The organism is Annamia dubia NIES-4383 (assembly GCF_055394725.1).
This window is the reverse complement of the sequence record NZ_AP025630.1, coordinates 2,574,044-2,631,714: the sequence shown is the minus strand read 5'-3', so window position 1 is coordinate 2,631,714 and position 57,671 is coordinate 2,574,044. Positions and strand designations below refer to the sequence as shown.

Annotated in this window: 46 protein-coding genes (2 of these 46 running past the window's edge); 28 read left to right on the top strand and 18 right to left on the bottom strand. The window is 32.8% G+C overall.

The window, feature by feature from the left end; all coding sequences use genetic code 11:
* Positions 1-4,157: the 5' portion of a CHAT domain-containing protein gene (locus Anndu_RS11845; RefSeq protein WP_464101398.1), read on the bottom strand. Its footprint begins 154 nt before the window's first position; 4,157 of the gene's 4,311 nt are visible here — the first part of the coding sequence; the start codon lies at positions 4,155-4,157; its stop codon lies off the left edge, out of view.
* Positions 4,158-4,390: 233 nt separating this feature from the next.
* Complete coding sequence (gene atpD / locus Anndu_RS11840) at positions 4,391-5,770, bottom strand: F0F1 ATP synthase subunit beta (RefSeq protein WP_464101397.1); 1,380 nt, start codon at positions 5,768-5,770, stop codon at positions 4,391-4,393.
* A gap of 377 nt (positions 5,771-6,147) precedes the next feature.
* Between atpD and Anndu_RS11835 the strand changes: the two genes are divergently transcribed.
* The 4 genes from Anndu_RS11835 (at position 6,148) to Anndu_RS11820 (ending at position 11,560) form a co-directional block, all read left to right on the top strand.
* Complete coding sequence (locus Anndu_RS11835) at positions 6,148-6,699, top strand: response regulator (protein WP_464101396.1); 552 nt, start codon at positions 6,148-6,150, stop codon at positions 6,697-6,699.
* Positions 6,700-6,706: 7 nt separating this feature from the next.
* A complete protein-coding gene (gene lipA / locus Anndu_RS11830; protein ID WP_464101395.1) occupies positions 6,707-7,621 on the top strand; it encodes a lipoyl synthase in 915 nt (304 codons plus the stop codon).
* Positions 7,622-7,817: 196 nt separating this feature from the next.
* The gene (locus tag Anndu_RS11825; protein WP_464101394.1) at positions 7,818-10,493 is read left to right on the top strand and encodes an efflux RND transporter permease subunit; all 2,676 of its coding nucleotides are present in this window, start codon (positions 7,818-7,820) and stop codon (positions 10,491-10,493) included.
* 257 nt (positions 10,494-10,750) lie between these two features.
* A complete protein-coding gene (locus Anndu_RS11820; protein ID WP_464101393.1) occupies positions 10,751-11,560 on the top strand; it encodes a phosphopantetheine-binding protein in 810 nt (269 codons plus the stop codon).
* Between the two features lie 64 nt (positions 11,561-11,624).
* On the opposite strand, the gene Anndu_RS11815 is transcribed toward Anndu_RS11820, so the two are convergent.
* From Anndu_RS11815 to Anndu_RS11800, 4 genes are all read right to left on the bottom strand, one after another.
* On the bottom strand, positions 11,625-11,813 hold the full coding sequence (locus tag Anndu_RS11815; RefSeq protein ID WP_464101392.1) for a hypothetical protein: 189 nt from the start codon (positions 11,811-11,813) through the stop codon (positions 11,625-11,627).
* 31 nt (positions 11,814-11,844) lie between these two features.
* A complete protein-coding gene (locus tag Anndu_RS11810; RefSeq protein ID WP_464101391.1) occupies positions 11,845-12,183 on the bottom strand; it encodes a DUF6972 family protein in 339 nt (112 codons plus the stop codon).
* 127 nt (positions 12,184-12,310) lie between these two features.
* Complete coding sequence (gene accC, locus Anndu_RS11805) at positions 12,311-13,657, bottom strand: acetyl-CoA carboxylase biotin carboxylase subunit (RefSeq protein ID WP_464101390.1); 1,347 nt, start codon at positions 13,655-13,657, stop codon at positions 12,311-12,313.
* 94 nt (positions 13,658-13,751) lie between these two features.
* Positions 13,752-13,991, bottom strand: coding sequence for a hypothetical protein (locus tag Anndu_RS11800; protein WP_464101389.1), 240 nt, complete (start codon positions 13,989-13,991; stop codon positions 13,752-13,754).
* Between the two features lie 63 nt (positions 13,992-14,054).
* Between Anndu_RS11800 and Anndu_RS11795 the strand changes: the two genes are divergently transcribed.
* Entirely contained in the window at positions 14,055-14,696 is a 642-nt protein-coding gene (locus tag Anndu_RS11795) for an HD domain-containing protein (protein ID WP_464101388.1), read from the top strand.
* Positions 14,697-14,771: 75 nt separating this feature from the next.
* Positions 14,772-15,326: an adenylate kinase family protein gene (locus Anndu_RS11790; RefSeq protein ID WP_464101387.1), complete on the top strand. Its 555-nt coding sequence runs from the start codon at positions 14,772-14,774 to the stop codon at positions 15,324-15,326.
* A gap of 35 nt (positions 15,327-15,361) precedes the next feature.
* On the opposite strand, the gene holA is transcribed toward Anndu_RS11790, so the two are convergent.
* Entirely contained in the window at positions 15,362-16,360 is a 999-nt protein-coding gene (gene holA, locus Anndu_RS11785) for a DNA polymerase III subunit delta (protein ID WP_464101386.1), read from the bottom strand.
* 26 nt (positions 16,361-16,386) lie between these two features.
* Between holA and Anndu_RS11780 the strand changes: the two genes are divergently transcribed.
* Positions 16,387-17,160 carry a DUF1868 domain-containing protein gene (locus tag Anndu_RS11780; RefSeq protein ID WP_464101385.1) on the top strand — a complete coding sequence of 258 codons (774 nt, stop codon included), beginning with the start codon at positions 16,387-16,389 and terminating at the stop codon, positions 17,158-17,160.
* A gap of 56 nt (positions 17,161-17,216) precedes the next feature.
* On the opposite strand, the gene Anndu_RS11775 is transcribed toward Anndu_RS11780, so the two are convergent.
* From Anndu_RS11775 to hflX, 3 genes are all read right to left on the bottom strand, one after another.
* Positions 17,217-18,116, bottom strand: coding sequence for a phosphate ABC transporter substrate-binding protein (locus Anndu_RS11775; protein WP_464101384.1), 900 nt, complete (start codon positions 18,114-18,116; stop codon positions 17,217-17,219).
* Positions 18,117-18,190: 74 nt separating this feature from the next.
* Positions 18,191-19,276: a hypothetical protein gene (locus Anndu_RS11770; RefSeq protein ID WP_464101383.1), complete on the bottom strand. Its 1,086-nt coding sequence runs from the start codon at positions 19,274-19,276 to the stop codon at positions 18,191-18,193.
* A 200-nt stretch (positions 19,277-19,476) separates the two neighbouring features.
* Positions 19,477-21,168 carry a GTPase HflX gene (gene hflX, locus Anndu_RS11765; RefSeq protein WP_464104086.1) on the bottom strand — a complete coding sequence of 564 codons (1,692 nt, stop codon included), beginning with the start codon at positions 21,166-21,168 and terminating at the stop codon, positions 19,477-19,479.
* Positions 21,169-21,416: 248 nt separating this feature from the next.
* Between hflX and Anndu_RS11760 the strand changes: the two genes are divergently transcribed.
* The 4 genes from Anndu_RS11760 to Anndu_RS11745 all read left to right on the top strand — a co-directional run bounded on the left by Anndu_RS11760 (position 21,417) and on the right by Anndu_RS11745 (position 25,756).
* Positions 21,417-22,802 (top strand): 2-succinylbenzoate--CoA ligase, encoded by a 1,386-nt coding sequence (locus Anndu_RS11760; protein WP_464101382.1) that lies wholly within the window; start codon positions 21,417-21,419, stop codon positions 22,800-22,802.
* A 2-nt stretch (positions 22,803-22,804) separates the two neighbouring features.
* Positions 22,805-24,595: a signal peptide peptidase SppA gene (sppA, locus tag Anndu_RS11755; protein ID WP_464101381.1), complete on the top strand. Its 1,791-nt coding sequence runs from the start codon at positions 22,805-22,807 to the stop codon at positions 24,593-24,595.
* A 41-nt stretch (positions 24,596-24,636) separates the two neighbouring features.
* Positions 24,637-24,744, top strand: a complete 108-nt coding sequence (gene petG, locus Anndu_RS11750; protein WP_464101380.1) for a cytochrome b6-f complex subunit V — start codon at positions 24,637-24,639, stop codon at positions 24,742-24,744.
* Between the two features lie 64 nt (positions 24,745-24,808).
* Positions 24,809-25,756: an ABC transporter ATP-binding protein gene (locus Anndu_RS11745; RefSeq protein ID WP_464101379.1), complete on the top strand. Its 948-nt coding sequence runs from the start codon at positions 24,809-24,811 to the stop codon at positions 25,754-25,756.
* 100 nt (positions 25,757-25,856) lie between these two features.
* Here the strand turns inward: Anndu_RS11745 and Anndu_RS11740 are convergent, their stop codons facing one another.
* Together Anndu_RS11740 and Anndu_RS11735 are read right to left on the bottom strand one after the other, a co-directional pair.
* A complete protein-coding gene (locus Anndu_RS11740) occupies positions 25,857-26,189 on the bottom strand; it encodes a hypothetical protein (protein ID WP_464101378.1) in 333 nt (110 codons plus the stop codon).
* A 394-nt stretch (positions 26,190-26,583) separates the two neighbouring features.
* Entirely contained in the window at positions 26,584-27,138 is a 555-nt protein-coding gene (locus Anndu_RS11735) for a DciA family protein (RefSeq protein ID WP_464101377.1), read from the bottom strand.
* A gap of 7 nt (positions 27,139-27,145) precedes the next feature.
* On the opposite strand from Anndu_RS11735, the gene Anndu_RS11730 reads away from it, so the two are divergent.
* The 4 genes from Anndu_RS11730 to Anndu_RS11715 all read left to right on the top strand — a co-directional run bounded on the left by Anndu_RS11730 (position 27,146) and on the right by Anndu_RS11715 (position 31,929).
* Positions 27,146-28,456 (top strand): hypothetical protein, encoded by a 1,311-nt coding sequence (locus Anndu_RS11730; RefSeq protein ID WP_464101376.1) that lies wholly within the window; start codon positions 27,146-27,148, stop codon positions 28,454-28,456.
* Positions 28,457-28,591: 135 nt separating this feature from the next.
* Positions 28,592-28,849 carry a hypothetical protein gene (locus tag Anndu_RS11725; protein WP_464101375.1) on the top strand — a complete coding sequence of 86 codons (258 nt, stop codon included), beginning with the start codon at positions 28,592-28,594 and terminating at the stop codon, positions 28,847-28,849.
* On the top strand, positions 28,846-29,190 hold the full coding sequence (locus Anndu_RS11720; protein WP_464101374.1) for a hypothetical protein: 345 nt from the start codon (positions 28,846-28,848) through the stop codon (positions 29,188-29,190). Before Anndu_RS11725 ends, Anndu_RS11720 begins: the two co-directional genes overlap by 4 nt.
* A gap of 453 nt (positions 29,191-29,643) precedes the next feature.
* Positions 29,644-31,929, top strand: a complete 2,286-nt coding sequence (locus Anndu_RS11715; RefSeq protein ID WP_464101373.1) for a tetratricopeptide repeat protein — start codon at positions 29,644-29,646, stop codon at positions 31,927-31,929.
* 78 nt (positions 31,930-32,007) lie between these two features.
* On the opposite strand, the gene Anndu_RS11710 is transcribed toward Anndu_RS11715, so the two are convergent.
* Positions 32,008-32,226 carry a type II toxin-antitoxin system HicB family antitoxin gene (locus Anndu_RS11710; RefSeq protein ID WP_464101372.1) on the bottom strand — a complete coding sequence of 73 codons (219 nt, stop codon included), beginning with the start codon at positions 32,224-32,226 and terminating at the stop codon, positions 32,008-32,010.
* Positions 32,227-32,460: 234 nt separating this feature from the next.
* Between Anndu_RS11710 and Anndu_RS11705 the strand changes: the two genes are divergently transcribed.
* The 8 genes from Anndu_RS11705 (at position 32,461) to Anndu_RS11670 (ending at position 41,604) form a co-directional block, all read left to right on the top strand.
* The gene (locus tag Anndu_RS11705) at positions 32,461-32,640 is read left to right on the top strand and encodes a type II toxin-antitoxin system HicB family antitoxin (RefSeq protein WP_464104085.1); all 180 of its coding nucleotides are present in this window, start codon (positions 32,461-32,463) and stop codon (positions 32,638-32,640) included.
* Positions 32,641-32,727: 87 nt separating this feature from the next.
* On the top strand, positions 32,728-32,940 hold the full coding sequence (gene isiD / locus Anndu_RS11700; protein ID WP_464101371.1) for a protein IsiD: 213 nt from the start codon (positions 32,728-32,730) through the stop codon (positions 32,938-32,940).
* 70 nt (positions 32,941-33,010) lie between these two features.
* Positions 33,011-34,210, top strand: coding sequence for a bifunctional phosphopantothenoylcysteine decarboxylase/phosphopantothenate--cysteine ligase CoaBC (gene coaBC, locus Anndu_RS11695; RefSeq protein ID WP_464101370.1), 1,200 nt, complete (start codon positions 33,011-33,013; stop codon positions 34,208-34,210).
* A gap of 238 nt (positions 34,211-34,448) precedes the next feature.
* On the top strand, positions 34,449-35,228 hold the full coding sequence (locus Anndu_RS11690) for a slipin family protein (RefSeq protein ID WP_464101369.1): 780 nt from the start codon (positions 34,449-34,451) through the stop codon (positions 35,226-35,228).
* Between the two features lie 198 nt (positions 35,229-35,426).
* Positions 35,427-36,824, top strand: coding sequence for a diaminopimelate decarboxylase (gene lysA, locus Anndu_RS11685; protein WP_464101368.1), 1,398 nt, complete (start codon positions 35,427-35,429; stop codon positions 36,822-36,824).
* Positions 36,825-36,910: 86 nt separating this feature from the next.
* Positions 36,911-37,828 (top strand): diadenylate cyclase CdaA, encoded by a 918-nt coding sequence (gene cdaA / locus Anndu_RS11680; protein ID WP_464104084.1) that lies wholly within the window; start codon positions 36,911-36,913, stop codon positions 37,826-37,828.
* Positions 37,829-37,935: 107 nt separating this feature from the next.
* The gene (gene uppS, locus Anndu_RS11675) at positions 37,936-38,685 is read left to right on the top strand and encodes a polyprenyl diphosphate synthase (protein ID WP_464104083.1); all 750 of its coding nucleotides are present in this window, start codon (positions 37,936-37,938) and stop codon (positions 38,683-38,685) included.
* Between the two features lie 51 nt (positions 38,686-38,736).
* On the top strand, positions 38,737-41,604 hold the full coding sequence (locus Anndu_RS11670) for an Eco57I restriction-modification methylase domain-containing protein (protein WP_464101367.1): 2,868 nt from the start codon (positions 38,737-38,739) through the stop codon (positions 41,602-41,604).
* A 2-nt stretch (positions 41,605-41,606) separates the two neighbouring features.
* On the opposite strand, the gene Anndu_RS11665 is transcribed toward Anndu_RS11670, so the two are convergent.
* The 4 genes from Anndu_RS11665 to gpmI all read right to left on the bottom strand — a co-directional run bounded on the left by Anndu_RS11665 (position 41,607) and on the right by gpmI (position 45,767).
* The gene (locus Anndu_RS11665; protein ID WP_464101366.1) at positions 41,607-42,905 is read right to left on the bottom strand and encodes a GAF domain-containing sensor histidine kinase; all 1,299 of its coding nucleotides are present in this window, start codon (positions 42,903-42,905) and stop codon (positions 41,607-41,609) included.
* A gap of 83 nt (positions 42,906-42,988) precedes the next feature.
* Positions 42,989-43,714: a peptidase gene (locus tag Anndu_RS11660; RefSeq protein WP_464101365.1), complete on the bottom strand. Its 726-nt coding sequence runs from the start codon at positions 43,712-43,714 to the stop codon at positions 42,989-42,991.
* A 177-nt stretch (positions 43,715-43,891) separates the two neighbouring features.
* The gene (gene secG / locus Anndu_RS11655; RefSeq protein WP_464101364.1) at positions 43,892-44,119 is read right to left on the bottom strand and encodes a preprotein translocase subunit SecG; all 228 of its coding nucleotides are present in this window, start codon (positions 44,117-44,119) and stop codon (positions 43,892-43,894) included.
* Between the two features lie 34 nt (positions 44,120-44,153).
* Entirely contained in the window at positions 44,154-45,767 is a 1,614-nt protein-coding gene (gpmI, locus tag Anndu_RS11650) for a 2,3-bisphosphoglycerate-independent phosphoglycerate mutase (protein ID WP_464101363.1), read from the bottom strand.
* 240 nt (positions 45,768-46,007) lie between these two features.
* Here gpmI and rimO point away from each other — a divergent pair, with 240 nt between their 5' ends.
* The 3 genes from rimO to Anndu_RS11635 all read left to right on the top strand — a co-directional run bounded on the left by rimO (position 46,008) and on the right by Anndu_RS11635 (position 51,143).
* On the top strand, positions 46,008-47,327 hold the full coding sequence (rimO, locus tag Anndu_RS11645; RefSeq protein ID WP_464101362.1) for a 30S ribosomal protein S12 methylthiotransferase RimO: 1,320 nt from the start codon (positions 46,008-46,010) through the stop codon (positions 47,325-47,327).
* A 149-nt stretch (positions 47,328-47,476) separates the two neighbouring features.
* Entirely contained in the window at positions 47,477-48,949 is a 1,473-nt protein-coding gene (locus Anndu_RS11640; protein WP_464101361.1) for a DEAD/DEAH box helicase, read from the top strand.
* A 337-nt stretch (positions 48,950-49,286) separates the two neighbouring features.
* Positions 49,287-51,143 carry an SPFH domain-containing protein gene (locus Anndu_RS11635; protein ID WP_464101360.1) on the top strand — a complete coding sequence of 619 codons (1,857 nt, stop codon included), beginning with the start codon at positions 49,287-49,289 and terminating at the stop codon, positions 51,141-51,143.
* Between the two features lie 135 nt (positions 51,144-51,278).
* Here the strand turns inward: Anndu_RS11635 and hpnH are convergent, their stop codons facing one another.
* A complete protein-coding gene (hpnH, locus tag Anndu_RS11630; protein ID WP_464101359.1) occupies positions 51,279-52,286 on the bottom strand; it encodes an adenosyl-hopene transferase HpnH in 1,008 nt (335 codons plus the stop codon).
* Positions 52,287-52,528: 242 nt separating this feature from the next.
* Between hpnH and Anndu_RS11625 the strand changes: the two genes are divergently transcribed.
* Both Anndu_RS11625 and Anndu_RS11620 read left to right on the top strand, forming a co-directional pair.
* Complete coding sequence (locus Anndu_RS11625) at positions 52,529-53,476, top strand: hypothetical protein (RefSeq protein WP_464101358.1); 948 nt, start codon at positions 52,529-52,531, stop codon at positions 53,474-53,476.
* A 149-nt stretch (positions 53,477-53,625) separates the two neighbouring features.
* Positions 53,626-57,671, top strand: the 5' portion of a protein-coding gene (locus tag Anndu_RS11620; protein ID WP_464101357.1) for a CHAT domain-containing protein. It continues 577 nt past the right edge of the window; only the first 4,046 of its 4,623 coding nucleotides appear in the window; the start codon lies at positions 53,626-53,628; the stop codon falls past the right edge of the window.

Below are 57,671 nucleotides of genomic sequence, written 5' to 3'. Positions count from 1 at the left end.
GCGATCTGAGTTTGACGTAAAGCCTCAGCTTTAATTGGGGCTGTTTTTAAATTCTCATAAAACTCAGAAACCAAGCCAAGTGTACCCGCATCGGAAATATACCAGAGGCTACCTAGAGCGGATTTTACCCCTGCTAAAACGGCCAAACCCGCAAAACCCATTTCCGCATCTTTATCCCCTAAAGCACTGCGACAAGCACTTAAAACCATTAATTCTACGGGGGGATTATTTAATCCTAAAGTATGGAGTTGATTTAAGCTTAATCTTTCATTTTGAAATTGAATATAGGAGTTTTCGGGGTTTCCCTGAGTAAATTCTCCGTGAGTTGCTAAATGAATAATCTCATAATGGTAGGTATTCCGAGCGTTGATCAATTGATTAATGGAAAAATCTTGATTAAGGTAGGATTCTCCTTCCCAAAGTTGATTACTTACTAATTCTAACTCCATTGGTACGGCGGGTAAGGGATTTTGCCCAGTAAAAGTGTCTGCTCCCATTGCTAAAACCTGAGAATTTTTAAGGTTAAAATAGTTTAAATTAGTGAGTAATAAAGAAGGCATTTGAGCAATACTATACTTTTCTATTAAAAATTGTTCCCCATCGAATAAAGCCGCCCAAGGGATCGCTCGCAACCCCTGATCTACCACAAAACTAATCTGTTCAATTTCATATTGTTTTAAGTCTGCTTCTAAAGGCTTGATCAGCCATTGATATAGTTGTTGTGATGGTTGTTGATAGGCGTTTTGACGGCGAATATTAGTAACACTTGAGATCAATTTTTGACTAAGTTGAATTATTTCTTCTTTAGTAACATTAATTTTATAAATAATTGGTTGTGCATCAGGGGAAGTAAGAGTTAATTGTAATTGATAATTTGATTGAAGATTTTTGCCCGATGTTTGCACAAAAATTGCATGAACAATAGCCGCAGTAATACCTGTTTGTGCTTCTATATTTTTGAGTTGAGTTTGTACTTCCTCAAGAGTTATCGGATTGGTATTAAAAATATTGCCAAAATAATTATTAAAAGAATTAGTTAAAGTCTGATCAGCTTGTTGAACATAAACAGAAGTTGCTACATTATCAGAATTAATACTCGTTTGCACTAAAGGAATAAAAACATTTTCAGAGTCTGGAGTTGACTCTACAAAATTAGAATTAACCTCGAAATCTTTTTCTTTAAATATATCGTTAAGACTAGAATTATCCCTTACAATGGGAGTAACCGTATTGTCATTACTAGGGGTTGGTGTTGGCAGTGTAACTTTAAGATCAAGGGGAATAGAAACTGAGACATTATCATTAGCAGTAATGGAAAATCCTACTATTTCACCTGTAGCAGTGAGAGGGGGTGTAAATTCAAGGGTAGCACCTGTGGGAATAAGATCACCAATATTAGCAATAACTCCATTAATTTTTAAGATACCTCCTGTTAAAATAGAACTAACTCTTAGAGTTGTATTATCTCCATTAAGATCAGTAATAATTGGGTTTAAATTACTATAATTAATAGTTACAAAATTACCCGGAGTAGTTGCACCTAAATTATTATTACCTGTTAAAGATGGAGGTGTATTGACTGAGGTAATATTAATATTGGCTACGGGTGTTACATTACCACCATTAGGTAAGATGGGAAAAGAGCCAGAAGTAAGTGTTAGGGTAGTATCTCCCCTTCTTAGACTTTGTGCCGTGCCGTTAAGACTAGCATCCCCAATCGTAAAAGGTATATCCGTAGCCCCTCCACCATAGATAATATTAATCGTACCGCCTTGATCTGTAAAAATAGTATTACTGCTGTATGGATAGAAATTAGTTTCCCATCTTGTGGCAGTGGAGTTGATAGTGGAAATATTACCCCAATGATCCGTATAACTACTGATGCCCCTGACTGTACCATTATTAGCATTGATTGTCACATCTCCACCGATCGCCGTATTGATATTACAAGTAACACCAACGACACAAGGAGTTCTAGCCGATGTGCTAATATAATTAAAAATAATCTGATTATTAGGAGAGATAGAGCCTAAAGTTAGAGTAACAGACCCCCCTTGAGTGTAAACTGTGGGAGTACCAGTACCATAATTAAAAACAATTAACCCATTAGAAGTATATAAGGCTCTTGTGGTAATATTACCTTGACTGCTGTACATATTAATATCACCTCCATTAATAGTAGTAGTACCGTTAATAGTGGGGGAGAGGGCAGTTGTACTAATGTTATTCGTAGTAATATCATCTCTACTGCGAATAGTAATATTTCCTCCTTGATTATTAAGAAAATGGTGTTCTCTTAGAGGTGAGCCAGGATCAAAAGTTAAAGCTTCGGCAGTAATAACACCTGTAGTAATAGAGCCATTATTCGCTGTAAGAGTAACATCTCCTGCCTTATTAGAACTACGATCCCAGCTAGTATTTATTGTTTGAAAACCGGATGTAGTATTAATATTACCTGTGTTAATATTGCCTTGGGTACTGCTTAAACTGATATTACGGTAAAAATTACCATTAGATAAAGATGGAGGTTGATTAAGAGAATCTGCATTAATATTACCCGTATTAATATTACCTGTGGCTTCGATCGTCACCATGCCACCATAAAGATCGCTTCCCACTCTCCCCATACTAATATTACCTACTGTTACAGAGGCAGGAGAACTAGCAGAAGAAGTAATATAAGAGGGTAAATTGCCAGAATTAGTTTCCGTTAAACTTGTCACTCCTGCCTTTAAAATTAAGGCATAATTATTCCCTAAAAGATAGCGATCGCTTCCTGTGGTACAAGTATTAGGAGCTAAACAAAGGGCGGTATCTATCGCATTAATTGTAATATCACCAGTGATATTAATACTACCCGTTGCTTCCACTTTTAAAGATGCTCCGGTATAACTACCAAAAGTTACATCACCAACGGCACTAATAATAGGATCATAATAACTATAAAAATTACCTCCTGCTCCTGTTAAATCAAGAAAAGAAATATTACCGCCACTAACAAAATGAGCATCCCCTGAGATCATGCCATCACTAACAAAGGTTAAATTTCCTCCACTAACAAAAGGAGTAATTTCTAAATGATTTAAGGTTAAAATATCAATCCCCCGATTACCTTGAATATATAAATCTTTGCCACTATTAATAATTACAGGATTTGTTAAACTATCTCTAATATATACGGTATTTTTTGCCAATAAATTAAGATTATTACTCGCAGTTAATTGACTTTCAATCAGGTTTAAATTATTACTCGCATTCACATAAATATTATTGCTATTAGCTTGATTTAAGCAAATATCACCTTGATTGATGATTGTATTTGATGGCGTTAAAACCACATTACCAGAGGAGTTAATAGCGATTCCTTGAGTATCTATTAAGCCTTGACTTCCTGTTAATAATTTTGGTAAGTCTAAGGGAGTAAAATTTAAAGTATTCCCTAATTGATCTTGATGTAAATCAATTTCTAAAGTTAAAATCTGTCCGGGTTGATCTAAAATTACTTTACTACTATTAGGCACTGCTAAAATATTAATATTACCACCATTAGCAGTTAAATTTCCCGTATTAATAACCGTACCACCAATTAAACTTAAATTTTGATCATTATTAACAGTTAAATTACCTGTATTAATAATTGATCCCACTTGATTTGTATTAAATAAAAAGCCGGTGGGATTACCGATTAAATCAGCATAATTATTATTACCAAAAGCCGAAAAATAACTATCATTAAAACCAATCCCTGTGGCGGTAGTTGCGGTAAAATCAGCAGGTACATTTAAACTCGCATTATTACCAAAAATAATCCCTGCCGGATTCATCAAAAAAAGATTACTATTACCACCTGTAACTTGAATTAAGCCATTAATAAAAGAGGGATCACCTCCAGTAATACGCCCTAAAATATTATTAAGATTAGGGTTAGCTAAAAAGTTAGCAATTTGACCAGAAGTTAAACCAAATTGTGTAAAACTATGGAATAAATTAGCTCCATCTGCTGATAAAGTACCGCCATTAATATCTATTTGATTCCCATTAATATTAATATTAGTATTAGTGCCATCATTCGCAGGAATAATTGTTTGTGCTAATAAAGGTAATTTTGTATTAACGAGAGTTAATAATAAAAATAAGGGTAAAAAATATTTTTTCATAACTCATAACTTTTAATCTTTCAAGTTTAATATTTTTGCTCATTATCAACATATTGATATTCTACTTATACAATTATGTACTAATACAATTTGATTTTTGTTATCTTTCTTGATAATTATTTATTTATATTTACAAAGTAAAAATATCTAACTTTTTATCATATATTCATATAATATAATCTTGTGACAAATAATCAATAATAAAACTATTAAACTTGTTTTTTTAACTAATTTTAGTTAACTTCATTAATATTACCAATCATATATAACTCTCTTTCAGAGCGATCGCTAAATTCATCATTTAAAATACGTTCACAACCCTCTAAAGCCTCATTAATACTCACTAATTTTCCTTGCATCCCCGTAAATTGTTCTGTTGAAAAGAAAGGCTGAGTTAAAAATCGTTCTAAACGTCTGGCTCGGTAAACAATTTGTCGATCGCTCTGGGATAATTCCTCTAAACCTAACATCGCAATAATATCCTTCAAATCCTCATAATTAGCCAAAGTACTGCGAATTTCTTTTGCGATCTGATAATGACGTTGCCCCACAACGTAGGGAGAAAGCATTTTTGAAGCTGAGGCAAGGGGATCCACCGCAGGATATAAACCCTCACTAGCTCTTTTTCGGGATAAAACGATGGTGGCACTAAGGTGGGAAAAGGTATGTACCGCCGCCGGATCCGTAAAATCATCGGCCGGAACGTAAACCGCTTGTACAGAGGTAATAGCCCCTGATGCTGTATTACAAATTCTTTCCTCTAATTGAGCCAATTCTGTGGCTAAAGTGGGCTGATAGCCTACTCTTGAAGGAAGATTGCCCATTAAGCCTGAAACCTCAGAACCCGCTTGAATAAATCGGAAAATATTATCAATTAATAATAAAACATCTTTATTTTCTTCATCTCGAAAATACTCGGCCATCGTTAAAGCGGCGTGTCCTACTCTGAATCTAGCCCCAGGCGATTCGTTCATTTGACCAAAAATCATCACAGTATTATCTAAAACTCCAGCTTTTTTCATTTCTTGATATAATTCTTGAGCTTCCCGACATCTTTCTCCAATTCCACAAAATAAGCTTACTCCCTCATATTGAGTTACCATATTATTAATCATTTCTGTAATTAAAACAGTTTTTCCTACTCCTGCTCCTCCGAATAAACCCGCTTTTCCTCCCCTTTCTAACGGAGCTAATATATCTATTGCTTTAATTCCTGTCGTTAATACCTCTGATTTTGTAACTTGGCGATCGAGGGAAACGGGTTGTTGATGAATGGAACGCCATTGAGCATTTAAAATTGGCGGTTTTTGGTCAATTGTTTGTCCAAAAACATTAAACATTCGCCCTAATAACTCTTTACCTACTGGCACTTGTAGGGTATTATTTGTATTAATAATGATGTCACCTCTAGCTAATCCTTGAACGGGAGTTAAAGCAATTCCTTGTATGGTTTTTTCGTCTAAATGTTTAGTAACTTCAACAATAATATTTTGATTTTCACCTGTGACTAATTGATGATAAAGTTTGGGTAATTCTTGAGGAAAAATAGCAGAAATAACGCTACCTCTTACACTGGAAATTTTACCTATATTTGTATCTGTTGATCGTTCCATATTTTAATATTTCAATTGCTTTTATTAGTGAGGCTTAAAATGTGAAAAGAAGCAAAAACTAAAAATAATTGTTAATTTTTAAAATCAAATAGTTTTTAATCATTAAAAAATCTATGATATTTTTGAGAATTGTGAGGAAAAATAAAATGAGTAAAGCCTTAAATTGTGATTTAACTAATGGTCAATTGTCAATTGTCAATTGATAATTTTTAGCTTTAATTGACGATCACTTTTCCCAACAGGGAACTCACATCCTTTACAATATTGCCAGTAGACTGAAAATCAAAGCTTTTGCAACGGGTTTATTAGAAAAACTGAGATTTATTCTACAATAATAGTCAAAATTTATTTATCTTGTTTAGTTTAAGGAAACAACCGTGACCACACAAAAAGTTTTAGTCATTGATGACAGTAAAGTTATTCGGATGCGGGTAAAGGATATGTTACCCCCCGGTTTTGAGGTGATCGAAGCCAAAGACGGCTTAGAAGGCTGGAATAAAATTCAAGAAATTCAGCCTAATCTGATTATGCTTGATTTTTTGCTCCCGCGCATGAGTGGCTGGGAAGTTTATCAGGCGGTACAACAGGAATATAAGTATAAAAGCATTCCCCTTGTGTTAATGTCAGGGCGCAAAGAGGAAGTAACGGAAAAATTACCTGAGCCTTTTCAATTTTTCTCTTTTGTGGAAAAACCTTTTGAGAAAAAACAGCTAGTAGATGCGATCCGAGATGCGATCGCCAAATCGAAAAAACATCCTCGTCCCACTGGCACGGCCGGAGGTACAATGACTCCAACTGGGGATACTTCTTCTATGGCTAAAGAAATTGAAAATCTTAATGTTCAAGTGGCAAAAATGCAACATGAAATTGAGAGTTTGAAAAAACAATTAGCTCAGTTGGTTGGCTTTATTAAACAAAAAATAAAATAAAAAATTTATGTCCAATCAATTTATTTCTGTTGAAAATAACCTAGAATGGAGCAAAGAAATTCAGGCTTTACCCCCTTGGTTAAAAAAACCTCTCGGTAAAGCTAGTGAAATTTCCACCGTACAAAAGATTATCAAACAACGCCAAATTTATACCATTTGTGAGGAAGGCCGTTGTCCCAATCGGGGGGAATGCTACGCTAATCACACAGCTACTTTTCTCTTAATGGGTCAAACTTGCACCCGTGCCTGTGGCTTTTGTCAAGTGGACAAAGGCCACGCCCCCATGGGCTTAGACCCTGATGAGCCTCACAAAGTAGCGGAATCCGTACAATTGTTAGGCTTAAAATATGTGGTTTTAACCTCAGTAGCGAGGGATGACTTGACGGATGGAGGGGCTAGTTGGTTTGTTCAAGTGATCAAGAAAATTAGGGAATATAACTCACAAACAAAAATAGAGGTTTTAACCCCTGATTTTTGGAGTGGCAAAAATGCCCAACTTGACCAAAAACAACGGGTTAAAACTGTGGTTGAGGCCGATGTAGCCTGTTATAACCATAATATTGAAACGGTACGCCGTTTACAGGCTCGGGTGAGAAGGGGGGGAAAATACGATCGCTCTTTAAATGTTTTAAGATATGTTAAAGAGTTTAATCCCCTTATTCCCACTAAATCAGGTTTAATGTTAGGTCATGGAGAAAGCAAAGAAGAAATCATCGAAACTTTGCAACATTTGAGAGAAGTTAACTGCGATCGCCTCACCATTGGCCAATATATGCGCCCTTCTTTAGCACATTTACCAGTACATAAATACTGGACTCCTGAAGAGTTTGAGGAATTAGGAGCGATCGCGCGATCGTTAGGGTTTTCTCATGTGAGATCCGCCCCCTTAGTGAGAAGTTCCTATCATGCAGGGGAAGATTAAAATTAAATTTTCAGATTCTACGAGGAGTAATACACTCAAATTCTTTAATATTATTAGTAATTTTATTAATAATTAAAGTCTAATTTAACCTTAAAAAATGAGCGGCTATCATTAAATCCATTAACCCAATTGGTGTGTCTTAATATTGCGTATTTTACCGCAAGATTGAGCCGCTTTTTCATCTAATAATAATTTTATGACTAAAAAGTTTTCTCGAAATTATTGGCGAGATAAATTAAATTTATCTCGTTTAGCTATTAAATATAGTTGGTTAACTATTTGTATTTGGCTCGGTATTTGTGTCGCAGGAATTTTTGCTTTTAGTAGTCTTAAATATGCACTATTTCCTGATATTACTTTTCCGGTGGTAGTGGTACAAACTTCCGCTCAAATTAACACGGCTTTAGACACAGAAAATCAAGTAACTATCCCGTTAGAAAACACCTTAAAAAAACTCGAACATTTAGACGAAATTACAGCCAGTAGTTACCCTGGCCAGGGAATTGTTACTTTATATTTTGATCCCGGAATTAACTTAAAAAAAGCCACTAATTTAGTTGAAACTAATTTAAAAAAGATTCAACTTCCAACGGATGCAAAATCGGAAGTAATGCCTTTTAATTTGAATGAATCAACCGCTATTAGTTATGTAGTACAGGGTGAACAAAATTTAAGAGAATTAACTGCAATTACTGAGGAAAAAATTATCCCAGAATTAAAAAAAATTACAGGTGTTTTAAAGGTTAACTTATTAGGAAATAGTCAAGCTTCCTCCCATAGTAAATTTTTAACTTTAGTCAGATTTAATGGACAAAATGCCATCGCTTTTCAAGTAATTAAAGAAAGTAAGGCCAATACTTTAGAAGTAGTTAAAAAAGTTAATCAAATTGTTACTAATTTACAAGCAAAACTCCCAAATATTCAATTAAAATTAGCCCAAACAGATGCGGATTATATTAAAGAAGCCACTGATGCAACCATTGAATCTTTATGGTCAGCAATTATTTTAGCCATAGCTATCATTGTCCCATTTTTAGGAGATTTTAAAGCAACATTAATTACAGCTTTATCAATTCCCACATCTCTATTAGCTACTTTTATTATAATGGCAATTAATGGTTTCAATTTAGAAACTATTACCCTCTTAGCCTTAGCTTTAGTAATCGGAATTATCGTAGATGATGCCATCGTTGAAGTAGAAAACATATCCCGTCATTTAGAAAGAGGAAAAAATCCTAAAACTGCCGCTTTACTTGCTACTCGTGAGATTGGCTTAACAGTTTCTGCTTCTACTTTAACCATTGTAGCTGTGTTTTTACCTGTAGCTTTAATGGGGGGTACAGTAGGACAATTTTTTAAACCTTTTGGTTTAACGGTATCAGCTTCAGTCTTAGCTTCTTTATTAGTAGCTAGAACTTTAGCCCCCGTTTTAGCAATTTATTGGTTAAAAATTAAGAAAAAAAATACAGAAATTAAACTTAGTAAAACTAATAAGTTTTTCGCTCAATTTGCTTTAGAAAAACCCTATCGTAAACTATTATATTGGTCACTTAATCATCGTAAAACAGTAATGATTATTGCTTTGATCAGTTTACTATTAGGAATTGGTTTAATTCCTTTAATTCCTAAAGGTTTTATTCCCCAATTAGATCGGGGTGAATTTAATCTTGTTTATACAACTCCCTTGCCTAAATTTTCCGCAGAAATGACTCAACAACAGGAGCAAAAACCGCAAAATAATGACCAAAATAATGAATTTGCATGGCTTAATCAATTAAGCCAAACTCCTGAAAAATTATTATTAAGAAAAACTCGTCAAGTTGGGGAAAAATTAGAAGAAATAGTCTTAAAAATACCGGAGGTAGAAACTGTTTATAATATTGCGGGAGGTAAAGGTGATCCCACCAGAGGAGTTATCTATATAAAATTAAAAAAAGAGCGTCAATTAACAACTTTTGAAGTGCAGAAAAAACTCAGGGAAAAATTACCAAAAATAAAGGGAGTTACTACCAGTGTTGAAGATTTACAATTTATTGAAACTGAAAGTGAAAAACCTTTACAAATTGCGTTATTAGGTACGGATATTAATGAACTAATTATAACAGGAACTAAGGTTAAAAATGAAGTAGAAAAATTAACTGGTTTTGCTGATATTACGGTTTCAGGCCAACAATTAAATGATAATATTCCCTTTGAAATTGAGCGTTTAAATGGGCAAAGAGTAATATATATTAGTGCCAATTTACAAGAGGGTAAATCTGTGGGTGATGCCACTGAGCAAGTAATAAATTTAACTCAAACTTTATTACCTAATAATATTCAATTAGAAAGATGGGGAAATTCTGCCCAAAGTCACAGTGTTTTAAACAGTTTTGGTAAAACTTTAATTCTTTCTGTTGTTTTTATGTTGTTATTTTTATTAATACCTTTTGGGCGATTATTAGAGCCTTTAGTAATTGGTTTATCCCTGCCTTTGTCAGTTGTAGGGGCAATGTTAGCGTTATTAATTACTCAAAGTGATTTCGGGATGATTTCATTAATCGGCTTAATTTTTCTATTAGGATTATTAGATAAAAACGCAATTTTATTAATGGATTGTGCTAATCAATTAAGACAAAAAGGAATGGATCGCCAAACAGCACTTTTAGAAACGGGAGTGTTACGTTTACGGCCTATTTTAATGACAACTTTATCTACTATTTTAGGGATGTTACCGATCGCCTTGGGCTGGGGAGCAGGTGCGGAGTTGAGACAACCCATGGCCGTGGCCATTATTGGAGGTTTAACGACTTCTTCTTTATTAAGTTTAATTGTTGTGCCTGTTATTTATACTTTATTAGAGGATTTTTGGCATAAATTAACTAAAAAATAATTTTACGTTTTTTTGTGTTTCATGGTAAATATATTTTGCCATTTTCTTCCTTTTAATTTAGATGAGGTGGGCAATGCCCACCCTACTATTATGCTCTAAAAATAGATTTGATTTTTTGATATTATAGCTTAATATTTGTCAAAAACGATCGCACTTCAAACTCCCGACAAAAAATAAAAAAAATGCTATCATCTAATGTGAATAATTCATTAAAAATTATATAATGTAATAAAGATTTTAGAGGTTAAATTATTATAATGATTAATTCTGATCAAGCTTATGAGTCCCATATTTTAAAATTTGCGATCAATAAATATTTAGATCAAAAATTAACTAATTCTCAAAAAGATTTAGAAAAAATTGAATTAAATAAAGATGAATTTGTCTGGGATGTAGTGACTAACATTTATAGTCAAAGTGGCTATAAAGTCTCGATTTCTTTTGCTAGAGATATAATTGATCAGCGAATTGTAAATATACAAGATCAATTAATACAAGCTAAAGAAAAAGCTGAACAAGAAAAGATTAGAATTAAAGCTGAACAAGAAAAGATTAGAATTAAAGCTGAACAGGAAAAGCTCAGAATTAAAACTGAACAAGAAAAACTAAAAATTGAAAAGCAAACTAAAACTATTAATTTTATTCAAAGTTTACCAGAAGAATTAAATTTTGATGAAACTAAATTAGATATTTTTATGAAAATACATCAAATATGTTGTGATCATTACGATTGTTATGAGTTTGATGAATTAGATTCTAATGAAATTTTTGATCAGAATCTATTTATTAAAATTCTTCAAACAAAAATATTTGCGATAAAATATTATACAGGTAGTAATGTCTGGTTTAGTTCCGCCCCTTTACAAGAAGTTTATAGATGGAATCATGAAGATAGTCATAGCTACAAAAAACTACTAACAACTTATAGCGGAGAGCCTTTAGAGGCAACAGAATTAATAATGAGTTTAGAGGAAGAATTTGATATAGAGATAAGTGATTCAGAAGCACAGACTTTAGGAACTGTAAAAGATATTGTTGAAATTATATATACTAAAATAGTACCTTAATTAACAATAATTGAAGCAATAGCTATCCATGATGTAATCTCATCAAGTTGTAACAAAATAACAATTAAACAAGTAATTCATCTAAAGATAATCTACCCTCAATTGGTTCATATTCATCCTCTAATAACCATAACTTAGCTGTTTCATAATCATTACTAGAAAATATTACTTGATAATTCTTAGCTGGATCATAAATTTGACATTTACCTTCATTATCAACTAATAATAAAAGTAGATAAGGAGGTGTTAACATAGGATCGAGCCAAACCTCTGTAAATTGCCAATTATTCTCTACTTGGTTTTGTTCTGGGAATAACGTGATATTTGTTATCTTCATTGATTTTTAACTCTCCATAATAAAGATTAATTTTTGTACCATCAGGATCAATTCTATAACCAATTACATCACTAAAATATAAACCATATCGTTCATATTTTCTAATTTTACCAATATATTCTCCTTTTTCAATAATAGCTTGAGTAATTCTTTCTAAAGTTTCCCAATCTTTAAAAATATGAGCAGGTAGTCCTTTTTTTAGAAGTCGTTGCATTTGAGGAGTATTAGGTAAATGTTTGGCGATGTGTTTATTATCTAATTTAATAGGATAATTAATACCATTCATTCTCTCTCATTAATATTTTTTAAAGTCTAACTTATAATTTTAAAAGTGAGTTCTAAAATTAAGACCATCCTCAATTTTCGTTTTCAAAAGTAGGATATTTAACCAATACCCTACTTTTGATCTACTGTTATTTCATCATCTGTTCTTCAATAAAATTGGTATAAACATCACCCTTTAAAAAGGCGGGATTTTCTAAGATTTTACGGTGAAAATCAATAGTTGTGGGAATCCCTGTAATCGCACATTCCCTTAATGCCCTTTTCATCCGTATAATGGCCGCATCACGATTCGCACCCCACACAATTAATTTCCCGATTAATGAGTCATAATAGGCCGGAATTTCATAATCCGTATAAACGTGGGAATCCATCCTTACGCCCGGGCCTCCGGGGGGTAAATAGCCACTGATTTTACCCGGATGGGGGCGAAAATTATGATCGGGATCCTCCGCATTGATCCGACATTCGATCGAGTGGCCTTTTAAAACTACTTCATCTTGAGTCAATTGTAATCTTTCCCCTTGGGCAATGCGGATCTGTTCGGTGATTAAATCAACTCCCGTAATCATTTCCGTGACGGGGTGTTCCACTTGAATACGGGTGTTCATCTCCATAAAATAGAAATTACAGTGTTTATCTACTAAAAATTCCACTGTTCCCGCACCTACATAATTAATTGATTTGGCCGCATTAACGGCGGCCGTACCCATTTGTTCCCTCATTTCGGGGGTTAAAACGGTGCTTGGGGCTTCTTCTAATAGTTTTTGATGTCTTCTTTGAATGGAACAATCCCTTTCCCCTAAATGGATTACATTGCCATAACTATCGGCTAAAATTTGAATTTCGATGTGGCGGGGGCATTCAATAAATTTTTCCATATAAACGCCACCATTACCAAAGGCGGCCTCTGCCTCCCCTTGTGCGGCCTGAAATAGCCTTGATAATTCTTTTTCATTGGGTACGAGGCGCATCCCCCTACCACCCCCTCCGGCGGTGGCTTTGATCATCACGGGATAACCGATTTTTTTGGCTACTTCTCTGGCTTCATCTTCATCTTTTAAAAGTCCCGGACTCCCCGGAACAGTAGGAACTCCGGCTTGTTGCATGGTTTTTTTAGCGGTGGATTTATCTCCCATGGCAATAATAGCGGAAGGGGAAGGCCCAATAAAGGCGATTTGATGATCAAGGCAGATTTCCGCAAACTTGGCATTTTCCGCTAAAAAGCCATAGCCCGGATGGATAGCGTTAGCGTTACGGGTAAGGGCGGCGGCGATAATATTGGGAATATTGAGGTAACTTTTATTACTTTGGGGAGGCCCAATACACACACTTTCATCGGCCATTTGCACATGAAGGGCGTTGCGATCGATGGTGGAATGAACGGCCACGGTAGAAATGCCCAGTTCTTCACAACTGTGAATGATACGCAGGGCAATTTCTCCCCGATTAGCAATTAAAATTTTTGAGAATTTCATTTTAAGATTATTTATATTAGAATTAATTGATAAAAGTTACAATGATCAACAATTGTTAACATTGAGATCATTGTTAATTATCCTCTATTAATTGTCAATTGTTAAAAGGTGATGGAGGGCGATCGCTACTCCATGCCCACCACACTTGTTCACATTGACATTGATAAAATTCTTGCCATTTTCGTTCATAATTATCCGTGATCACGGGCGCTTGACGGTTAAGCCATGCTTTAAGGGCTACAGATACGGATTCTTTACAACTTGGACAACGAAAATTAAGGGAATGAACCGCATTTTTTGTCCATTCCGGCGCGATCGGGTCAAAAGCATCCATAATTTTTATAAATATAATTTAACAAGTTAGTTTTTATTTTAATTAAATTTTTATATTTTAGTGATGGTTAATAATTTTTTTGATCAAAAATTAAAAGAAAAATGGTTTTCTTTATGGTCTAATTTTGAAGTTAGTTTATCACAACAAGAAGAATTATTGTTAACATTATTAAGTTATTATTCTGAAGTTAATCGTTTTTATCATAATTGTCAACATCTTAAGAGAATGTTAAGCCAATTTGACCAAGTTAAACATTTGGCAATTAATAGTTATAAGATTCAATTAGGGATTTGGTTTCATGATTGTATTTATGATCCTACTAAAACTGATAATGAGGAAAAAAGTGCGGATTTTGCTGTCACAAAGTTAACTATTTTAGGATTAAATCAAGCTCTGATTAATCAAGTTAAAGATTTAATTTTATTAACCAAAAATCATCAAATTTGTGCTAATCTTGACGGTAAAATTTTATTAGATCTTGACTTAGCAATTTTAGGTTCTTGCGTCCATGAATATAAAATTTATATGATGGCTATTCGTCAAGAATATGCTTGGTTAAATTCTCAAATATATGCACAAAAACGGCGAGAAATCTTAGAAATATTTTTAGCAAAAGAGAGAATTTATCAAACTAATTTTTTCTATGAAAAATTAGAACGACAAGCAAAAATTAATCTTAAACAAGAACTTAAATGTTATGATTGATTATTAATTAATTGATGAAATTTGACCCATTACTGTATAATTTAAGATGACAATAAATTTAATTAAGGAGGTAATATGGTAAGATTAGTAATATTGGGGGGGACTGGCTCTGGTAAAAGTACACAAGCACAAAGATTATCAGAACATTTCCAAATTCCCATTATTTCTACTGGTAATTTAGTGCGGGAAGAAATTGCTAAAGAAAATGATTTAGGCAATCAAATAAAGCCCTATTTTGACAAGGGTGAATTAATTCCGGATCCCATTTTAATTAAGGTAATTAAAGAGCGTTTAATTTTACCCGATCTTACCGATGGGTGGTTATTAGAAGGCTATCCTAGAACTGCTTTTCAGGCTGAAGAATTAGATTTTTTATTAGAAGATTTAAACCAAAATTTAAACTGGGCAGTTTATTTAAAAGTGAGTGATCAAACGATGTTAGAAAGATCAATTCAACGTAATCTTAATGATGATACGATTGAGGTAATTCAGACTAGAATTAACAGATTTTATCAGTTTACTGTTCCTATTTTAGAATATTATGAGAAAAAAAATTATTTATTAACAGTTAATGGAGAACAAAATTTAACGGATGTTAAATTAGAAATTATGGCTAATTTGAAACATTAAAATTAAGAACTAATCATATTTTTCTGATAATTGTATTAATAATTAAATCTTCTTTTTTGATATAAATTACATAGTTCAATAATTTTAGTTTCTAAAATATCTAAGGCATTAGAACTTAATTTTAATTGACTTTCTAAGTCTAATAAAATTGGTAAACTGGCTAATAATTTTTCCCCTGAAATACCGGAGATTTCTTTGCGTAAAAAATAAAGTCTTTTCGGGTTAGAAAGTTCGGCTTTTTCCGCAATTTTAGCTTCATCTTTTTCCCCTTGTTCTTCCATTAATTTGATCATTAACCATGTGCGAAATTGACCGACTAAAGTGGCTAAAATTCTTAAAGCTGGTTCATTTTGTCTGATTAATTCACTAATAATTTTTAAAGATTCTCCCGTATTTCCTTGAATAATACTACTAGCTAATTTTAAACTATTTTGAGTAGAATTAGACACTAAAGAAGCCACATCATCGAGATCAAGAGCTTGATTTTTTTGATGACTATATAACTTTAATTTTTCCAATTCTCGCCATAATTGACGAGTTTGATTTCCCACCGATTCTACTAGAAAATCTACCCCTTGAGGTGTTAATTTTACCCCCACTTCTAAGGCAATATTTTTAACTTGTTTGATCAAGCCATCGGTATTCCAAGGAGGTATTAAAGAAAATTCCTTAACTTGGGCATATTGTTGAATTAATTTGGTAGATTTAATCCGTTGATCGGGTTTTTTCGAGGTACTTAATAAAAGATGGCCATTTTCAGGAATAACAGGCAAAGTTCGGCTTAATTCGGTTAAAATAGAATCAGAACAACTTTGACAGAGGGTAGTATTTTCTAGCCAGACGAATCTTCCCCCCATTCCAAAAACAGGTGTCATGATTTGATTTAATCCTTGAATGATCTCATCATCTTGATCACCGGGAAGTTTATCATAGTTGAATTGAATCCAGTTGGGATCAACGACTTCTTGACGTTTTTTCTCAATCATTTGAGACATCGTAAAGTCATCGTCTCCCCAAAATAAGTAAATTGGCATATTTTCACATTAGGAGGACAATTAATTTGGACGGTACTTATCAAGATTACGTCAATCGGGTAGCCCCGATGACTCTTTCTGTTACCCATCGTCAACAGGTGCAACATATTCAAAAATCCGCAAAGTTTGATCGGATTAGGGCTGTACCTTTTCCGGGATATACTTTAACTGCTCCACCTTGGGCTGATGATGTTTCTAATGATTTAGTTTATCAAAGATTGCAAATTACCCAAGAAAATTTAACACAAAATTTAGGAAGTAATTTTTTTCTTCCTATCCCTGCGAGTAGTTTTCATATTACTTTTGCTGATTTAATTTGGGATAATAAATTTATCGATCAACAAAGTAAAAATTCTCAGTTTGAGGAACAAATTTGCGAACGAATTAACCACAGTTTTAAACTTTATCAACAGGAATATCCCATCTCTCAACCGATCCATTTTCAATTATTAGGATTAACCTTATTTACACGGGGAATTGTTGTTTGTTTAGCACCTGCTGAGGAAAAAGGTTATGAGCAAATTCGTCATTTAAGACGAACAATTTATCAAAATTTACAATTAATTGAGTTAGGAATTGAACAACAATATGATTTTACTGCCCATATAACTTTAGGTTATTTTTATGAAACTCCTTCTGATTTGGAGCGGGAAAAAATTGTTGAAGTTTTAGAAAAACTCAATGATCAATTAATCGAAAATCCCTATCCTGAATTGATTATTAAAGAAGCTCAATTAAGACAATTTGATGATATGCTCAGATATTATCGTCATGATCATTTTCCTGTTTTAAATGTTTAATTTTTAGCCCCCATCCCCTGCCCCTCTCCCACACAGAGAGGGGAATTAAATATTAATTAGTTTTGATTATTAATAATATCTACCCCTTTGGGAGAGGTCATAAAACCTAAAAAATATTGTACATTTGTATTAGCAGGTTCTCGATAAACATAAAATAAAGTGCGCTGATAGGGATAGCTGGAAGCCTCAGTGGTTAAGCCTTCTACCGCAACTGTTCTCACTGTTTGTTGATTGATCACTTGAGAGGAAGTGGCATAACTGATGCCATCCTTGCCTAATGCTTGTAAAATGGGCGTGGTAGCGTCTTGAGTCATTTGAATAAAACGCCCACCTTGACCAAAAGATGCCCCTCCTAAAACCAATTCTTGAAAAGCCTGATTTGTGCCACTGACTGAGGGTCTATTTATAACCTTAATCGGAGTATTTACACCGCCTAACTGTGACCAATTTGTAATTTTTCCGGTAAAAATATCTACAATTTGAGATTTAGTTAAACTTTTGTGAAAAGGATTATTGATACCTACCACCAGCGCGATCGCATCTTGAGTCACGGGAATGGCCACTAAACCTTGTTGAGTTTCCTGAGCATTCAGAGGGCGTGAAATGGCCGCTAGATCTACATTTCCGATGATTAAATCATTAATGCCCTTGGTTGATCCCCCCGCTTGAGTATTAACAGTTGTACCCGGAAACTGTAGCTCAAAAGCATTTTTTAAGGTTTGGTTAATTTGTACCATACTGGTAGAACCGTCAATTTTGATGGTTGTACCTCTAGGCACATTAGTGGGAGTGGGGAAAGAAGAATTAGAGTTATTAAGAGGAGGATTAGTAGAATTAGAATTATTAATAGAATTTAATTGATTTTTATTAGTAAACCACCAATAACCTCCCCCTAAGATGCCCATAGTAATAATTAAAGCCAATCCTAAAACTAAAGTTTCGTTTTTTTGAGACATAAATTAATAATTAATAATTGTTGATAATTGATAATTAAATTCTAGTATTTATTACTTATTACTTATGACTAATTTTATGAATTGACTTGCGTAAAAAGTCTAATATAATCACTATTTTCTAATAAAATTTGAGGGTTAGCTTGTTGAGGAGATTCCACATTTATGATACCTGTTGCTGTCATAATTAGATCGGGATTAATTAACATATTTCTGCCTGAGATAATTGTATCTTGATGATTATTCCAAATTTGACTTAACTTTTCTCTGATTTTGATAAATTCTTCAGGATTTTGAAAATTAACTAAGGTAAAATAACGCTTAATATTGTCGGTTTCTATTTCCAAAGCATAGACATCAAATTTAACTTGAGGGCTTTTTGGAAACTGCACCAATTTACCTGTTAAAGTTTTTTCTTGACTGTGCCAATTTTTTAAACTATCAATAATTTCAATGGGATTTTCTTCCCTTAAATTTAATCTTAAATGAGTTGGTTTTTGCGGTTTAGATTGAATAGTATAATGTAATTTTATAATATCACCCCTATATAAATCTTTAGTTAATTCTGGAGCTTTTACATAAACAGGAATTACTAAATCTTTATATTCTACCACTAAAATTTCTCCCTCATTATTAACAATATGAACTTTACCAATAAAACTGGTATTTTCGATTATTTCTTGAGGTAAATTAACATCTCTTTGATAGGGATCAAGATTAACTCCATTATTATAACTTTCTTGGATAGTAAGATTTTTAATTAAAATATGTTTTTGAGGGCTAGGATTTCTTAAAAAACGCCCTTGAATACACACTTGATCATGACGTTTTAAAGTAGCTAATTGATCGGTAATTTCTTGACGATCAGAAACTAAAGAAAATTCTCGATGATCGAAAAAGTTTTGAGGATTTCTAACGGATAAAACAAATAAATTATAATCAGAAACCGCCCCATGAATATTACCAATAATGCCATTAGTTTCTAATTCATCTTTTAAATTTTCTGAATCTAAATCTTGATAAATTTCTTCATGATAAATACAATTATTAGCAATTTGTTGATCATTTAATTGAGCTTGAGCATAGGTATTAATAATTAATAAACCAATCAGAGGCAAGAGAAAAAAGAGCAAGATTTTTTTGAATAATTTGAGATTAAACATATTTAAGTTAAAATGATAATAAAGAATAAAAAATCAAGTTTTTAGTTTTTTTAGTAAGATTATAACAGTTAATCTTAAGGGATTCAATATTTGTTAAATTCTCTCCTATTTTTGATTTAGCATCTATTAAATCATATTGATTTTATAATCTGAAAAAGATGGAGTAAAGAAAATCCAAGACTTTCCCTTATAATTATTAACTATAATTTAATTAATTGACTTAATCTTTGTCTTAAAGTTTCTAAACCAAATCGTTTAAAAGCTGACAGAAAAACGGCATTGGGATAATTAATTTTAGCATATTCTAATATTTCTTGATCTACCTGATCAATTTTATTAAATGCTAAGAGAATTAAAGGCAAAGTAAAGGAAATTTCCTCTAAAATTTTCTCTACTGAATTAATTTGACTTTCCCATGCGGGATGGGAAAGATCCACTAAATGTAATAAACCATCGGCTTCCGTCACCTCCTCTAAAGTCGCTCGAAAAGCATCTACAAGGGAAGGGGGTAACTCATGGATAAAACCCACCGTATCCGTTAATAAAATGGTTTGAGTGGCTTCCGTTAGCGGATCAATGACGGCGACTTTACGAGTGGTAGGATCAAGGGTAGCAAATAACTGATCAGCCACATAAACCTCTGCATTGGTTAAGGCATTTAAAAGAGTTGATTTACCTGCATTTGTATATCCTACAATCGCAATACTCGGAATTTCCTGCTTTTGTCTCTGTTGTCTTAACCGAGAACGATGGGATTGTAACTGATTAACCTCTTTTTGTAATTTAGTTATTTTTCTTTGAATTGCCCTTCTTTCTGTTTCTAATTTTGTTTCTCCAGGGCCTCTTGTACCGATTCCACCTCCTAAACGGGACATAGCCTCACCTTTTCCGGTTAAATGAGGAAGACTATACTCTAATTGTGCTAATTCTACTTGTAATTTTCCGGCTTGAGATTGCGCTCTTTGGGCAAAAATATCTAGTATTAACTCAGTTCGATCTATTACTCTAACTCCGATTTGTCTCTCTAAATTTCGCACTTGAGTTGGGGATAATTCTCGATCAAATACTACTAAATTCGCTCCTAATGTTTGTACTTTCAGAGCTATTTCTTCAACTTTTCCCGAACCGACAACGGTTTGAGAATCAGCCCTTGGCCTTTGTTGAATCAGATTAGCTAAGACTTCACCCCCTGCCGTATCAACTAAACGAGCTAATTCTGTCATTCTATCCTCAAATTGTTGAGTATTCGGAGCATTAGTTAATAAACCGACTAAAATAACCCGATCATGCTCTAAATCTACATTTTGGGCGATAAACTCCCGTTGAAATTCATCTTCTAAATTTTCTACAAAATCAATAAAATCTTGTTGAGCTAAGGTTTCTAAATTTTGAGCTGGTAAAACTGTCCAATAATGTTCATTTTTGATATTAAACTCAGATTGTGGCAATAAATGACACAGATAAGACTCTTTAATATAACCAGTCGCTCCGCCTCCCTTTCTGGTTAAACCTTGTCCAGTGAGGGTAAATACCACTAAAGCATCGAGCCTCTGTAAAGTCATAGAAGTTAAACAAGATTCTTTCGGAGTATGATGAGTTAACTGAGTAGTTAAACAACGAATCCCTGATAAACGCTCAGAACCGTACCGAGGTAACTCTAACAGAGGAATCTGAGTTTCTCTAAGTGAGCCTACTCCTACTCGAATAACTTGCCCCCTGCGGTTAAGATAAACGGTGACAGGCTGATTAATTTCTGTGGTGATCGCCCCCAGTCTTTGGGCAAACTCAACCGTTGTCAAGCGATCGCTGTCAATCCTTTGATGATACAAACGCTCTAGTTGTTTAATTTGATTAGTTTTTAACCCTTTCAGGTTGCCGTAGATAGTTTCGATAAGCTTACCTCAATTTTTCAATTTACTAATAATATTATACTCAAATTATAGAGATCAAATACTTTTAATTTGCGTGGAAGCGTCTATTTTTTTTGGGAAAGCCAAAGATAGATTGCTTTTTTTTAATATTCAAGGGTTAAAATCATCTATTAGTAAAAATTAAACATTTTAAAACATTGCCCACCCCATATTTTTTAAGCGTGATTGATTATGATATAATAATTATTGGCTCATAATTAATAATTACAATGGATCAAATTCTCGAAAAATTACAACAATTAAATCAAAATCATTGGCTAATAAATGTTGACCAAAAACAATTAAATTATTTAACTGATTATACCATCAAACTTACTCAAAAATTTCTTAATTTAAAACAAAAATATTCACCCTTAAACATTCTTATTGTTGAACAAAATTTTTTAAATTTTATCCCCACATTTTTGGCCGCAATATCAGCTAAATGTCATTTATTTTTAGGAAATACTCAATGGCAAGAGGCCGAATGGCAAGGAGTTTTTAATTTATTCCAACCTGATTTAATTATCGGTGATTTTAAATATCACTATTTAATAAATCAAAAGTCTGACATAACAACAGATTTTAACACAAAAGAAAGTTTAATTATGATACCAACTGGAGGCACTTCTGGCAAAATTAAATTTACAATTCATACATGGGAAACTTTAACTAATTCCGTTGATGCTTTTGCTAATTATTTTAACTTAAATCGTATTAATTCTTGTTGTTTATTACCTTTATATCATGTTAGTGGTTTAATGCAATTAATTAGAAGTTTTATTACTAACGGTTCTTTTTATTTTATCAATTATAATGATTTTAAACAAGGTATTTTTCCTAATTTTAATCAAGAGGATTTTTTGCTTTCCCTTGTGCCTACCCAATTACAATATTTATTAGAGCAAAATCCCCAATATTTAGCCAATTTTAGAATGATTTTATTAGGGGGAGCTAAACCTTGGGATCAGTTATTAGATCGAGCAAGAAAATATAATATAAATCTAGCTTTAGTTTACGGAATGACCGAAACCGCCTCTAATATTGTTGCTTTAAAACCCGAAGAATTTTTAAAAGGAAATAACAGTAATGGAAAAGTTTTAAGTCATAGTCAAATTGAAATTTTTAGTGAAAAACATGAAATTTTAAGTTATAATAAAACAGGCATTATTACCATTAAAAGTCAATCTTTATGCTTAGGTTATTATCCAAATATATTAACAGATCAAAAATATTTAATTACTGACGATTTAGGGTATTTTGATCAAAATCATTATTTATATATAATAGGTAGAAATAGCCGTAAAATTATTACAGGTGGAGAAAATGTTGATCCCATTGAAGTGGAAAATTTGATTTTAAGCACTGATTTAGTTAAAGATATTTGTATTATGGGAATAGCTGAACAAAAATGGGGGCAAGTTGTAACGGCAATTTATGTCCCTATAAATAACCAAATTTCTGATATAATGATTAAAGAGGCTATTAAATCAAAATTGGCTTCTTTTAAACATCCTAAATTGTGGTTTTCTGTGGATCAAATTCCTCGTAATGCTCAGGGTAAAATTAATTATGAACAGTTAAATTTATTCATCAAACAAATAACAAATAATTAATTATGCGTAAATTTTTAAGAGATACTTTTGTGAGCGCTCTAGGTAGCTTAATCGGAATTGGTTTATTAAGTTGCTTAGGTTTAATCACATTTATTGGTTTATTAATTGCTATTTTTTCAAGTCAAGAAACTGTTAAAATTGAAGATAAATCAGTCTTGGTTTTTGATTTATCAACTATGATTTTAGATCAACAAAATAGGGCTAGTGTAGAAGATACTTTGCTCGGTAATTTACCTAATAGTTTATCATTACGTCAAGTGATTGATGGCCTTGAAAATGCCGCCAGTGATGATAAAATTGTTGGTTTATTTTTACAAGCAAATGGTAATTATGCAGACTATGGTTTTGCAACTTTAAAAGAGTTAAGAAAAGCTTTAGAAAAATTTAAAACATCAGGGAAACCAATTATTGCTTATGATCTTAATGTTTCCGAAAATGAATATTATTTAATATCTATTGCCAATCAATTAATTTTGAATCCTATTGGTTTAATTGAAATGAATGGTTTAGCTATGCCTGAAATGTTTTTAACAGGAGCTTTACAAAAATATGGCATAGGTATGCAAATTATTAAAGTAGGAAATTATAAGTCAGCCGTTGAGCCTTTAACCAGAAAAAATTTTAGTCCAGAAAATCGTTTACAAACTCAAGAATTATTAAATGATCTGTGGAATGATCTCACTCAAACTATTAGTAAAAGTCGTAAAACTTCTCCTCAAAAATTAAATCAATGGGTCAATAATCAGGGAATTATTAATCCTCAAGAAGCCTTAAATAATGGTTTAGTTGATCAAATTGGTTATTATGATCAAGCTTTAACCGAATTAAGAAAAATGACAGAAATTAAAGATGAAACTGATAATATTCCTGAAATTTCTTTAGATCAATATCTTAATTTGCCCCAGACTGATCAAAAAATAGTTGATTCAAAAAATCAAATTGCTTTAGTTTATGCCCAAGGTGAAATTGTGGACGGTCAAGGTGATCTTAACACCATCGGGGGTGATAGTTTAGCGCAGACTTTACGGGAAGTGAGGAATGATCAAACGATCAAGGCCGTAGTTTTAAGAGTCAATAGTCCGGGGGGCAGTGTGACGGCCTCCGATGTGATCTGGCGTGAGGTGGCTTTATTGAGTAAAAAAATGCCTGTGATCGTTTCAATGGGCGATGTGGCCGCTTCAGGTGGCTATTGGATCTCAACGGCCGGAACGTATATTTTTGCAGAGGATACTACCATTACCGGATCAATTGGTGTTTTTGGCATTTTACCTAATCTCCAAACTATTTCTACTAATAATGGGATTACTTGGGATGTAGTCAAAACAGGCACTTTCGCCGATATTGATACGATGGCACGGCCAAAAACTCCACAGGAATTAAAAATTTATCAGCGTTCAGTTAATGAGGTTTATGATTTATTTTTAGATAAAGTAGCCAAATCACGGAAATTAAACAAAGAAAAAGTTAATCAAATTGCCCAAGGGCGGGTCTGGTCGGGGCTTGATGGCAAGAAAATCGGTCTAGTAGATGAGATCGGGGGCTTAAACGATGCGATCGCCTACGGGGTCAAAAAAGCTAATTTAGGGGATGACTGGTCATTAAAAGAATATCCCATCCCCAAAACTTTAGAAGAAGAAATTTTAGAGCAATTATTAGGAGAAAATGTAAAAAATCAATTAAATCCGATGACCAAAGAATGGTTAAAAATTAAAGAGGATTTAAGTTTTTTACAAAGATTAAATGATCCAAAAGGTATTTATGCGATTTTGCCCTATGATTTTCGAGTAGAATAATCTGCTAAAATAGAACAATTCATTTTATAGGAGTTATCATCGTGATTGAACCGATTTTATTAGGAATGGTAATGGGTTTAATTCCTGTTACTTTAGCTGGTTTATTTGTAGCGGCCTATCTTCAATATCAAAGAGGTAGCCAGTTTTAATTTCTGTAGAGACGTATGATCATACGTCTCTACGATCTATCTAATAATAAAAAGTGTTTACCTAATGAATACAACTACCGAACAATTACCAGAAAATCCTGCAATGGTTGAGACGTGGAATCTAAGTAAAGTCTATCGTACAGGTTTTTTTCTTAATCAAAAATTAACTTCTTTGCAAAATTTTTCCCTCAGAGTAGAAGGGGGAGAAACTTTTGGTTTATTAGGCCCGAATGGAGCAGGAAAAACTACTTTATTAAAAATTTTATTAGGTATTATTCGCCCTTCTTCGGGTAAGGCCACGGTGATGGGTCGTCCTTTGGGCGATCGCCAGATCAAACAGCGTTTAGGCTATTTACCGGAAAATGCTTATTTTTACGATTATTTAACGGCTTGGGAATTTTTAGATTTTACGGCCGGCCTATTTCAACTACCTAAAGAGGTTAAAAATAAACGCATTCCCGAATTATTAAATTTAGTGGGTATTGACCAAAAAACCGCCAAAAAGAAGCAATTAAGACAATATTCTAAGGGAATGTTACAACGCATCGGCATGGCTCAAGCTTTAATTAATGATCCAGAGGTGGTTTTTTTTGATGAGCCAATGTCAGGGCTTGATCCCACCGGCCGTTATCAAGTTCGAGAGATTATTTTATCTTTAAAAGAACAGGGTAAAACCATCTTTTTTAACTCCCATATTTTGGCCGATGTGGAACAAATTTGCGATCGCATTGCCATTTTAAATAAAGGAGAATTACTTTGTGTGGGTTCACTCAAACAACTTTTAGGCTCAAGTGAAACCTATCATGTTACAGTGAGGGGAGGAGACTATCAAGTATTAGAAAGATGGATTGAAAATTTAACTCCAAATGATGAAGATTGGACAGGAATTTTAAAAGGAGATCATCAAGAATTTATTGCTACATTGCGTTTAATGAATGCCCAATTAATTAGTCTAAAATTAGCACAAATGTCCCTCGAAGAATTTTTTATTCAACAAATTAAACCAGATTAAAAGTGAATTTCGTAGGGGTGAACTTGCGCTCACTCCTACCTTAAATCAACTTAATTATTATTACTATTTCCTATTTTCTAAGTTTTACAACCAATTGAGACTAAGAAACGGAAACAACTTCTTGATTAAAATATTTAGGATTTAATTTAGAATAATTGGCTCTGGAAAAATTAGCTTTAGCTTGTGTCGCCTTAATTGTATTACTTTGTGATTTAGAATTGGTGGCAGAGTCTAAATGATAAGCACTTTCTAATAACATAATTTCTTCCAGACTTTCCCAAGCCGAAGTAAAAGGAGGTAAAGCTAAGGAACAAGCCTTCCAACTGGCTTCAACGGGAACTCCAAGCTGTTCACACGCCCCGCCCCTACGTCCTTCGGGATTATAAAAGCGGCAATACCGACAAGCAGAGGTTAAACAATTTGTGGTTTTCATGGGCTTAGTCTCTAAAAAAGATTTTTTTTATTAAATTCTATTATTAATCCTATTTTGTCTTGACTTGATTTTTACTAAAATAGGTTAAAATCGTGACAAGATATAGCTTTGAAGCCTGTTTTTTTGATTTGTAATTTTATAAAATCTTTATATTCTCTTATCATTCCTTTACATAAGTCTACATTTCGAGATAAATCTGATAGTGTGTCAAAATGCAATGTATCGAAAAATAATGTTTTTGAGTGTTAAAGCAATGGGGATCAAATAAAAATCTATTCCATTTTTAAGAAAACTGGCAATAGATTACGCTAAAATGGAAAAAAAAGCAACCCCTAAGAGCAAAAATTTTTCAGAAAAATAATCTCAAGGGGAGATCAAAACCGTAAAGTTTTTATTAATAAGAATTGTTTTTGATAAAACATAAATAACATTTTTGCCAACGATCTAATTCTCCTTGAGGGGTAGCTTGTTGACAGTGGGGGCAAAGGGGTAAATTTTGAGATCTGATCGTTAAAGACTGTTGCCAAGTTTCTAAAGCCTCTAAAGGGGTTTTCCCTTGGGGAATTTCCCGAAAAATAGCCCGATCAACTTTAATCACACTCGGATGTGACGTTAAGGGCGAATTTTGCTGATTTTCTGCCATTGTTGAAGAATTTTGATACCAGAAAGCCACAGAAAAGCGTAGATCTGTTAAAGTTATGTCAAGATGAGGATTGAGCTTTTTTAATAAAGAATAACGCTGTAAAGAAAGCTCTTGACTCCAAACTGAACTGGAAACGGCGATCCATAATACTTCGGGAGTAAGATGGTGTGGTCTACTATTTTTGGCAATTTTCCCAGAAACAATATTTGGCCAAAGTTTTAAAATGTGAAAATATTGTTTTTGTAATTCCCAACTGGGTTGATCAATTACTTTTTTTAAAATTAAATTAATATTTTGAAAAGACATAAAAATTATGAACCAAATTAATACATTAAATCCTATTCTTAAAAAAGCTTTAAATAGTCTTGATTTACAATTAGAAAATGAATTGCAAAAATACCGTCAAAAAAGACGTAAACAAAGGGCTGAAGGTTCGCTTAATTCTAGTTATGTTGCTCCTGCCATTTCCACACCTTTAATGAGCAATAATCAGCCTACTCCTGAATTAATGACCCTTGACTCAGAATTAGATCAAGATCAGGCTATTTTGTCATCTATTTCCTATTCTAATGATCCTAATTTAACACAATCTGGTTCAGAAGAAAAAACTCAGATTGGACGGGATCTTAAATTACCTAATTTTGAAAGTTCCCAACCTTCTAAAAGTAAAATTATTGCTCGTATTTCCCTTGATCAAATTTCTAGTTTAATTCATCAACCACAGGGTGAAAAAGCCTCGGTTGCTGAGGTTGAAAATAAGATTCCTAATCAATATTTAAAGTCTACTGAACAATTGTTAGCGTCTTTACAGGAAGAAGAAAACACGGTTAAACAAACAAATCAAACTAATCTTAAAGTTGATAAAAATTCGTCATTAAAAACCTCTTATTTCAAATATTTAACTACTCCCCTTGGGGTAGGTTCATTACTATTATTATTTGTGAGTAGTGCTTTATTAAGTACGGTAATTTTAGCGCCTGAAAGCTTTAGTTATTTAGGTTTAAATAATTTATTTTTAGGTAATCAAACCCCCCCCCAACCTGATAATTTAAACAACAATAATTTAACATCTAATTCTACTGTAGTTGTACCCAAAGGAATTAATTTAACTAATGAAGAATTTACACCGATTCAGTTAGAAAATTTAAGCACTTTAGATAGTAATATTAAAGCACCTGTAGCCCCACCTGTCAATAATCTCAACCCCCAAACTCCTACTGATTCGCCCCCTCAAACTTTAAGTCAAACTGTGCCAAGCCCACCCCCTGCACCAGTTTTAACTAATAATGAAGATTTGGCCAGCGTGTTATTACCACCATCTTTAAGGCCTCAAAATCAAACTAATTTTGAAGTTCCCACTTTACCACCCGCACCTAATCTTAAAACGGATCAAGCAACTAATCAAAATCTTAATCAAAGATATTTAGTAGTAATTCCTTTTACGGGGAATAATTCATTAGATCAAGTGCGTCAAGTAGTTAAAGATGCTTTTGTCAGGGATTTTCCTGATGGGAAAAAAATCCAAATAGCGACTTTTGATAATCAAAATGAAGCCGAACAATTTATCCAGAAATTATCTCGATCGGGTTTATCTGCTTCGGTTTATACTTTAGCAAATCGTTAAATTATTTTAATCTTAATATTGTTTAAGGTGGGCAATAAATTTAAAATTTATTGGTTTAAATTAAAATATAAAAAGTATTGCCTACTTTACAACCTCTTAATTAATAATTATATTAAAGGATAAGTAAAATAATTAATGTCACAAATTTTTAATACTAAAGAGGAAGCTTATCAGTATGTTAGTAATTTACCTCTTACTAAAAAACAGCTAGATTCTACTAAAAGAACTATTAAAAGAGCAACTAAAAGTTATCAAATTTATATTACACAACAATTAGACAAAATTATTGTCAAAATTAAAATAGAAATCAATAAAATTCAGGATAATGTTATTTTTAAAATTAATGATCAAACTATTAATATTGATTGCCAAGGCAAGGAGATAATTTTATGATTAGTACCAATGTTAAAATAGATTACAAACAAATATTATTAGAAATAATCAGGGCAGATAGAAGTTTATCTGAGCTTGAAAGTATCGGTATTGAATATCAAAATAATGGTCAAGAGGTTAAAATTAAATTAAATTCACAAGATGATAATTTTGTGATTATCCCTAGTTTAAGCGATATTTTAACAGGATATTCAAGATTATCTATAGCACCAGATTATTTACAAAAATGGGCTAATTTTATTTTAAGTGCTTCTAATCTCATTGATTTATCATGTTTAGAAAATGATGATCTTGGTGAGGAAGTTTTAAATAAATTATGGGATATTTGTTTTAGTCAATAAAAGGTAAATTAATGTTTTTATTTTGCTGATTAAACAGAATGAACTATTGATTTTCAAAAGTAAGTTTTTTCACTATTGCCTATAATCTTTTAAAAGGAAAAAAATTGCCTACACCTTAAATAAATAATACAAATAACAAAGACTCCTTAAGGAGTCTCCGCCAAAAAATATTTTTTTGGTATTCAGAACATCTTTACCGGACTTGCCTCGACCTTTTCAGGTAATGGGATGTCATATTTTTTATGTCTGCCACATCCTTTAATAGTTGACTATACTTAATATATAACACAAATAACTTATTTCGTCAATGAAATGATAATATTGTATAAGCTGGGTAATGAATTTAAAATTTATTGGTTTAAAATCAAAATTTAAAAAGCATTGTCCACCCTACACACTTATTAAGAATATAATCAATTTAGTTAATTTATTTTAATTTTATTAGTTATAAAAATGTTTCAAGAAGTTTTATTTAAAATCGTTTTAGATGGTACTTTACGTCTTGCTCTAACAGGGTTAAGCACATATTTAAACTATCAACAAAGTCAAGACAAACAAGCGATAAGATATGAGACTTTTGATGAGATCATAAATTTGATGAATCATCAAAGATATGATTTAGCAATTGATGTTATTGATACATATTTACAAAAAGTATCTATTGATCTAAAAAAAGATGAAAAATGTTTTCTATGGGGAAATAAAGGCTTTTGCTTTTTATATATGCAAGAATACAAAAAAGCAATTGATTGTTTTGATAGATATATTGCCGTTAATAAAAATAACGAAAAAATTTGGTTTACTAGATCCTGTTGTTTATTTAACTTAGATAAATATGAAGAATCTATAAATTCTTATGAAAAGGCTTTAGCTATAAATTCTTGTAATGGTTATGCTTGGCATTATCATGCTCTTTGTTTAAGCGTATTAAAACGCCATAAAGAAGCAACTTATAGTCATGAGAAAGCATTAGACATTATCAATGATGACGAAAATATGTGGTATTATTATGCTCTTGATTTAGTAAATATTAAAAGATATAAAAAAGCAATTAATAGTTTTATCAAAGTTGTCGAAATTAATAACAATCATGAAAAAATATATCAGCATATTTTGAATTGTTTGAAAAAAATGGAAATAAAAAATAAAGATTACGATGAATATAAAGATCATTATCAGAGAATATCTATGATCTATGAAAATCTGAATAAAAAGGAGATTGACAATGAAAATATTTGGATAAATCTAGGAGATATTCTGTTTTATTTTTTTTATTATAGTGAATTTATTATAGAAGAATGTGGTACACCTTTTGAGATGTGTGGATATAATATTGATAATATTAATTATATAAATTGTTATAAAAAAGCTTTAAAGATTAATACTAAGAATGAATATACTTGGTTATTACTTGGCAAGAGCTTTGTGTTATTTTCTGGACAAACAGATATAGTATATGACGAATATAACGATGAAGTAATTTATCTTGAAAAAAATAAAGAAAAGTATTTGAAAGAGGCAATAGAATGTTACAAAAAAGCACTAGAAATCAATCCTTTTTATGAAGAGGCTTTAATTTGTCAAGCTCAATTATGTTTTCAACACACTAATAATATGTCAGTCCAAATGAAAATTGCATTAAAAACGGCATTAGATCTCTTTAATAAAATTTTAAATGCAAATCCAAATAATCAATATATTAGGTATTGTATTGCTCAAACTCTTGAAGAAATGAAGGAATTTAATGAATCAATAATGATTTATAAAGATTTACTAAATAAAAGTATTTTTTGCCAAAAATTTTGTGTCTACAATTCATATATTTTGAGTTTAAATATAGACATAAATCCTGAAGATGGATATATTCAATCTTGTATTGCTAGATGTTATATGAAATTAGAACAATATGATCAAGCATTAAAATTATATCAAGAATCATTGACTTTAGCATTACCAAAAGAAGTTCAATGTATAACTTATGTTATACCTCCTATAAGTTTTTTGGAATTTTCCTCTCATACTCAAAATAATATAAAAAAAGATATTAAATTTGGGATAGCTAATTGTTTGATGAAATTAAATAACTATAAAGAAGCGTCAAAAACTTATCTTAGCGTATTAGAAGAATACGGGGATTTTAACCAAATTTATAAAAAAAATCTTGCCATTTGTTTTATGGAAATAAATGATTATTCAAATGCTCTCAAATATTATATCGAATCTTCAACTGAAATAACACAAACAGATATAAATAATATTTATACTTGTATTTATAATCTTTTTATAAAACTGTGTGATTTCGATCAGGCAATAGAATATTTTAGGCAAATTAAAACTGTCTATGAAAAAAATTATAACAATCATTCGCCAGTTAAATATAATTATTACCTAGTTCAATCTATTGATGATCATATTCAAGAATTTTTAAAAATGAAATCATTTTTAGATTATAGTAATAAATATGGAAAAGAATTAGAAAAGTACGAAAAAGGAACAGAAAATTATGAAGTAACTGATCAAGGAATGCTTCTTCCTATTCATCTAGCGGTGTTTAAAAAACTAAAGGATTATAGTAATATGGTAATTAAATATCAAAATCTATTAAAAGATTTAGGAGAATTTGAAAGAAGTGTACAATATATAAAAAGGACAGTTATGATTTATCCTGAGAATAGATTGTTTAAAGAAATATATCCTTGCATCTTACAACAACTAGATATAGATAACAAAATTATCTAAGGATATTCATTTACCATAGAAATCCATTGACAATTGTATATTCTAATCAACAACTTTAATGATTGCCCACCCTTAAAGTTAATAATTTTTGATAAAAAGAGATGGATTTTCTCTAAAACCAAATTCAGTTAAATCTTCATCTTCAAGATGTAAAGCTACTGCTTGTTTTAGATTGTTAATAGTTTCATCTAATGTTAAGCCTTGAGTAACAACATTAAGGTTTAAACATTCTGCCACATAACCTTTCTGTTCACCTGAACGAATAATAGCATTAATCGTATTTTTATGTTCTTTCATATTGTTAACAAAATACTTTTTGATGAGATTATAGCATATATTTTAAATTTTGTATCTAATTAATAAATTTAATGATTGCCCACCATTAAAGTTAATATATAATAATTTTAAAAAGTTATTTTTTAATCAGAGATCATATTATGAAATTAAGAAAAATCAGATTACTTTTAAATTAAGTGATAAAATAAAATTAACTGTCTAAAATCAATCAAAATTTAGGAAAATCAAACTATGATGAAAGATATTAAAATCATTGTGGAAAAACATTCAGATGGTTATATTGCCTATCCGATCGGCATACAAGGAGTAGTTATTGGGGAAGGTGATAGTTATGAAGAAGCCTTAGCTGATGTTAAATCTGCTCTTAAATTTCATGTTGAAACTTTTGGCATAAACAATTTAATTTTCACTTAATACTAATCCTATCATTTACTTTTTCATTTCATCAAATAGCCTCAATTATTATAAAATTAGACTGACGCTATTTAAGGAGAATTATTAATGACTATTTTAACTTTAACTCAAGAGGAAATTGCTCAATTAACTCAACAAGATATTGCTTCTTTAGCCAGTCGTTTGGAGTCTGATGATTATAATACTCCTTTTGAGGCTCTTCAAGACTGGCATCTTTTACGCGCGATCGCCTTCCAAAAACCGGAGTTAGTTGAGCCTTATCGTTATCTTTTAGATATTGAAGCCTACGATGAGGAATAATAAATTGGTTATTTGTTATTCGTAAAGTAATCTTAAATCTTCAATCTTTTATCATCAATAACTAATAAAAATGAAACCAAAAGTATTAATTGGAATTGGAGGAGGAATTGCATCTTATAAAGTTTGTGAGGTAGTTTCTAAACTTTTCCAAACAGGCATAGAAGTTAGGGTTATTCTAACGGAAACTGCCCAACAATTTATTAAGCCTTTAACTTTTTCTACTTTAGCTCGTCATCAGGCTTATACGGATCAAGATTTTTGGAATGCTAACCATTCTCGCCCTCTCCATATTGAGTTGGGAGAATGGGCTGATTTGATGGTAATTGCTCCTTTAACCGCTAATACTTTGGGTAAATTAGTTTATGGTTTAGCTGATAATTTATTAACAAATACCGTTTTAGCTTCTCGATGTCCAATCATCCTTGCACCTGCCATGAATACGGATATGTGGGAGCAAGAAACGGTTAACAATAATTGGCAAAAAATCCAAAAATTAGCCCGTTTTTATTGTTTAAATACCAGTGAAGGTTTACTCGCTTGTGATCGCATGGGGGCGGGGAGAATGGCAGAAGCACAAGAAATTATCTTAACAGTTCAATCTTTAATTTATACAAAAGGTAAACAAGATTTAGAAGGAAAACATTTATTAATTACGGCCGGTGGCACTAAAGAATATATGGATCCGGTGCGTTTTATTGGTAATCCTTCTACGGGAAAAATGGGGTTAGCTTTAGCCCTTGCATCCTTACATCGTGGGGCTTCTGTTACTTTTATTCACACAGGAATTGATACCAGTTCTCTTAATAGTTTAAGTCAGATCAAAACTATTACCGCACCAACGGCTTTAGAGATGGAAAAAGCAATTTTTGAAGAAGTTAATTTTGCTGATTGGATCATTATGGCGGCGGCGATCGCTGATTTTAAACCAGCTAATTATACCGATTATAAACTGCCTAAAAGTGAAATTAATGAGAATTTAAAACTAACTCCGGTCACAGATATTGCGGCCAAGTTGGGACAAATCAAACAAGAACATCAAAAATTAATCGGATTTGCGGCACAAACGGGTAATATTATTACTCCGGCTTTAGATAAATTAAGGCGAAAAAATTTAGATTTGATTGTAGCTAATCCAGTGGATAAGGATAAGGCCGGTTTTGGCAGTGATACCAATGAAGCAATCTTAATTAATTCTAAAGAAATACAAAAAACAATTAATAATTGTAGTAAATTAGAATTAGCTCATCAAATATTAGATTTTATTGATTAGTTATTGATTATTTGTTACAAATTTGAGGATAAAATACAATTCTTAGTTCAATTGATTAATGTGGAACAGGCATCTTGCCTGTTTCATTGGGGATTAATTGATATTGGCAACAGGCTAGAAGCCTGTTCCACAAATCTTTATTTTAAATGTTTAACAGCTTAATTTTACAAATTATCACGAATAACCAATAACTAATAACAAACAAATAATTAACTTAAATTAAGGGAAAATTAATATTATGGAAGGTTATGTAATTAGTTTTATTATTGCTTTTATTGTCTTTCTTAACGGTTTAAAAGTTGATCGAGAATATGAAAGAGGGATCATTTTTCGTTTAGGAAGATTTCAAAAAGTTAAAGGGCCGGGGCTTTATTGGATCTGTCCGGGAATTGATCAAAAAGTACAGGTAGATGTGCGCACAAAAACCGTTGATATTCCCCCACAGGAGGCGGTAACGGCCGATAGTGTTACGATAAATGTTAATGCCGTACTTTTCTATCGAATATTAGAAAATGAATCATCTAAAGCTATTAATAAAGTTGAAAATTATCAAATGGCTGTTTATCAGTCAGCCATGACAACTTTGCGCAATGTTGTAGGGCAAAATATTCTTGATGATATTCTACAAAATCGAGATAAAATTAATTTTAAAGTCCAAGAAATTGTAGATGAAATTACAGAACCTTGGGGCATTTGTATTGAAAGAGTTGAAATTAAAGATGTAGAAATTCCCCATGCAATGCAAAGAGCAATGGCCAAAGAAGCTGAAGCGATAAGGGAAAAACGCGCTCGTTTAATTAAAGCAGAAGCTGAACAAGAAGCATCTTTAAAATTATCTCAAGCTTCGCAATTAATTATGAATAATCCGGCCGCTTTAGAGTTGAGAAGATTACAAATGTTAACAGAAATTGGCGCAGAAAATAATACTACTACAGTTATTATGATTCCTTCTGATCTTGTTACTTTAACTAAAGAATGGACTAATGTTTTAAATACTAATGATATTAAAAAACAATAAGTCTAAAGCCTGATGCTACAAAAGTAAAGTCTGTGTAGGCAGACTTTGTTTAGATAGCCTAACCCTTCAGGGTTTAAGGTAATAAATTTTTATTATTTTCATTTCCCTCGATCAATTTTATGGTTGATTAATTGATAGATAGTTTGGTATAATCTAAAGTTTATATAAAAAAATCCTATCTTTAAGTTGTAACTAATTATGTTAACTATCGAAAAAGACAGCACAATTAACTCTGGTCTTAAATATTTACCCAAACAAACAGGTCAACCTTTATCTCCTAATCAACATTTATTACCTCTAACTGCTAAAGTTAACGATCAAGATCATTTAGAAATAGGCGGTTGTGATATTACCACCCTAGTGGAAAGATTTGGATCTCCTTTATATATTGTGGATGAGTTTACCCTGCGCACCACTTGTCAACAATATCGAGACGCTTTTAAAAAATATTATCCTGCCCCCTCTCAAGTTATTTATGCTTCTAAAGCTTGGAGTTGTTTAGGTATCTGTGCGATCGTGGCTAGTGAAGGCCTAGGCTTTGATGTGGTTTCAGGTGGGGAACTTTACACCACTATTCAAGCAGGTGTTAAAGGCGATTTAATCTATTTACATGGCAATAATAAATCTTTATCTGAATTAGAACTTGCGATCGATCATGATTGTACCATTATTGTGGATAACTGGTTAGAGTTAGAAATGCTCAGAGAAATGGGTAAAACCAGAGAAAAACTCATTTCCATTATGTTACGTTTAACCCCCGGAATTGAATGTCATACCCATGAGTATATCCGTACTGGTCACTTAGATAGTAAATTTGGCTTTGATCCCAACGAGATCGATCAAGTATTTACTTTTGTTTCCCAAACTTCTAATTTAAAATGTATTGGGCTTCATGCTCACATTGGCTCACAAATATTTGAACGTCAACCCCATCAAGACTTAGGGGAAGTGTTAGTAGACTGGATGGTAAAGGCCGAAAATTACGGTTTATCAATCGAACAGTTAAATATTGGGGGCGGTTTAGGCATTTGTTACACCGAAAATGATGATCCACCGAGTATTGATGAATGGGTAAAAGCGGCTTGTAATGCGGTGATTAAGGCTTGTCAAGGACATAATATTTCCTTACCCAAACTATTAGCAGAACCCGGCCGATCTTTAGTGGGATCTTCTTGTCTTACGGCTTATACCATTGGCAGTAGTAAAATTGTACCAGACATTCGCACCTATATTTCCGTTGATGGAGGAATGTCTGATAATCCCCGGCCGATTACCTATCAATCAGTTTACCGTACTTTGATCGCTAACCGGATGTCAGCGCCTTTAGATCAAAAGGTGACGGTAGCGGGTAAACATTGTGAGTCTGGGGATATTGTGATCAAAGATGCCTTATTACCTGAAACAGAAACAGGTGATATTTTGGTGGTGATGGCCACAGGGGCTTATAACTATAGTATGGCTTCTAATTATAATCGTTTGCCACGGCCGGCGGCCATTTTAGTGAATGAAGGTGAAGCTAATTTAATTTTACAAAGAGAAACTTATCAAGATTTGATCCGTCAAGACTTGTTACCCCATAGACTTTTACATCATTAATTATTAGTCATTGATCATCGGTCATTAGTCATTGGTCATTCTTTCTCAATTATCTATTATTAATTATCCATTATTAATTATTAATTATTAATTATTCACTATCTTTGTTGAATTTACGCTGGTTATCGAATCATTCCCTAACCCTTATTGATTTTATTTTAGTGCTTCTTTTAACTTATTTGTTATTTTTAATAATTGGTGAAAGAAGGATTTTGTGGATGGTTAGGGGATTAGTTGTTTTAATTGTTTTTACTTTAATTAGCAATTATTTTAAATTAATTCTCTTAAGTTTTGTCTTAGAAAAATTAGTTTTAGGGGCGGCCGTGGCGATCGCCGTCACATTTCAATCCCAACTACGTCATTTTTTAGAGAAGTTGGGAAGGGGAGAGATCCAAGCATTATTTCAATCCTCAAAAAGAACAACCGATCAATCTGATAATGTAATTGATGAAATTGTAGACGCAATCAAAGAATTATCCCAAAATCGTACAGGGGCTTTAATTGTGATTGAAACAGTAGGATCAATAGATGAAAAGGATTTTTCAGTGCCGGGGGTGTTTCTCGATGCTGAAGTGTCAAAAGAATTATTACAGACCATTTTCCAAACTACCACACTGTTACATGATGGGGCGGTGTTCATTCGGGGATCACGTTTAATTTCGGCCGGTGTAATTTTACCCCTATCCGATCGCACAGCTTCCCGTCAACTAGGCACAAGACACAGGGCGGCCATGGGGGTAACGGAAAGAATTAGTAATTGTATTTGCGTGGTAGTATCAGAAGAAACAGGCTCAATTTCTTTGGCCGAAAAAGGAAATTTGAATCGTCCTTTAACCAGTAGTAAATTAAAAGAACTATTATCTGCTAAATTAGCCAATATAGTTGAAAGGGAGGTAGTTGGCTCAAATATTAGTCGTTGGAGTCGTAAAATTGGCTTAGTCGGGCAAAAATTTAGTCAACGTTTGTTAAAAAAATCCCCCTTAAATTCACAAGATAAAAAATAATGATCAAAATACAATTTATCGAATATTGTATTGTTTATGGTATATTTTTTTTCTCAATTCTCTACTTTTAAATAGAGGTCATTGTACACTGTCAATTGTTGAATATGATGTCAAAAATTAATTCATTAAAAGAACTTCCTTTAGATTTAGATCCTCTACGTTTACCACGTCATGTAGCCGTGATTATGGATGGAAATGGACGTTGGGCGAAAAATCAAGGTAAACCTCGTATTTTTGGGCATCAAAAAGGGGTAGATGTATTAAAAGATTTATTGCAATGCTGTAAAGATTGGGGCATTTCTACCTTAACGGCCTACGCTTTTTCCACTGAAAATTGGGGCAGGCCAAAGCCAGAAGTAGAATTTTTAATGACTTTATTTGAACGAGTTTTAATACGAGAATTGGAAGAATTAATGGCGGATAATATTTGTATTCGATTTATTGGGGATTTAACTCAGTTACCTCGATCTTTACAAACTGAAATCAAAAAAGGGATGGAAGCAACGAAAAATAATCAAGGTGTGAAATTTAATCTTGCCGCAAATTACGGCGGTAGACAGGAAATTCTCCATGCTTGTAGCTCGATCGCCTCGGAAGTAAAAAAAGGATTAATTAAAGTAGAAGAAATAGATGAAAAATTATTTGAAAATCATCTCTATACAGCCGGAATAATTGCCCCCGATTTATTAATTCGTACCAGTGGAGAAATGAGAATTAGTAATTTTTTATTATGGCAAATGGCCTATACAGAAATTTATGTAACTTCCACATTATGGCCTAATTTTAATCGTCAAGAATTTCATCAAGCCTTATTAAATTATCAAGAAAGAGATCGGCGTTTTGGTAAAGTTAAATAGGCTTGATTTAATCATTATTTTAATTCGATTTTATTAATCTAAATTAATTTTATGAAAGTACCAACTCAAATTATTGAACTTGTTAAACAATTTAATCAAGAATTAGAATTATATCGTTCTAGTAATTTTAATGAAACTCAAACGAGAAATCAATTTATTGATCCATTGTTTGAGGCTTTAGGGTGGGATCTTAGTAATAAAAATCAAGTGCCTGAAGTATATCGAGATGTGGTATTAGAAGAAAGATTAAAAATTAGTAATAATCAAAAAACTAAAGCCCCTGACTATAGTTTTAGAATAGGGGGAGTGAGAAAATTTTTTGTGGAAGCCAAGAAACCTGCGGTTAAAATTGATACGAATATTAGTGCATCTTTTCAATTAAGACGTTATGGATGGTCGGCGCAATTACCCATTAGTATTTTAACAGATTTTGAAGAATTTGCTGTCTATGATTGTCGCATTATGCCCCATAAAAATGATCGGGCAAATATAGCCAGAATTAAATTTTATAAGTATACAGAATATGTGGAAAAATGGACAGAAATTTATCATTTATTTTCCAAAGAAGCGGTTTTAAAAGGTAGTTTAGAAAAATTATTAGAAAGCAAAATTAAAGGTGAAATTTCCGTAGATCAAGCCTTTTTAGCAGAAATTGAAACATGGCGCTTTAATTTAGCCACTAATTTAGTTTTAGTTAACCCCAAACTTAAAGCTAGAGAATTAAATTTTGCGGTACAAATAACGATTAACCGAATTATCTTTTTAAGAATTTGTGAAGATCGGGGAATTGAACCCTATGAACAATTATTTAACCTCTTAAAATTAGAGAATATCTATCAAGAATTAGGGCGATTATTTATCAATGCTGATTATCGTTATAATTCCGGTTTATTTCATTTTCAAAGTGAAAAAGGAAGGGAAAGTTATGATGATTTTACCTTAAATTTAAAGATTGAAGATTATCCCTTAAGAGAGATTATTAAAAAACTTTATTATCCTGAAAGCCCTTATGAATTTTCAGTAATTCCAGTAGAAATTTTAGGACAAGTTTATGAACAATTTTTAGGCAAAATTATTAATTTATCTTTATCACGTCAAGTGATAGTTGAAGAAAAACCAGAAGTTAGAAAAGCGGGAGGGGTTTATTATACTCCTAGCTACATTGTTGATTATATTATTGAAAATACCATTGGTAAACTATTAGAAAATAAAAAACCTGAAGAAATTAAAGATTTAACTATTCTTGATCCTTCCTGTGGGAGTGGCTCATTTTTAATTGTAGCTTATCAATTTTTATTAGATTGGTATTTAGCACAATATGAGCAAAATAAGAAAAAATATAAAGATAAAATTTATCAAACAATGGGGGATAAATACGCCTTAACTTCTGTTGAGAAAAAACGAATTTTATTGGCACATATTTATGGAGTTGACATAGATCAACAAGCAGTTGAAACGACAAAATTATCTTTATTATTAAAGGTATTAGAAGGAGAATCTGGCGAAAGAATTACTAAACAATTACAACTTTTTAAAGAAAGAGCATTACCTGATTTAGACAAAAATATTTTATCAGGAAATTCCTTAATTTCTTCTGATTATTATAACAATATTCAATTAGATTTATTAGATGAAGATGAAATGTATCGGATAAATGTTTTTGATTGGGAAGACGGTTTTCCTCATGTTATGAAAAAGGGCGGTTTTGATGTTATTATTGGTAATCCTCCCTACGGTGCTTTTTTATCTAGTGAACAAATTGATTATATTAATCAAATTTATGAATTACAAGATTATCAATTAGATAGTTATATTATTTTTCTGGAGAAATTTATTAAAATAAATTTAAAAAATAAAGGTAAATTTGGGATGATTATTCCTAATACATGGCTATTAAATTTACGCTCTAATAAAATTAGAAATTATCTGTTTAGTCAAACCCAAATTCAAAATATTGTTAATTATCATTATCCAGTTTTTCCTAAAGTTACGGTAGATACTCAAATCGTAATTATTGATAAATTACCTTTAACTGCAGATCATCAAATTAAAATTAATTTAATTGATAAAGATCAACAAAATGAAGAATATTTTATTGCTCAAAAAACTTGGGTTTCTGATGAAGGAAAACCTGTTAATATTTTAACAAAACCCCAATATTCTACGATTATTGATAAACTCAATCAACTACCTAAATTAGAATTAGGTTTAAAAATAACTTTAGGTTGTAAACCTTTTCAAGTGGGCAAAGGAAAACCACGTCAAACGAGACAAATTGTTAATAAAAAACCTTTTATTGCTACTCTTAAAAAAGACCAAACATTTAGACCATTATTAAGAGGAAGTTTAATTAATAAATATCAAATAAAATGGGAGCATAATTATTGGATTAGTTTTGGAGATTGGTTAGCAGAACCCCGTTATTCTGCTAGTTATGATGCTCCTGTTAAAATAGTAATTCGTCAAACTGGAGATTCTTTAATTGCTACTTTAGATCAACAACAATTTATCGTAAGAAATAATCTTTATACGATTATTTTAAAACCAGAATTTGATAATTTAGATTTAAAATATTTCTTAGGTTTACTCAATTCAAAACTATTAAATTGGGTTTATCAAAATGTAATTAATCCCGAAAAAGGTGAAGCTTTAGCAGAAGTTAAAAGAGGGCATCTTGCCCAACTTCCGATCATTTATCCTGAAATATCTAATCTTAATCAAAATGAAAATTATTTAAAAATGATTAGACTTGTAGATCAAATGTTAGCTTTATATCCAAAATTAAATGAACAAACTATTCCCACAGGTAGAAAAATGATCCAAACACAAATTAAAGCAACTGAGAAACAAATAGATCTATTAGTTTATCAACTTTATGGTTTAACTGAGGAAGAAATTAACATTATTGAACAATCTTAAAATTAATTTTCCTGTAACCAAATTATCACAGTTGTGCCATGAAAATCACCTAATTTAAAATATAAATTAGGACTATAAATCTCAATTTTACCACCCATTTGTTCTATTAATTCTTTTACAATATTTAGCCCAATCCCCGTCCCCGGAATATCTCCCTTCGCTTTTTCTCCTCGATAATGACGCTCAAATAAATGTTTTAAATCTTCGGGCGGTATTCCATAACCATTATCATTTATTGCTATACCTTGATAAGTTTGATTTTCTAATATTTTAGTTAAACCTAATTCAAGATAAATTGATCCCTGATTTGGTGTATATTTTAAGGCATTATCTATTAAATTACTTAAAATTTCTTTTAACCCTTGTAAATTACCTTTGATCGGTTTTAATTTTCCTTTGATTATACTTACATTATCTTGAAAATTAATCTCTTTTTCCTGTGCGATCGTCCGAAAAGTTAACATTAAAGATTGTAGAATTTCTACTAAGAAAAGACTTTCAATTTTTAAGTGATTACCTGTTAATAAAAAAGAAGTGCTTAAAGATTTTTCTTCAGAAGGTAAAGCTAAAATTAAAGGTGATTTTTCCCTAATTCCTGCCTGAAAATTAGCGATTAAATCCTGTAAACGGTTACTTTCTTGTAAAATACCTTCCGCAATATTATAATTAGAATTATCTGGTAAAAATCTTTTTAATAACAGTTTACTAAAAGTTCTTAAAGCCGTAATGGGATTTTTTAATTGATGTAATAAATTATCTAATTGATCCTGTTGTTTTAAAGTTAAATTTTGATGATTAATTAATTGTTTTTCATACCAATTTTGACGCTGATCTAAAAAACAAGCGATGGCCAAAGTATCAGCAATATTTTGGATTTGTTCAATTTCAAAATCATTCCAATCTCGATCATTTCTACCTGTAATTAATAATCCCATCACCGAATCTTGATATATTAAAGGTGACATAAATTGTTTTTTTTCTTGAAAATCTCTTAATTTTTTAAGATTAGTTTTAAACTCTGAATTATGATGATCATGATGATCAATTTCAATATAATTATTTTGCTCAAAAGAGTCATCACCAGATAATAACAAAGAATGATCTTTTGTTGTGGGAAAAAATAGGGCATTAGTCCCAATCTGAGGGGGATAGACAACAACGGGCGTTAAAGTTTCAGGGCGATTTTGCCAAAAATCTTCTGTTAAATAAACAACTGTCCAAGCGGCCTTTAAACTCTTAGTTAATAACTGTACTTGAGCCTGACATAATGCGACAAATTCTGAACTAGAGTTAGTAGTCATTGCAAAAATAATTAAAAGCTAATTATGATCATACATCATAAAGTGCCGAGTGAAAATATTAATCAGCTAAAACAGATTAAAGTTTAATAATTATCAATTTTTAATGGCCAACCTAAACGAGTTGATTGTTGATAAATTTTCTTTAAAGTATTCAAATCTCTTGAGGAAATAGGAGGATAATCTCTTACTTGAGCATAATACATCACATCATTTTCTGAGTTACTATGTCCCCAAATACCTAAAGCGTGGCCAAACTCATGACGTGAGGCACTTAAAGTCGCCTCTGGATTTTTGCCCGGACTGATCATAATTTTCATGCGGTGACGTAAAATTGGAATTGAATCCGAACTGAGATAAAATTCATAATTAGTTTGGGCGCTTCTGGCTCTACTTCTGACTAAACGCCCTGTTTGAGGATCAACTTCTCTACGCAGGGGGGGAGATTTTCTTTCAATTAAAATATCTGCTTCGATTGGATTTTGCGTAATAACTAAAGGGAAATAATTTTCCCAGTCTTGGATGCCATTTTTTACTATTTCTTCCCATTGCAAAAAACGCTGATCTTCGGCAATATTTGGATCAGGCTCGATCGGATGATCTACATAAATTTTCACGGGAAAATTTGACCAAATTAAATAACCAAAAGGGGTTGTTTCAATCTGCTCAAAATAATCCCCATTATGGTCTAAATCTTGCCACTGTTCTAACTCAAAAGGTAAAGTATGAATTTGTAAATCAGGGAAACGAGGATCAATTGACTGAGCTTGTAATTGAGGTATTTTTAAAACTACAATTAAAGCAACAGTCATTATAATAAAAGTGATAAAAATAAAAAATTTTTTTATTTTCAAAATTAAAATTTTTGTTATTTTTTATTCGTTTTTGGATATTGTTTTCATCAATTCTTCCACTTATTTACTTATTACTTATTACTTGACTTCAGCAAGAAGTTTACTATTAACTGATCACTGATCACTGTTCACTGATTAAAGCCATCCTGCGGCTAAAATGATCGTTAAAGCCAGAAAAACAATACTTGTACCCCAAGTCACACGATTGAGGGTTTTTTCCGCCGTTTTAGCACTGGTAAATAATTGAGCTTGGCCGCCGATCCCCCCGATCCCGTCACCTTTTGGACTATGGAGCAAGACTAAAACCACTAAAAAAGCTCCGGCCACCGACCAAATAATTGAAACAAGTTGAGTAATATTCATAATTTGAACAATAGTTAATAATTTTAAGTTTATTTTACAAGGAAACTTTCACAGGTGTGCGATTGGCGTTAATTTTGACAGGATAAGGTTTAATTAGTGAACGGCCTGTCATTTCAAGGGGTTGGGGAATATTGAGAATTTCTAAAATAGTTGGGGCAATATCCGCTAAACAACCGCCCTGTATTAATTCTACGTTTGTACCATAACCTGGGATTTTTAAGCCTTCCCCTTCGATTAAAATAAATGGTACTGGATTGGTGGTATGTGCCGTCCAAGGGTTTCCGTCTTCATCGCTCATATATTCAGCGTTACCATGATCGGCTGTGATCAACATTGTTCCACCCATTTTTAAAACGGTTTCCGATAAACGGCCTAAACAACTATCCACCGTTTCGATCGCCTGAACGGCCGCTTTCATGATTCCCGTATGGCCTACCATATCAGGATTTGCATAGTTGATCACCACTAAAGAATAAACCCCTTTTTCAATGGCCGCACAAGCCTTATCTGTGACTTCAACGGCCGACATGGCCGGGGCTTTATCATAAGTAGACACCATCGGACTTTGAATTAAAATGCGATCTTCACCCTCAAAAGGTTCTTCTAAACCGCCATTAAAAAAGTAAGTGACATGGGGATATTTTTCAGTTTCGGCGGTGCGTAATTGTTTTAAACCTTGTTTAGCAATAATTTCCCCTAAAATATTAGTTAAATTTTGAGCTTCAAAAGCCACATCTACGGGTAAAGTGGCATCATACTGGGTAAAAGTGACAAAACTTAGGGGGTCAATTTTTTCTCTTTCAAAACCATTAAAATCAGGACTAACAAAGGCACTGGTTAACTCTCTGGCTCGATCGGGTCGAAAATTAAAGAAAATAATACCATCACCAGATTCCACCACATCTTCAGTAATTTTAGTGGGAAGAATAAACTCATCAGTAATAGGTTGTTCTTGATTATAAAAATCTTGGATTACATCTAAAGCCGTGCGACCATCTTTTGCACCTTTTTTGGTCATCATATCGTATGCCATTTTAACCCGATCCCAACGGCGATCCCGATCCATTGCATAATAACGGCCGCAAAGAGTAGCGATCCTGCCGATTTGTTTTTTCTTAATTTGTTCTTCAATAGCCGTGATCACATTAATTCCTTCATTGGTATTAGTATCTCGGCCATCGGTAATCACATGGAGACAAACATCTTCCAGCCCGTGATATTGAGCCAGATCAAGTAAACCAAATAAATGATCAAGATGGGAATGGACTCCTCCATCGGAACAAAGACCAACAAAATGTAATTTTTTCTGACGAGAGCGTACTTCTTGACAAATTTTGACTAAGGCAGGATTGTGAAAAATAGATTGATGTTTAACAGCGTTACTAATACGCACTAACTCTTGAGGAACAACACGCCCTGCTCCAAGATTAAGATGCCCTACCTCTGAGTTGCCCATTTGGCCTTCAGGTAAACCCACATCATTGCCTGAAGTATTAATTAAAGTTTTTGGATACATTTGCCAGAAAGTATCCATAATGGGCGTATTCGCAAGAGCGATCGCATTTGCCTGTGTATTTTCTCGATAACCCCAGCCATCTAAGATGACTAGCACCACCGGAGAGACCGGAGCTAAAGGTGCTTTTGCCATGATCATTGACCTTTTTCTAATTTTGATAAAGATTGCAAAGTAAAGTAATCATAATCTACAGATGTACATAAATCAAGTTTAACATTTTATTTTTAGATGGATAAGATAAAAATAATTATTGATAATAAATTGAAAATCATCAAAAATTAAAAATTAACCAAATTAGCCCTTAATAAGTTAAAATAACTTAACAGTTGTTTAAATTTTTAGCTTACTTAAATCATCCTTAATACTTACAATATGGGCAACAAGCCAACTATCGCCATTTCTCATCTTGGTTGTGAAAAAAACCGCATAGACTCAGAACACATGATCGGTCTTCTGGCCGAAGCAGGATACCAAGTTGATTCTAATGAAGAATTAGCTGATTATGTGATTGTTAATACTTGTAGTTTTATTCAAGAAGCCAGAGAGGAGTCAGTGCGCACCTTAGTTGAGTTAGCAGAAAACAATAAAAAAATTGTAATTTCTGGTTGCATGGCACAACATTTTCAGGAACAATTATTAGAAGAATTACCCGAAGCTGTTGCTTTAGTTGGCACGGGAGATTATCATAAAATTGTAGATATTATTGAGCGTGTAGAACAGGGGGAAATTGTTAAAGAAGTTTCTCCTGAACCTAATTATATAGCCGATGAGTTAATCCCTCGTTATCGTACTACCACCGAAGGGGTGGCCTATTTAAGGGTAGCAGAAGGTTGTGATTATAATTGTGCTTTTTGTATTATTCCCCAGTTGCGCGGAAAGCAAAGATCCCGTACAATAGAATCAATTGTGGCAGAAGCTCAACAATTAGCCGATCAAGGTGTTCAAGAACTCATTTTAATTTCTCAGATTACGACTAATTACGGGGTTGATCTCTATGGTGAACCTAAATTAGCTGAATTAATTAGGGCTTTAGGGCGAGTTGATATTCCTTGGATTCGTATTCATTATGCCTATCCTACTGGCCTGACTCCTAAAGTAATTCAAGCGATTCAAGAAACTCCTAATGTTTTACCCTATCTTGATTTACCATTGCAACATTCCCACCCTGAAATTTTAAGGGCAATGAAACGGCCTTGGCAGGGGCGAGTTAATGATCAAATCATTGAAAATATTAAAAATGCCATTCCTAACGCTACCTTGAGAACAACTTTTATCGTTGGTTTTCCGGGGGAAACCAATGAACATTTTGAGCATTTAGTTGAATTTGTCAAACGCCACGAATTTGACCATGTGGGGGTTTTCACCTTTTCTCCTGAAGTGGAAACTCCTTCCTACAGTCTTCCCCATCAAGTCCCACAGGAACTGAAAAATGAACGCTTAGAGCGTTTAATGGCTATTCAACAGCCAATTTCTGAACGCAAAAACAAACAAAATCTCGGTCAAATTGTTGACGTACTGATCGAACAAGAAAATCCCCAAACGGGGGAATTAATTGGTCGATCCCCCAGATTTGCACCAGAGGTGGATGGTGTGGTTTATGTGAGAGGGGAGGCACATTTAGGTTCTATTGTTCCTGTGAAAATCACCGCTACAGATGTTTATGACCTCTATGGCGAAACAGTATACAGTTAACAGTGACCAGTGACCAGTGACCAAGGTTCAAACAATGAGTTATTGTTTGTTTTTGATTAGTTTAAAAATCCGTTAATCACGAATAATCAATAACGAATAACCAATAACAAACAACCAAAATTATTAAAACTAAATCAAATCAATCTCTTATGACCATTACTTTTCAAAGCTTAGGATTATCTGAACAATTTGTTGAGCAATTAGAATCTTTAGGTTTTAGTGCGCCTACTCACATTCAAACTCAGGCAATTCCTGAAATGTTACAAGGGCGCGATATTGTAGCCCAATCCCAAACAGGGACGGGTAAAACGGCCGCTTTTTCCTTACCCATTTTAGAACAAATTGATCCTGATAATAAGAATGTACAGGCTTTGATTCTGAGTCCCACAAGGGAATTAGCTCAACAAGTTGCCCAAGCTATTGAAGATTTTAGTGGCAATCGTCGTCTTTATGTGTTAACGGTCTGTGGAGGTCAATCTATGGATCGTCAAATTCGTAGTTTACAAAAGGGTGTTCACATTGTGGTGGGTACTCCGGGGCGAGTGATTGACCTCTTAGAACGGAAAAAATTAAATCTTGACCATACCAAATGGGCGGTTTTAGATGAAGCGGATGAAATGCTCAGTATGGGCTTTATTGACGATGTAAAACAGATTTTATCCCAATCTCCTGATGATCGTCAAACCGCTTGTTTTTCCGCTACCATGCCCCGTCAAATCCGTGATCTGGTCAAACAATTTTTAAATGATCCGGTCAATGTGACGGTGGAGCAACCTAAGGCCGCCCCTGCCCGTATTACGCAAAATGTTTATTTTGTGCCTCGTGGCTGGTCTAAAACTAAGGTTTTATTACCGATTTTAGAGATGGAAAATCCCCAGTCAGCGATTATTTTTGTGCGCACGAAAAAAACCGCTTCTGAGGTGACGGCACAGTTACAGGAAGCCGGCCAAAGTGTGGACGAATATCATGGCAATTTGAGCCAAATTCAACGGGAACGCCTTGTACAACGCTTTCGTGAGGGTAAAATCCACATGATTGTGGCCACGGATATTGCGGCGCGTGGTTTAGATGTGGAACATTTGTCCCATGTGATCAACTATGATTTGCCTGATAATACGGAAACCTATATTCACCGCATCGGCCGGACTGGTCGGGCTGGGAAAGAAGGTACTGCGATCGCGCTAGTACAACCAATCGATCGCCGGATGTTAAGCCAGATTGAACGCCGTTTACGTCAACAGTTGAATATCTGCCAAGTTCCTAACCGTGCGGAAGTGGAAGGTCAACGCCTGACTAAACTAGAAGATAAGATTAAAGAAGCTTTAGCTGGTGAAAGAATGGCCTCTTTTCTGCCGATTGTGAGGGAGTTAAGCTCAGAATATGATCCCCAAGCGATCGCAGCGGCGGCTTTACAGATGATGTATGATCAAAATTGTCCATCATGGATGCAAAGCGATTGGGAAGTACCCCAAGTACAATTGTCAAAAACAGGTATACCCAAGCCCAGTAAAGGTGGAGACGGCGGTAGTCGTAAGCCTTATGCGGGTAGCGGTGGAAGCCGTAAACCTATGCGTAAATCTTTATCTAGTAGCAAACCAATTTTATCGAATAAATCTCGATAAAGATTCAAAATCTAGTAATTTTATAGAGACGTAAAATTTTACGTCTCTATTATTTTTATTAGGGAATAAACCCCTTGGAAAAGTGCGCTCGTTCAATCAAAAAAATGGCTCTAAAGTTATCTAAATTTTTCCTCGTTGATGGTGAAAATTTGACAAATTATTTTTAACTATTGATTCACCAAAGCCTATACATTTTAAATATTAAATGATTTATTAAATTTTATTAACATAATCATTAAAAATTTCTTATATTTTTCAATCTTTTTTGATTAATAGTCTAACCTAGAACTAAAAATTAAATAATATTTTAGTGTTTGATTGTAAATAGAGGTTAGCTATGGATCCTAAATTTGAACTTAATTTTTTAGCACAGTTAAAAGATCAATTAAACAAAAATAATCAAGATCAAGTAATCGAAATTGCTGAAAATAAACTAATTTTAGCTCAATTTAATTCTAATACTAATTTTAGTTGGTTAATCCCTGTGGGTATTTTAGCAGGGGGTTTAGTTCTTGTAATTGTTTTTACTTATATTTTATTTGCTAAGTTTTACCGAGTTTGTAATACTAATGAGGCTTTTGTTATCTCTGGGCCTGTTAGAAATAAACAGGTAATTACAAGGGCTACTTTATTTTTTCCGGGCTTTGAAACTATTACGGTTGTCTCATTAAATCAAGTGACCGTACCTATTACCAGAGGTAGCACAAGGGAAAAACCGTTAAGAACTAAAGATTTATTAAAAGCAATTTTTAATGGTAGTTTACAAGTGCGGGTTTTTCCTGAAGAAAAAAGTATTTTGAATGCGGCCATGTTGCTGGGTGCGGGGAAACGTGGCGATCAGGAAATTGCAGTAGGTGAAAATGAAATTAAAACAAGGGTTAATGATATTTTAGAGGGTCATTTAAGGGATGCGGCGGCTCAAAGTAATTTAGGAGAATTACAAAGTAAAGTGGAAAATGTGACTAATTATTTACGGGAAAAAGTTAAGGTTGATCTTGAAAGATTTGGCTTAGAATTGTTAAATATTGCTATTACAAATATTGATGAATTAAATGATTATGATGAGAAAAATTATTTAGATTCTCAAGCAGTTGTAACGAGGGAGTCTATTGTGCAAAAAAATTTAAAAGAACTTGAACAAGTGCGCCAAGAAACTCAAACTCAGATCGCAGAATTACGTTTAACGGAAACGGAAAAACAGTTAGCCGCGCAAAGAATGTTAACAGAAAAAGAGTTACAAAATACTTTAGCGGTGGAACAATTAACGGCGGAAAATGCTCGTCAAGTTTTAGAAATTAAGGAGACGGAACAGGCTAAACAAGAGTTAATTAAAGTGCAAAAAGCGCAAGAAATTCATGAGGGAAAATTAATTAGTGAACAGTTAATTAAGGAGAAAGAAATTCATCAACAACAGGCAATTCAAGAAGCTGAATTTGATCGTCATATTGCAATTACTTTAAAAGATCAAGAATTTAAAACTCAACAAATTGCGAGTCAACAAACTTTAAAAGAGAAGGAAATTGAACAACAATTGGCAATTCAACAGGCAGAAATTGTTAAGGAGGTGGCGATCCGAGAAAAAAATCAAGAGTTAGCGGAGGCTGAAAAAGCATTAATTATTAAACAAAAAGAAGTGGCGATCGCAGAGGTACAAAAAGAAACGGCTATTAAAACGGGAGAAGAAACTCGTCAAAAAGAAATAGCTTTAATTATGGCTCAAAAAAATAAAGAAACTGCTTTAATTGCGAAAAAAGGTGATTTAGAACAGAAACAATTAGAGGCTCAAGTGGAAAAAGTAATTGCTAATGAAAAAGCCGAGGCTCTGAAAATTAAAGCGGCCGCTCAGTTAGAAGAAGCCTTGAAAAAAGCCGAAGGTGAAAAAGCAATGATTGATGCTCAGAATACACTCTCAACTAAAGCGATTACAATTCAATTAGCAGAACAATATATGGGGCAATTAATCACAGTATTACCTGAAGTGATGGAGGCTTTAGCACCCCAACCCGGAATTTTAGGCAATAATCCGATAATTGTCGCAGGTGGTCAAAATGGGCAAGAGACGGGGGAAGCAACGAAGTTGGTTATGGCTACCAGTGCTATCTCTTTACTGTCTCAACTGATGAAAAATCCGGCCGTAACTAACTTAGGCCATAAATTAATGGAGTCTTTAAATGAGATTAATCAGGATCATTAGAAACGATAATTGTAATGATCGGCCAGTTAATCATAATCAATTTCCTAACCAATATAAAAAGTCGGTTAAAACCGACTAAGAAATTGATTTTAAGCCCGACTTTGAAAGGGAAAGGCTCAAAGTGTCCACTATGTTTTATAATCTTAAAACCGTATTCAAAATATTAGGTAATTCCATCGCATCTACGGCCGCCGTAGGCTCATAACCACAGTGAACCATACAATCTGCACATTTGGGATTTCCACTTTTATGGCCATATTTTGACCAATCGGTTTGATCTAATAATTCTTGAAAAGTCTGATAATGACCTTCATTTAACAGATAACAAGGTTTTTGCCATCCTAAAACACTATAACTGGGACTGCCCCAAGGGGTACATTCATAATCTTTTTCCCCGATTAAAAAGTCAAGAAAGAGAGGATTATGATTAAAATTCCATTTTTTCTTCCCTGCGCGATGGGGTGCTAAAATTTCCCGAAATAGGGCTTTAGTTTGTTCTCTCTTTAAGAAATGCTCCTGATCAGGGGCCCATTCATAACTATAGCCGGGGGATACCATCATCCCATCAACCCCTAAGTTTTCCAGAAAATCAAAGAATTTTTGCACCTCTTGGGGATCAGCACCATCAAAAATCGTGGTATTAGTGGTAACACGAAAACCTTTAGCCTTGGCCGCTTTAATCGCTTTGACGGCAATCTCAAATACTCCCTTGCGATCGACCGCCTGATCATGTTCTTCCTGTAAACCATCTAAGTGTACACTAAAAGTTAAATAGGGAGAAGGCTCAAATTTATGTAAACTTTTTTCTAATAAAATGCCATTAGTACATAAATAAATAAATTTTTTACGTTCAATTAAACCCTTGACAATTTGATCTATTTGGGGATGTAATAAAGGTTCACCTCCCGGAATAGATACCACAGGAGCGCCACATTCTTCAACCGCTTTAAAACATTGTTCGGGGGTTAAATTTTGCACTAAAATATCCGTTGGATGTTGAATTTTACCACAACCCGGACAAGCTAAGTTACAACGAAATAAAGGCTCTAACATTAAGACTAAAGGAAACCGTTTATTTCCTTTTAATCTTTGCATGACTAGGTATTTTCCCACTTCAAAAGCCTGTTGGAGATTGATTCCCATAAATTTAAACTTATACCTTAATTTTATTTAATAAATATTAACATAGATTATATAACAAATCTTAATCCTGATTTAGATTTAAGTTGTAGAAAGTTAGACTATAATAAGCTCAAGTCTAATTTACTAAAATTGCCAAATTGTTTTTCAATCAAAAAAAATAGCCTCGTTTTTCAGTTTTTTTTTGTGAAAAAAGCAACTTAATTATTGTCAAAAAATTTATTCATAATTCAAGGAACTTAACTATGAAAAAAGTCAATTGGCTTACGGGAACGGTTTTAACAGCAGTGGCAAGTTTACTTGTTTTCCCTAATCTTACCAAAGCTCAAGATAATCCCTTTGAATTTAATGCAGGTGGAGATAATGCCTCGATCCCTTATGTCATAACCCCTCGTTTTACTGGTTTAGCTAATAGTCAATTTCCCATTCGTTGGAATCAAGTAGAAGGCGCTAACATTTATAGAGTTACCTTACAAGGGGAAAATGGCTTAAATTGGACTAAAGAAGTTAATGGTACAGAAACCTTTTATGATGGAGAACAAGCCTTAGAACCTGACACTTTTTACTTAGTGACTGTAGAAGCAGATAATGCCACTTCTTCTGATGATGATCAAGGTAAAAGTTTTGCTTTCTTTTTAGCAAATAATGATGTAATTAACTCAGTTGAAACAGAATCAGCTAAGATCAATAATAGTGATTTAACCTCAGAAAATAAAGTTATTGCTTTAGCTAATTTATATGATCAAACTAATCTCAATGCTGATGCGATCGCTACTTTAGAAAAATTAGTTTCTGAAGGAACACAAACAGCTTTAGTTTATCAAATGTTAGGGGATCTTTATGCAGAAACCGGCCTTAATTCTTTAGCAGAAGAAAGCTATTATAAAGCAATAGAATTAGCCCAAACTGATAATAATTTAGAAGTATTAGCCAATGCTCAAGCAGGTTTAGCCGGAGTTAATTTAATCTTAGGAAATGAATTTCAAGCCGGAAAATTAGCACAACAAGCACAAACAGGCTATCAAACATTAGGAAATGATCATCACGCTATGATGTTAGAAGAAGCTTTAATGACTTTAATTGATGGAGATGATCATTCTATGTTATTAAGAGCAACTCGTGGTGGTGCTGATGCTAATCCTTTTTCGGATATAGTTGCTCCTCAAAATAAGTGTTATCCTGCTTCTTGTTAAGTTAGACAAAATTATCATTTTTGGAATTGCTCCGATTGGGTAATTTCTCTAATCTACTTTAGATTATTGCCATTAGAAAAATTTTTTATATAGGGAGCTTATTTCTCCCTATTTACGGTCTTTTCTCTTATTATCCATTTTAAATTAAAATGATTTTTTCTAAATCTTTATTATCGGTAATATCCACATCTCTATTAATTACAATTAGCTATCCTATTTCAGCACAAATAAGTACAGATGGCACAATACCAACGACTATTCAACAAATAGGAAATGTTTTTGAAATCAACGGAGGAATAACTGTTAATAATAATTTATTTCATAGTTTTGGTCAATTTTCAGTTAATACCAATACCGAAGCTTTTTTTAATAATTCAGCAACAATTAATAATATTATTACTAGAGTTACAGGTGATTCTATTTCAAATATTAATGGGATAATTAGATCTAATAATAATGCTAATTTTATATTACTTAATCCCAATGGCATTAATTTTGGTTCTCAAGCTACACTTAATATTGGTGGTTCTTTTTTAGGGACAACGGCTAGTAGAATTAATTTTGCTAATGGTAGTTATTTTAGTACCACAGATGTTAACACTTCTCCTTTATTAACAATTGGTAATCCTGTTAGTTTGCAATTTAGTAATCTATCAGGAAATATCATTAATCGATCAGTTTATACTAATAATAATCAAAAAGTTGGTTTACAAGTTAACTCTAATCAAAGTTTATCTCTTTTAGGTGGAAATATTATTTTAGATGGAGGTGCTTTAACGGCTGAAAGTGGCAAAGTAGAATTAGGAAGTGTTGGAATTAATAGTTTAGTGAATCTTAATTATAGTAATAAAGGCTTTATTTTTGATTATAGAAATGTTAATCTTTTTCAAGATATTCAACTATTAAATGGAGCTAAAATTAATACAAGTGGCGAGGGAGGAACTATTAATTTACAGGGTCATAATATTATTCTAACTAATAGATCTCGAATAGAAAATAATGTAATAGGAGCGAATGACGGAGGAATTTTAACAGTTAATGGTATTAATTCGGTATTATTTGATAATAGTCGTATTATATCTAATGTCGCTTCATCGGGTAATGGAGGGACAGTTATCCTCAATACTCAGCATTTTTCTCTTTACAATGGTGCGGCCATTTCAGTATCAAGTTTTGATTCAGGAAATAGTGGTAATTTAATTATTAATGCTTCTGAATCAGTCAAAATTGTTGGTGTCAGTAGTAGTCAACCAAGTTTTTTAACTTCTTCTAGTATCGGCAGTGGCGATGGTGGGGCAATAACAGTTAACACAAAAAATTTAAGTATCATAGATGGTGGAAGTATTTTAGCAGTTACTGTTGGAGATGGAGCAGGAGGTACGATCAATCTGAATGCTCATGAATCTATAACTTTAATGGGAAGTGGATTTGCCATAGAACTAGAAAATCCATTTTTGCCCAGTCAAATATCTGTTTCCTCTGGACTCGAAGGTTTCCCCTTTGAACCGACCGGTAATGGTGGTAACTTGAATCTTAATACCAATCGTCTGATTATTCAAAATGGAGCGGAAATTTCTGCTAATAGTTTTGGCTTTGGAGAGGCGGGTAATTTGAATATTACAGCTAACTCTTTACTTTTAAATAATCAAGGCAGTATTACGGCAGAAAGTTTAACTGGTGGGGGTGGAAACATTAATATTAATTTAAGTGAATATTTATTAATGAGACATAATAGTTTAATTTCTACTACCGCCGGAACAGAGGGGGGCGGTGGCGATGGGGGCAATATTACGATTAATTCTCCTTTTATTGTCGCTCCTGCCAATGAAAATAGTGATATTACGGCTAATGCTTTTCTTGGCAATGGTGGTAATATTAATATCTCTGCAACGGGTATTTATGGCATTAAATTCCGTGATCTACAAACTTCTTTTAGTGATATTACCGCTAGTTCTCAATATGGACAGTCTGGTATTGTGGATATTACCTCCCCCGATGTGGATGTGAGTCAAGGCTTAGTTGATTTACCTAATAGCCCGATTGATCCCTCTAAATTAATTGGTCAAAATATCTGTAATAAAGGTCAATCTAGTGAGTTTATTGTAACAGGAAAAGGGGGTTTACCTCCTAATCCAACGGGTATTTTATCTCAAGAAACTATGATTGTGGATCTGGGTTCGTCTTTTAATCGTAATGCTCAAGAAGGTGCTTTAAATCAAGTCAGAGCGTGGGATTTGGGGGCTAATGGTGATCTGGTTTTAACCCAAACCAGTTCCCTTGAAAATGTAATCGAAAAAGGACGTAAAGCTTACAAAAAGAGGGATTTTCACTCAGCGATCGAGCTTTGGACTCAGGGGCAAGATCAGGCACTACAAACGGGAGATCTGTTCAATCAAGCTCTGATTTTGAATAATTTAAGTTCGGCTTATCTACAGTTAGGGCAGTGGCAAGATGCTCAGAATACTCTTAATCAGGCTTGGCAAATTTTACAAGGGGAAATAGGCACAAACAAAATAGCAATATTAGCACAAACACTTAATAATAAAGGTAATTTAGAATTTGTTTTGGGGGGTGGAGAAAGGGCTTTTTCTACATGGTTAGAAGCTGAAAAAATGTATAATCAAATTAACGATCAATATTCAATTATTGGAGTTAAAATTAATCAATCTCAAGCCTTAGAAAGATTAGGTTTAAATCTTCAATCAGTCAAAATATTAACGGAAATTGAACCACAATTAGCAAGTTTACCAGATTCTGAATTAAAAACAATTGGCTTTAGAATTTATGGTGATAGTTTAAGAGTAATCGGTAAACTTGAAGATAGTAAAACCTATTTAGATCAAAGTTTAATTATTGCTCAAAATTTACAAGATCAAGAAAATATTAGTCAATCTTATTTAAGTTTAGGTAATTTATATTATAATCTTCAAAATCAAAAAGATGATTTTCAAGCAACAATTAAAGCTTATCAAAATGCGATCGAAAATACTCAATCACCAATTATCAAAATTCAAGCTCAGTTAAATTTATTAAATACTTTAATTTTTCAATTAAATACTAATCATAATATTTTTGGTTCAACTAGACAAGCTATTCTCACACAAATTAATAATTTATTAGGGGAAGTTGAATCAAAAATTGATCAATTAATTATCGATCACACTTCAATTTATACTAAAATTAATTATAGCTACACTTTAAGTAAATTAATTACTTTAAATAAAGAAACTCTTGATAATTATTCTAATATTATTGCGGGACAAAATAAACCCGTTATTCCAATTTTAGAACAAACCTTAAATGAAGCAAATCAAATTAAAGATTTACAGGCTCAGGCTTATATTTTAGGTTATTTAGGAGAAAAATATGAGCAGGAAAATCAATTAGCAAAAGCTCAAGAATTGACGAGAAAAGCAATTATGATTACAGAGGAAATTAAAGCAGATGATATTGCTTATCGTTGGCAGTCTCAACTGGGCAGAATATTGAAAGCTCAAGGGAAAAAATCAGAAGCTTTAATTGCTTATAATCGGGCTTATAATATTCTTAAATTTTTGCGCAGTGATCTTGTAATTGTTAATAAAGATTTACAATATTCTTTCCGTGAAACTGTTGAGCCTATCTACCGTGAATTTGTCTCTTTATTATTAGAAAATAATCCTTCTCAAGCTCAATTAAAACAAGCATTAGATATTATGGAATCTTTACAAATTGCGGAATTAGATAACTTTTTCCAAGATGCTTGTTCTCAAGTTAAAACGGAAAATATTACTCAATTATCCCCCGATACAGCCGTTCTTTATCCAATAATTTTACCTGATAGATTAGATTTAATTTTATCCTTGCCCGGCCAAGATTTAAAATATTATTCTAACCCCATTCCTCAAACAGAATTAGAGTCAACTTTAAGAAAAATTAAAAATTTCTTAACGAATAATCGTGTAACCCGTCGTAATGATTATTTTCCTTTATCACAACAACTTTATGATTTATTAATCAGAAAAACTGAACCTGACCTAAGTAAAAATAATATTAAAACTCTAGCTTTTGTGTTAGATGGGTCATTAAGAAATGTCCCCATGTCAATCTTAAATGATGGACAAAAATATTTAATTGAAAAATATGCAATCGCCGTATCTCCCGGTTTAAAACTATTAGAAACTAGACAATTAGCAAGAGTAAAATTAAATACTTT

Excerpts from the sequence above, each read along its gene's own strand:
- Anndu_RS11625 (WP_464101358.1), top strand. The coding sequence starts at position 52,529 with ATGAAAAAAGTCAATTGGCTTACGGGAACGGTTTTAACAGCAGTGGCA.
- Anndu_RS11760 (WP_464101382.1), top strand. The coding sequence starts at position 21,417 with ATGGATCAAATTCTCGAAAAATTACAACAATTAAATCAAAATCATTGG.
- sppA (WP_464101381.1), top strand. The coding sequence starts at position 22,805 with ATGCGTAAATTTTTAAGAGATACTTTTGTGAGCGCTCTAGGTAGCTTA.
- Anndu_RS11795 (WP_464101388.1), top strand. The coding sequence starts at position 14,055 with ATGGTTAATAATTTTTTTGATCAAAAATTAAAAGAAAAATGGTTTTCT.
- holA (WP_464101386.1), bottom strand. The coding sequence starts at position 16,360 with ATGCCAATTTACTTATTTTGGGGAGACGATGACTTTACGATGTCTCAA.
- Anndu_RS11820 (WP_464101393.1), top strand. The coding sequence starts at position 10,751 with ATGATTAATTCTGATCAAGCTTATGAGTCCCATATTTTAAAATTTGCG.
- Anndu_RS11775 (WP_464101384.1), bottom strand. The coding sequence starts at position 18,116 with ATGTCTCAAAAAAACGAAACTTTAGTTTTAGGATTGGCTTTAATTATT.
- Anndu_RS11745 (WP_464101379.1), top strand. The coding sequence starts at position 24,809 with ATGAATACAACTACCGAACAATTACCAGAAAATCCTGCAATGGTTGAG.
- accC (WP_464101390.1), bottom strand. The coding sequence starts at position 13,657 with ATGAAATTCTCAAAAATTTTAATTGCTAATCGGGGAGAAATTGCCCTG.
- hpnH (WP_464101359.1), bottom strand. The coding sequence starts at position 52,286 with ATGGGAATCAATCTCCAACAGGCTTTTGAAGTGGGAAAATACCTAGTC.
- Anndu_RS11660 (WP_464101365.1), bottom strand. The coding sequence starts at position 43,714 with ATGACTGTTGCTTTAATTGTAGTTTTAAAAATACCTCAATTACAAGCT.
- Anndu_RS11690 (WP_464101369.1), top strand. The coding sequence starts at position 34,449 with ATGGAAGGTTATGTAATTAGTTTTATTATTGCTTTTATTGTCTTTCTT.
- uppS (WP_464104083.1), top strand. The coding sequence starts at position 37,936 with ATGTCAAAAATTAATTCATTAAAAGAACTTCCTTTAGATTTAGATCCT.
- secG (WP_464101364.1), bottom strand. The coding sequence starts at position 44,119 with ATGAATATTACTCAACTTGTTTCAATTATTTGGTCGGTGGCCGGAGCT.
- lipA (WP_464101395.1), top strand. The coding sequence starts at position 6,707 with ATGTCCAATCAATTTATTTCTGTTGAAAATAACCTAGAATGGAGCAAA.
- Anndu_RS11735 (WP_464101377.1), bottom strand. The coding sequence starts at position 27,138 with ATGTCTTTTCAAAATATTAATTTAATTTTAAAAAAAGTAATTGATCAA.
- Anndu_RS11800 (WP_464101389.1), bottom strand. The coding sequence starts at position 13,991 with ATGGATGCTTTTGACCCGATCGCGCCGGAATGGACAAAAAATGCGGTT.
- isiD (WP_464101371.1), top strand. The coding sequence starts at position 32,728 with ATGACTATTTTAACTTTAACTCAAGAGGAAATTGCTCAATTAACTCAA.
- Anndu_RS11770 (WP_464101383.1), bottom strand. The coding sequence starts at position 19,276 with ATGTTTAATCTCAAATTATTCAAAAAAATCTTGCTCTTTTTTCTCTTG.
- gpmI (WP_464101363.1), bottom strand. The coding sequence starts at position 45,767 with ATGGCAAAAGCACCTTTAGCTCCGGTCTCTCCGGTGGTGCTAGTCATC.
- Anndu_RS11720 (WP_464101374.1), top strand. The coding sequence starts at position 28,846 with ATGATTAGTACCAATGTTAAAATAGATTACAAACAAATATTATTAGAA.
- Anndu_RS11810 (WP_464101391.1), bottom strand. The coding sequence starts at position 12,183 with ATGAATGGTATTAATTATCCTATTAAATTAGATAATAAACACATCGCC.
- Anndu_RS11815 (WP_464101392.1), bottom strand. The coding sequence starts at position 11,813 with ATGTTAACACCTCCTTATCTACTTTTATTATTAGTTGATAATGAAGGT.
- coaBC (WP_464101370.1), top strand. The coding sequence starts at position 33,011 with ATGAAACCAAAAGTATTAATTGGAATTGGAGGAGGAATTGCATCTTAT.
- Anndu_RS11640 (WP_464101361.1), top strand. The coding sequence starts at position 47,477 with ATGACCATTACTTTTCAAAGCTTAGGATTATCTGAACAATTTGTTGAG.
- Anndu_RS11730 (WP_464101376.1), top strand. The coding sequence starts at position 27,146 with ATGAACCAAATTAATACATTAAATCCTATTCTTAAAAAAGCTTTAAAT.
- Anndu_RS11740 (WP_464101378.1), bottom strand. The coding sequence starts at position 26,189 with ATGAAAACCACAAATTGTTTAACCTCTGCTTGTCGGTATTGCCGCTTT.
- Anndu_RS11710 (WP_464101372.1), bottom strand. The coding sequence starts at position 32,226 with ATGAAAGAACATAAAAATACGATTAATGCTATTATTCGTTCAGGTGAA.
- lysA (WP_464101368.1), top strand. The coding sequence starts at position 35,427 with ATGTTAACTATCGAAAAAGACAGCACAATTAACTCTGGTCTTAAATAT.
- Anndu_RS11665 (WP_464101366.1), bottom strand. The coding sequence starts at position 42,905 with ATGACTACTAACTCTAGTTCAGAATTTGTCGCATTATGTCAGGCTCAA.
- Anndu_RS11705 (WP_464104085.1), top strand. The coding sequence starts at position 32,461 with ATGAAAGATATTAAAATCATTGTGGAAAAACATTCAGATGGTTATATT.
- rimO (WP_464101362.1), top strand. The coding sequence starts at position 46,008 with ATGGGCAACAAGCCAACTATCGCCATTTCTCATCTTGGTTGTGAAAAA.
- Anndu_RS11635 (WP_464101360.1), top strand. The coding sequence starts at position 49,287 with ATGGATCCTAAATTTGAACTTAATTTTTTAGCACAGTTAAAAGATCAA.
- atpD (WP_464101397.1), bottom strand. The coding sequence starts at position 5,770 with ATGGAACGATCAACAGATACAAATATAGGTAAAATTTCCAGTGTAAGA.
- Anndu_RS11715 (WP_464101373.1), top strand. The coding sequence starts at position 29,644 with ATGTTTCAAGAAGTTTTATTTAAAATCGTTTTAGATGGTACTTTACGT.
- Anndu_RS11725 (WP_464101375.1), top strand. The coding sequence starts at position 28,592 with ATGTCACAAATTTTTAATACTAAAGAGGAAGCTTATCAGTATGTTAGT.
- Anndu_RS11790 (WP_464101387.1), top strand. The coding sequence starts at position 14,772 with ATGGTAAGATTAGTAATATTGGGGGGGACTGGCTCTGGTAAAAGTACA.
- Anndu_RS11670 (WP_464101367.1), top strand. The coding sequence starts at position 38,737 with ATGAAAGTACCAACTCAAATTATTGAACTTGTTAAACAATTTAATCAA.
- Anndu_RS11825 (WP_464101394.1), top strand. The coding sequence starts at position 7,818 with ATGACTAAAAAGTTTTCTCGAAATTATTGGCGAGATAAATTAAATTTA.